This window comes from Sphaerochaeta sp. PS (assembly GCF_032144095.1).
Classification (GTDB): Bacteria; Spirochaetota; Spirochaetia; order Sphaerochaetales; family Sphaerochaetaceae; genus Sphaerochaeta.
The window spans coordinates 1-55535 of record NZ_JAVSNJ010000004.1; the positions used below are offsets into that span (position 1 = coordinate 1).

57 protein-coding genes and 1 tRNA gene (1 of these 58 running past the window's edge) are annotated in these 55535 nt (G+C 52.3%); 24 read left to right on the forward strand and 34 right to left on the reverse strand.

What is annotated here, in order from left to right:
• The first annotated feature begins 339 nt into the window (after positions 1-339).
• On the forward strand, positions 340-747 hold the full coding sequence (locus tag ROJ03_RS05620; protein ID WP_313726026.1) for a hypothetical protein: 408 nt from the start codon (positions 340-342) through the stop codon (positions 745-747).
• Positions 748-781: 34 nt separating this feature from the next.
• Entirely contained in the window at positions 782-940 is a 159-nt protein-coding gene (locus tag ROJ03_RS05625) for a hypothetical protein (RefSeq protein ID WP_313726027.1), read from the forward strand.
• On the opposite strand, the gene ROJ03_RS05630 is transcribed toward ROJ03_RS05625, so the two are convergent.
• The 4 genes from ROJ03_RS05630 to ROJ03_RS05645 all read right to left on the reverse strand — a co-directional run bounded on the left by ROJ03_RS05630 (position 937) and on the right by ROJ03_RS05645 (position 5737).
• Positions 937-2616: an MBL fold metallo-hydrolase gene (locus ROJ03_RS05630; protein ID WP_313726028.1), complete on the reverse strand. Its 1680-nt coding sequence runs from the start codon at positions 2614-2616 to the stop codon at positions 937-939. The genes ROJ03_RS05625 and ROJ03_RS05630 overlap by 4 nt on opposite strands.
• A 188-nt stretch (positions 2617-2804) precedes the next feature.
• Positions 2805-4067, reverse strand: a complete 1263-nt coding sequence (locus ROJ03_RS05635) for an ArsB/NhaD family transporter (RefSeq protein ID WP_313726029.1) — start codon at positions 4065-4067, stop codon at positions 2805-2807.
• 11 nt (positions 4068-4078) lie between these two features.
• Complete coding sequence (locus tag ROJ03_RS05640) at positions 4079-4975, reverse strand: PTS sugar transporter subunit IIA (protein WP_313726030.1); 897 nt, start codon at positions 4973-4975, stop codon at positions 4079-4081.
• A gap of 573 nt (positions 4976-5548) precedes the next feature.
• The gene (locus ROJ03_RS05645; RefSeq protein ID WP_313726031.1) at positions 5549-5737 is read right to left on the reverse strand and encodes a hypothetical protein; all 189 of its coding nucleotides are present in this window, start codon (positions 5735-5737) and stop codon (positions 5549-5551) included.
• 33 nt (positions 5738-5770) lie between these two features.
• On the opposite strand from ROJ03_RS05645, the gene ROJ03_RS05650 reads away from it, so the two are divergent.
• The gene (locus ROJ03_RS05650) at positions 5771-6451 is read left to right on the forward strand and encodes a lactate utilization protein (RefSeq protein ID WP_313726032.1); all 681 of its coding nucleotides are present in this window, start codon (positions 5771-5773) and stop codon (positions 6449-6451) included.
• A 13-nt stretch (positions 6452-6464) separates the two neighbouring features.
• Entirely contained in the window at positions 6465-7649 is a 1185-nt protein-coding gene (locus tag ROJ03_RS05655; RefSeq protein WP_313726033.1) for an iron-containing alcohol dehydrogenase, read from the forward strand.
• 23 nt (positions 7650-7672) lie between these two features.
• Here ROJ03_RS05655 and ROJ03_RS05660 read toward each other — a convergent pair whose 3' ends face one another.
• The 17 genes from ROJ03_RS05660 to ROJ03_RS05740 all read right to left on the reverse strand — a co-directional run bounded on the left by ROJ03_RS05660 (position 7673) and on the right by ROJ03_RS05740 (position 25636).
• Positions 7673-8677 carry a hypothetical protein gene (locus ROJ03_RS05660; protein ID WP_313726034.1) on the reverse strand — a complete coding sequence of 335 codons (1005 nt, stop codon included), beginning with the start codon at positions 8675-8677 and terminating at the stop codon, positions 7673-7675.
• 118 nt (positions 8678-8795) lie between these two features.
• The gene (locus ROJ03_RS05665; RefSeq protein WP_313726035.1) at positions 8796-9248 is read right to left on the reverse strand and encodes a PTS sugar transporter subunit IIA; all 453 of its coding nucleotides are present in this window, start codon (positions 9246-9248) and stop codon (positions 8796-8798) included.
• Between the two features lie 10 nt (positions 9249-9258).
• A complete protein-coding gene (locus tag ROJ03_RS05670) occupies positions 9259-9741 on the reverse strand; it encodes a universal stress protein (RefSeq protein WP_313726036.1) in 483 nt (160 codons plus the stop codon).
• Entirely contained in the window at positions 9725-10435 is a 711-nt protein-coding gene (locus ROJ03_RS05675) for a V-type ATP synthase subunit D (RefSeq protein ID WP_313726037.1), read from the reverse strand. The genes ROJ03_RS05670 and ROJ03_RS05675 overlap by 17 nt, the downstream gene beginning before the upstream one ends.
• 8 nt (positions 10436-10443) lie before the next feature.
• Positions 10444-11865 (reverse strand): V-type ATP synthase subunit B, encoded by a 1422-nt coding sequence (locus ROJ03_RS05680; RefSeq protein ID WP_313726038.1) that lies wholly within the window; start codon positions 11863-11865, stop codon positions 10444-10446.
• A complete protein-coding gene (locus tag ROJ03_RS05685) occupies positions 11855-13633 on the reverse strand; it encodes a V-type ATP synthase subunit A (RefSeq protein WP_313726039.1) in 1779 nt (592 codons plus the stop codon). The genes ROJ03_RS05680 and ROJ03_RS05685 overlap by 11 nt, the downstream gene beginning before the upstream one ends.
• Positions 13630-14226, reverse strand: coding sequence for a V-type ATP synthase subunit E family protein (locus tag ROJ03_RS05690; protein ID WP_313726040.1), 597 nt, complete (start codon positions 14224-14226; stop codon positions 13630-13632). The genes ROJ03_RS05685 and ROJ03_RS05690 overlap by 4 nt, the downstream gene beginning before the upstream one ends.
• 10 nt (positions 14227-14236) lie before the next feature.
• Positions 14237-14539, reverse strand: coding sequence for a V-type ATP synthase subunit F (locus ROJ03_RS05695; RefSeq protein WP_313726041.1), 303 nt, complete (start codon positions 14537-14539; stop codon positions 14237-14239).
• 3 nt (positions 14540-14542) lie between these two features.
• A complete protein-coding gene (locus tag ROJ03_RS05700) occupies positions 14543-14890 on the reverse strand; it encodes an ATP synthase subunit C (RefSeq protein ID WP_313726042.1) in 348 nt (115 codons plus the stop codon).
• Positions 14891-14913: 23 nt separating this feature from the next.
• Entirely contained in the window at positions 14914-16905 is a 1992-nt protein-coding gene (locus ROJ03_RS05705) for a V-type ATPase 116kDa subunit family protein (RefSeq protein ID WP_313726043.1), read from the reverse strand.
• Positions 16902-18005: a V-type ATPase subunit gene (locus ROJ03_RS05710; protein ID WP_313726044.1), complete on the reverse strand. Its 1104-nt coding sequence runs from the start codon at positions 18003-18005 to the stop codon at positions 16902-16904. Before ROJ03_RS05710 ends, ROJ03_RS05705 begins: the two co-directional genes overlap by 4 nt.
• 7 nt (positions 18006-18012) lie before the next feature.
• On the reverse strand, positions 18013-18330 hold the full coding sequence (locus tag ROJ03_RS05715; protein WP_313726045.1) for a hypothetical protein: 318 nt from the start codon (positions 18328-18330) through the stop codon (positions 18013-18015).
• Between the two features lie 89 nt (positions 18331-18419).
• The gene (locus ROJ03_RS05720; protein WP_313726046.1) at positions 18420-21860 is read right to left on the reverse strand and encodes a hypothetical protein; all 3441 of its coding nucleotides are present in this window, start codon (positions 21858-21860) and stop codon (positions 18420-18422) included.
• Positions 21861-21971: 111 nt separating this feature from the next.
• Positions 21972-22688: a fimbria/pilus periplasmic chaperone gene (locus ROJ03_RS05725; RefSeq protein WP_313726047.1), complete on the reverse strand. Its 717-nt coding sequence runs from the start codon at positions 22686-22688 to the stop codon at positions 21972-21974.
• Between the two features lie 145 nt (positions 22689-22833).
• On the reverse strand, positions 22834-23394 hold the full coding sequence (locus ROJ03_RS05730; RefSeq protein WP_313726048.1) for a TetR/AcrR family transcriptional regulator C-terminal domain-containing protein: 561 nt from the start codon (positions 23392-23394) through the stop codon (positions 22834-22836).
• 236 nt (positions 23395-23630) lie between these two features.
• A complete protein-coding gene (locus tag ROJ03_RS05735) occupies positions 23631-24908 on the reverse strand; it encodes a GHKL domain-containing protein (RefSeq protein ID WP_313726049.1) in 1278 nt (425 codons plus the stop codon).
• A 2-nt stretch (positions 24909-24910) separates the two neighbouring features.
• Entirely contained in the window at positions 24911-25636 is a 726-nt protein-coding gene (locus ROJ03_RS05740) for a LytTR family DNA-binding domain-containing protein (RefSeq protein WP_313726050.1), read from the reverse strand.
• Between the two features lie 347 nt (positions 25637-25983).
• Here ROJ03_RS05740 and ROJ03_RS05745 point away from each other — a divergent pair.
• Positions 25984-26057: transfer RNA gene (locus ROJ03_RS05745), tRNA-Pro, on the forward strand.
• Between the two features lie 156 nt (positions 26058-26213).
• Here ROJ03_RS05745 and ROJ03_RS05750 read toward each other — a convergent pair.
• The 3 genes from ROJ03_RS05750 to ROJ03_RS05760 are packed head-to-tail and all read right to left on the reverse strand — an operon-like array spanning position 26214 to position 29397.
• Positions 26214-28010: a DegV family protein gene (locus ROJ03_RS05750; RefSeq protein WP_313726051.1), complete on the reverse strand. Its 1797-nt coding sequence runs from the start codon at positions 28008-28010 to the stop codon at positions 26214-26216.
• Entirely contained in the window at positions 28007-28633 is a 627-nt protein-coding gene (gene plsY, locus ROJ03_RS05755) for a glycerol-3-phosphate 1-O-acyltransferase PlsY (protein WP_313726052.1), read from the reverse strand. Before plsY ends, ROJ03_RS05750 begins: the two co-directional genes overlap by 4 nt.
• Positions 28633-29397 (reverse strand): DUF1295 domain-containing protein, encoded by a 765-nt coding sequence (locus tag ROJ03_RS05760; protein WP_313726053.1) that lies wholly within the window; start codon positions 29395-29397, stop codon positions 28633-28635. The genes plsY and ROJ03_RS05760 overlap by 1 nt, the downstream gene beginning before the upstream one ends.
• A 174-nt stretch (positions 29398-29571) precedes the next feature.
• Here ROJ03_RS05760 and ROJ03_RS05765 point away from each other — a divergent pair, with 174 nt between their 5' ends.
• The 3 genes from ROJ03_RS05765 to ROJ03_RS05775 all read left to right on the forward strand — a co-directional run bounded on the left by ROJ03_RS05765 (position 29572) and on the right by ROJ03_RS05775 (position 32073).
• Positions 29572-29964, forward strand: a complete 393-nt coding sequence (locus ROJ03_RS05765; RefSeq protein ID WP_313726054.1) for an FMN-binding protein — start codon at positions 29572-29574, stop codon at positions 29962-29964.
• Between the two features lie 153 nt (positions 29965-30117).
• Entirely contained in the window at positions 30118-31017 is a 900-nt protein-coding gene (locus ROJ03_RS05770) for a DUF1295 domain-containing protein (RefSeq protein ID WP_313726055.1), read from the forward strand.
• Positions 31018-31176: 159 nt separating this feature from the next.
• Positions 31177-32073: a bifunctional methionine sulfoxide reductase B/A protein gene (locus ROJ03_RS05775; RefSeq protein WP_313726056.1), complete on the forward strand. Its 897-nt coding sequence runs from the start codon at positions 31177-31179 to the stop codon at positions 32071-32073.
• 48 nt (positions 32074-32121) lie between these two features.
• On the opposite strand, the gene ROJ03_RS05780 is transcribed toward ROJ03_RS05775, so the two are convergent.
• The gene (locus tag ROJ03_RS05780) at positions 32122-32886 is read right to left on the reverse strand and encodes a hypothetical protein (protein WP_313726057.1); all 765 of its coding nucleotides are present in this window, start codon (positions 32884-32886) and stop codon (positions 32122-32124) included.
• A gap of 75 nt (positions 32887-32961) precedes the next feature.
• On the opposite strand from ROJ03_RS05780, the gene ROJ03_RS05785 reads away from it, so the two are divergent.
• The 5 genes from ROJ03_RS05785 (at position 32962) to ROJ03_RS05805 (ending at position 37107) form a co-directional block, all read left to right on the forward strand.
• Entirely contained in the window at positions 32962-33684 is a 723-nt protein-coding gene (locus ROJ03_RS05785) for an AzlC family ABC transporter permease (protein WP_313726058.1), read from the forward strand.
• On the forward strand, positions 33681-33992 hold the full coding sequence (locus ROJ03_RS05790; protein WP_313726059.1) for an AzlD domain-containing protein: 312 nt from the start codon (positions 33681-33683) through the stop codon (positions 33990-33992). Before ROJ03_RS05785 ends, ROJ03_RS05790 begins: the two co-directional genes overlap by 4 nt.
• Before the next feature lie 36 nt (positions 33993-34028).
• On the forward strand, positions 34029-34706 hold the full coding sequence (locus tag ROJ03_RS05795) for a TatD family hydrolase (RefSeq protein WP_313726060.1): 678 nt from the start codon (positions 34029-34031) through the stop codon (positions 34704-34706).
• Complete coding sequence (locus ROJ03_RS05800) at positions 34663-35487, forward strand: tRNA threonylcarbamoyladenosine dehydratase (protein WP_313726061.1); 825 nt, start codon at positions 34663-34665, stop codon at positions 35485-35487. Before ROJ03_RS05795 ends, ROJ03_RS05800 begins: the two co-directional genes overlap by 44 nt.
• Positions 35488-35673: 186 nt before the next feature.
• Positions 35674-37107: an alpha/beta fold hydrolase gene (locus tag ROJ03_RS05805; protein WP_313726062.1), complete on the forward strand. Its 1434-nt coding sequence runs from the start codon at positions 35674-35676 to the stop codon at positions 37105-37107.
• 86 nt (positions 37108-37193) lie between these two features.
• On the opposite strand, the gene ROJ03_RS05810 is transcribed toward ROJ03_RS05805, so the two are convergent.
• Positions 37194-37796 (reverse strand): carbohydrate-binding family 9-like protein, encoded by a 603-nt coding sequence (locus tag ROJ03_RS05810; RefSeq protein ID WP_313726063.1) that lies wholly within the window; start codon positions 37794-37796, stop codon positions 37194-37196.
• Positions 37797-37912: 116 nt separating this feature from the next.
• Here ROJ03_RS05810 and ROJ03_RS05815 point away from each other — a divergent pair, with 116 nt between their 5' ends.
• The 3 genes from ROJ03_RS05815 to ROJ03_RS05825 are packed head-to-tail and all read left to right on the forward strand — an operon-like array spanning position 37913 to position 40575.
• The gene (locus ROJ03_RS05815) at positions 37913-38902 is read left to right on the forward strand and encodes a hypothetical protein (protein ID WP_313726064.1); all 990 of its coding nucleotides are present in this window, start codon (positions 37913-37915) and stop codon (positions 38900-38902) included.
• Positions 38903-38944: 42 nt separating this feature from the next.
• The gene (locus ROJ03_RS05820; RefSeq protein ID WP_313726065.1) at positions 38945-39340 is read left to right on the forward strand and encodes a translesion error-prone DNA polymerase V autoproteolytic subunit; all 396 of its coding nucleotides are present in this window, start codon (positions 38945-38947) and stop codon (positions 39338-39340) included.
• Entirely contained in the window at positions 39337-40575 is a 1239-nt protein-coding gene (locus ROJ03_RS05825) for a Y-family DNA polymerase (RefSeq protein ID WP_313726066.1), read from the forward strand. Before ROJ03_RS05820 ends, ROJ03_RS05825 begins: the two co-directional genes overlap by 4 nt.
• Here the strand turns inward: ROJ03_RS05825 and ROJ03_RS05830 are convergent.
• The 6 genes from ROJ03_RS05830 to ROJ03_RS05855 all read right to left on the reverse strand — a co-directional run bounded on the left by ROJ03_RS05830 (position 40562) and on the right by ROJ03_RS05855 (position 47600).
• On the reverse strand, positions 40562-40975 hold the full coding sequence (locus ROJ03_RS05830; protein WP_313726067.1) for a YbgC/FadM family acyl-CoA thioesterase: 414 nt from the start codon (positions 40973-40975) through the stop codon (positions 40562-40564). The genes ROJ03_RS05825 and ROJ03_RS05830 overlap by 14 nt on opposite strands.
• Positions 40975-42240 carry a diaminopimelate decarboxylase gene (locus ROJ03_RS05835; RefSeq protein WP_313726068.1) on the reverse strand — a complete coding sequence of 422 codons (1266 nt, stop codon included), beginning with the start codon at positions 42238-42240 and terminating at the stop codon, positions 40975-40977. Before ROJ03_RS05835 ends, ROJ03_RS05830 begins: the two co-directional genes overlap by 1 nt.
• Positions 42233-43465: an LL-diaminopimelate aminotransferase gene (locus ROJ03_RS05840; RefSeq protein WP_313726070.1), complete on the reverse strand. Its 1233-nt coding sequence runs from the start codon at positions 43463-43465 to the stop codon at positions 42233-42235. The genes ROJ03_RS05835 and ROJ03_RS05840 overlap by 8 nt, the downstream gene beginning before the upstream one ends.
• A gap of 1 nt (position 43466) precedes the next feature.
• Positions 43467-44384: a 4-hydroxy-tetrahydrodipicolinate synthase gene (dapA, locus tag ROJ03_RS05845; protein ID WP_313726071.1), complete on the reverse strand. Its 918-nt coding sequence runs from the start codon at positions 44382-44384 to the stop codon at positions 43467-43469.
• Positions 44381-45154, reverse strand: coding sequence for a 4-hydroxy-tetrahydrodipicolinate reductase (gene dapB / locus ROJ03_RS05850; protein WP_313726072.1), 774 nt, complete (start codon positions 45152-45154; stop codon positions 44381-44383). Before dapB ends, dapA begins: the two co-directional genes overlap by 4 nt.
• Before the next feature lie 94 nt (positions 45155-45248).
• On the reverse strand, positions 45249-47600 hold the full coding sequence (locus ROJ03_RS05855) for a DNA topoisomerase 3 (RefSeq protein WP_313726073.1): 2352 nt from the start codon (positions 47598-47600) through the stop codon (positions 45249-45251).
• Between the two features lie 218 nt (positions 47601-47818).
• Between ROJ03_RS05855 and ROJ03_RS05860 the strand changes: the two genes are divergently transcribed.
• The 6 genes from ROJ03_RS05860 to purU all read left to right on the forward strand — a co-directional run bounded on the left by ROJ03_RS05860 (position 47819) and on the right by purU (position 51758).
• Positions 47819-48052 (forward strand): 4Fe-4S binding protein, encoded by a 234-nt coding sequence (locus ROJ03_RS05860; RefSeq protein ID WP_313726179.1) that lies wholly within the window; start codon positions 47819-47821, stop codon positions 48050-48052.
• A 517-nt stretch (positions 48053-48569) separates the two neighbouring features.
• Entirely contained in the window at positions 48570-48737 is a 168-nt protein-coding gene (locus ROJ03_RS05865; protein WP_313726074.1) for a 4Fe-4S binding protein, read from the forward strand.
• Positions 48738-48807: 70 nt separating this feature from the next.
• A complete protein-coding gene (locus ROJ03_RS05870) occupies positions 48808-49473 on the forward strand; it encodes a hypothetical protein (protein WP_313726075.1) in 666 nt (221 codons plus the stop codon).
• Complete coding sequence (xseA, locus tag ROJ03_RS05875) at positions 49466-50665, forward strand: exodeoxyribonuclease VII large subunit (protein ID WP_313726076.1); 1200 nt, start codon at positions 49466-49468, stop codon at positions 50663-50665. The genes ROJ03_RS05870 and xseA overlap by 8 nt, the downstream gene beginning before the upstream one ends.
• A gap of 3 nt (positions 50666-50668) precedes the next feature.
• Positions 50669-50878: an exodeoxyribonuclease VII small subunit gene (gene xseB, locus ROJ03_RS05880; RefSeq protein ID WP_313726077.1), complete on the forward strand. Its 210-nt coding sequence runs from the start codon at positions 50669-50671 to the stop codon at positions 50876-50878.
• 10 nt (positions 50879-50888) lie between these two features.
• Positions 50889-51758: a formyltetrahydrofolate deformylase gene (gene purU, locus ROJ03_RS05885; protein ID WP_313726078.1), complete on the forward strand. Its 870-nt coding sequence runs from the start codon at positions 50889-50891 to the stop codon at positions 51756-51758.
• A gap of 154 nt (positions 51759-51912) precedes the next feature.
• Here the strand turns inward: purU and ROJ03_RS05890 are convergent, their stop codons facing one another.
• Positions 51913-53022: an aminopeptidase gene (locus ROJ03_RS05890; RefSeq protein ID WP_313726079.1), complete on the reverse strand. Its 1110-nt coding sequence runs from the start codon at positions 53020-53022 to the stop codon at positions 51913-51915.
• Between the two features lie 16 nt (positions 53023-53038).
• Entirely contained in the window at positions 53039-53779 is a 741-nt protein-coding gene (locus ROJ03_RS05895) for a pseudouridine synthase (RefSeq protein ID WP_313726080.1), read from the reverse strand.
• 428 nt (positions 53780-54207) lie between these two features.
• Between ROJ03_RS05895 and ROJ03_RS05900 the strand changes: the two genes are divergently transcribed.
• Positions 54208-55134, forward strand: coding sequence for an ABC transporter substrate-binding protein (locus tag ROJ03_RS05900; RefSeq protein ID WP_313726081.1), 927 nt, complete (start codon positions 54208-54210; stop codon positions 55132-55134).
• A protein-coding gene (locus ROJ03_RS05905; protein WP_313726082.1) for an ABC transporter ATP-binding protein crosses the window boundary here: on the forward strand, positions 55134-55535 show its 5' portion. 285 nt of this gene lie beyond the right edge of the window; the window shows 402 of its 687 coding nt (coding positions 1-402); the start codon lies at positions 55134-55136; its stop codon lies beyond the right edge, outside the window. Before ROJ03_RS05900 ends, ROJ03_RS05905 begins: the two co-directional genes overlap by 1 nt.

Consider the following 55535-nt stretch of genomic DNA (forward strand, 5'->3'; position numbering starts at 1 on the left):
GGAAGCTCAGCCTTCTGTGCTCCCACTCCCTCTTCTCAGAGGGCGTTCATCCAGATTACTTGATTTTCCCTTTTCTGGTCAAGTGCTTGTGAGCAAATCCCAGAAGAAAGAGTTTCAAAGTTCTCATGGCCGAACGAGATGGGATATTACACCTCTTATTGGATTTTGTCCAGCACTTTCTCTATTTTTTTTCCTCCAAACCATCTTCTACCCCTAAATTTTGCGGTTTTTCTTTGCATTGTAGGGAATAAAAAAATCTGCAAACCTTACAATTTCTTCTTGATGAACTCATTGCAAACAGAGTATTGTTCACCTAGGCAAGAGAGGAGAATACCCAACATGGAACACATCAGACCAGCAAAAGAACAAGACCTTCCCTATCTGTATGAGATTTGCCTACGTACAGCCCTCTCCGGCCTTGATGGAACTGACTACTTCCATGATCCATTCTGCGTAGGACACTACTACGCTGCACCGTATCTGTTCTTTGACCCATCCCTCTGTTTCATAGCAGTAGACGAACATAACAAACCTTCAGGCTACATCGTTGGTACCTCTGATACTGCCTCATTCAACAAATGGATGAACAGCTCTTGGCTTCCCCCTCTCCAAACACAATATGAACAGGTCGACACCTTCAAGAGCGAATATGAGGAAGAGATCATACGGCTCATCAGCAAAGGCCCAGGAGAAGGCGTCTGGGAACATGTAGGGTATCCAGGCCACCTGCATATCAAATCTCCTTGAGAGCCTGCAGGGAAAGGGGCTGGGAAAGGCCCTGATGCTTACCTTCCTTGAGGCCGCGAAAAAAACGGGTGTTCCAGGCATCCACCTTGGGGTAGATGGCCGAAACACCCACGCTTTTGGGTTCTATGAGAAGATGGGCTTCGCCGAACTCGAACAACCTGATTGGGGTGCCGTGTTCGGTCTCACGTTCTAGTCTGCATCCCCTCCCCATTTGATCTCTAGGTATTCCAGGTCGCTGGCAAGGCGGCTGATCGAGTTGGTCAGTCGTACAGCATGCTTCTCTTGCAGATCCTTCACCTTTCCGGCAGCCTCCATGCGGGTGACAACGGAAAGCAAGGTCGCTTCCTTCTCCTTGAGGAGGGCGAGGGCCTCAGCCAACTCACGAAGATAGGGCAGGATTGAATCGTCAACCTTTTCAGCCTTAGGCCAGGAAGCCTCATCCAGAAGGTCGAAATGCTGGAATAGCTGTGGTGCATAGGCACGGATACCTAAAGTCCTGGAAACAAAAGAGGCAAACCATGGGGCCACTTCCTTGTCCCCATGCACGATGAAGGCCATCCGAGGCTCCTTCTTGAAGGCTGTAAGCCATTTCACCAGACCTGCCTGGTCAGCGTGGCCACTGATGCCATGCAGCTCGCATACCTCACACCTGACATCGATCTGCTCACCAAAGATGGTCACATGCCTGCTTCCGTCCAGGATCGAACGACCTAGGGTTCCCCCTGCCTGATAGCCGGAAAAGAGAACCGTGCACTCAGGCCTCCACAGGTTGTGCTTCAGATGGTGCTTGATCCTACCTGCCTCGCACATTCCGCTGCTACTGATGATGACACAGCTCTCCTTACGGAAGTTCAGGGCCTTTGATGCTTCGACATCCGTAATGGTGGTCAGAGAGGGGAACAGGATGGGATTGATCCCTTTCTTGACCAGCTTCATGGTCTCGTCATCCATATAGCCGAATATGTTTCCAGCAAACACATTGGTCGCCTTCACCGAGAGAGGACTATCAACAAAAACCGGGATTTCAGGAATCGAGGGGCAGAGCTTGTTTTCAATGATCACCCGCAGCAGGTAGAGGATCTCCTGCGTCCTGCCGACAGCAAAGGATGGGATGATCACATTCCCTCCCCGCTTGAAGGTCCTCTCCACAATAGCTGCCAGTTCCTGTGCCCGTACACTGGTAGGGACCGAAGAGCCTACGGCATTCTCAGGCAGCTTGTGCAGCCGGTTTCCATAGGTAGACTCCATGATGACAAAGTCAGCACTGTCGATATAGATGGGGTCCTTGATCAAAGGCTGGTCAAAATTGCCAATATCACCTGAGAAGACCAGCTTTCTGGCCTCCTTGCCCTCCTTCAGCCAGAGCTCAATGGAAGCAGAGCCCAAAAGGTGGCCGGCATCGATAAACCGGACTTTCATGCCGGAACCCAGATCGGCGATGGTCCCATACTCGCACGGTTCAAAGAACTGCATCGCACGCTGTGCATCCTCAACCGTATACAGGGGTTCCACACCACCCTTGCCCGCCCGCCTTTGCTTTCGGCTCTTCCATTCGGCCTCCATCTCCTGGATATGGGCACTATCGGCAAGCATGATCTCACAAAGGTCAATGGTAGCAGGGGTAGTGAGTATCTTTCCCTTGAAGCCATCCTTGATCAACAGGGGAATTCTGCCACTATGATCGATATGGGCGTGGGTCAGCAGAAGATAGTCTATGGCAGAAGCATCAAAGGGAAGCTCCATACCGGCCTCTTGTTCGTCATTGCCTTGGGGAAGCCCACAATCAACCAATACGTATTTGCCTGCACTCTCTACAAGAGTACAGCTTCCGGTAACATGCTGTGCAGCACCAAAAAAGGTAATGTTCATAGTTACTCCTTACCAATAAGATACGGATGAATGACCAAGGATGCAATGATATAAGAAATCCATTTTCATATTCAGAGTGGAGAGCTTTGAGTTGCCCCCTATGGGCGATCTAGGTAGTGCCATGCTGGAAAAGACAAAGAGGGAGAGCTTTCGCTCTCCCCCGATTCACTTTCCGTACTCTCAGCCTATCAATAGTACCTGAAAGAGATGTACACATACGAAAGCACTAGGGTAAGCAGGGTCATAGGAATCCCATATGCCAGATATCCTTTGAAACTGAGGGGAATGTTGTTTTTCCTTGCAAAGCCAAACATGATTACATTCGCCGATGCACCTACCAGGGTACCATTGCCGCCAAGACACGAGCCAAGGGCGAGGCTCCACCAGATTGGCTGTATTGCATGGGCAGAGGTAGTGGTCCCTATGATTTTCACCACTGGGATGAAGGTTGCAACCAGGGGGATGTTGTCCAGAATCCCCGACAGGATCCCGGACCCAAACAACAGGACTGTACTTGTCTTCCTAAGGTCTCCCTTGGTCATGTCAGTCATCAACTTGGCCAGCTTGTCGATCACGCCGGTGTACTGGAGCACGCCGACCATGATGAACAGGCCGATGAAGAAGAGGATGGTATCCCATTCGATTTTTTTGAGAATCTCCTCAAGGTCTTCCTTTGTCCAGAGAACCAGGAAGAAGGCCCCGGCAAGGGCTATCACACTCGGCTCGGTCCCTAGCAGTCCGTTAAGAAGGAATCCCGCTATCACAGCTGCTATGACGATGAGCGACTTCCTCATGAGGACAGGGTTGCTGATCATCCGCTTTTCATCCATGGCCATGATCCGCCTCTTGTTCAGTTCGGTCACTACGAGTCCTTTCCTGAAGATGAGAATGAGAATGCCCATGTTGACAGCTGAGATTATAAGTATGGCTGGGGCAAGATTCAGTAGGAAGTCCATGAAATTCAGGCCTGCAGCAGAGCCGATCATGATATTCGGTGGATCGCCGATGAGGGTAGCTGTCCCTCCAATATTCGATGCGAGGATAACGGTTATCACAAAAGGAAGGGCCCCTATCTCCATCTGTGTGGCAAGCAGGAGGACAATCGGCGAAATAAGGAGGACCGTGGTCACGTTGTCCAACATCCCGGAGAAAAAGGCTGTGATCACAAACAAGACTGCCAAGAACGCAACAGGGTTTGCATTCACCAGCTTTGCGCTCTTTATCGCAATGTATTCGAAGACACCGCTGCCTTCGGTGATCTTCACGATCATCATCATCCCTATCAGAAGAAAAATGACATTCATGTCGATATGCTCGACAGCCTTCTCAAAGGGAATGAAGTGAAACAAGAGATAGATCATTGCCCCCAGGATGGCAGCAACTGCCTTGTTCATCTTCTCCATGATCAGAAGGGCGTAGACAACGATAAAAATAAGTATTGATACAAACATATATATGTTCATTATGGCCTCAGCATCTTGTTGATAATTTCATTGGGATTGATAACTCCGATCATCTCATCGTTTCCATCCACCACCAGCAGGTGCCTCCTGTTTCCCTTGATCATCATGAAGAATATCTCAGGATAGGTGATGGAGCCCCTGATCAGGTATGGGCGATAGTCCCTGAGGTAGTCGCCAATTTTCAGGTTGGCTTCGTTCTTCCAGAAATAGTCGATCGGCTGGAACTCCTTGAGCACAGAAAGGCTGCTGAGCTTGAACACATAGTCGGGAAACCCTGCCTTCAGAAGGTCGAGCAGATCCAAAACGCCGCAGATCTTCCCCGTCTTGCCGCTGTATACCGGCAGGAAGTAGATATTGTGGCGTTTCATCTGGTCCACGGCCACAGAGAGGCTGTCAGTATCCTTAGCCCTCGGCCAGTAACGGGCGAGATCGGCTGCAGTGAGAGGCTCTCCCATGGAGTTGCTTGACTTGCTGAGAATCTCAATAAGTTCAGAGGGTTTCTGACATGCATCCAGTTCCGTCGACTGCTCCCTGATCAACTTCCCTATTCCCTGGAGAATCCCGAGATAGAGATCCTGCTTCTCCCCCGACGTCAGGATGGAGAAGATATACTTCACCTGATTGCCGTCATCAAGAACCAGAGGTTTGCTGCAACGGATGAAAATGATGGATATCCCCTTGATCTCGGTGCTGTGGTTGTGCGGAAGCAGCGTCCCGTTGCCAATCCAGGTCGAGCTCAACCTCTCCCTATCCTCAAGAAGATCGAGGACCTTCTCCTTTTTCAGTCCCAGGTCCTTGGAAAATTCTTCAGAGAGGAACTCGAGAACCTCCTGGATAGTTTTGAATTCACGATCCAAAAAGATTCTGTCCTCTGATACATACTTATGAAACTGCATAGTGTCTCTCCATTTTTTCTCAAGATATTCTCTTCGTTTTCAGCCTGCACACACCATCCCCGATATCGATGGAAGAGCTTGGTACAGATCAGCGGAGAGGAGCGTTCCCCTTGCTATCCAGCAACGTTGGTTGCACAGATATTTCCGGTTAGCTTTTTTTGGTTTGTCAGATTCAAGCGTTCAGCAGCACATCAACTGTCGGCACATCCAAGGAGGAAGGCACACAAGCCCCATCACCACCCACAGCATTGCCCAATCATTTTTTTATATCATGTATCATGCTTCTCAAGCATTAATTGCATGGTTTTTGGAAAAACGAACCAAATGCCCTTCAGACAGGCCCGTATTCTTCTGATAGAGAACAGATGCCAGGACTTTCCTACGAGCCATGCGACTGAGAGATTGCAAGCGAAGATACCCTCTGAATCAGATCCAGCAGTTGATGTTTCACCCGCAGATTTTACGGTGATAGGTGCAAAAATACAAGATGCCCATGCACAATCGAAAAACCTTTCACGATGGGGCAAGAATCTTCACTGCCTGTGCATCCCAAAAGGCCGAAGCTTTCGTTGCTCAGTGCACTCTTGCCGCCAGCAGGACAAAACCCGATCGGGCATCGGTGCGCACCAATTCATTCCTGGGAGAGGGTGACGATCCTTCCGCTTCTCCAACCCGTATTTTTTCCCTACCACCTACCCAGGAAGGGAGGGAGATCCCAGCAAAGAGAATAGGCCCAAACCATTCTTGCCGAAACCTCTCCATATGGGGTATCCTATACCCCTATGGAGGGAGTGTATGGACGACTATAAACGGAAAGTTCGGGAACTGCAGGTGGAAAGAACCATCAAGGCGCTGAAGAAGAACAATATGGAAGCTGAATTTCTCCCTACGATGGAGGATGTCCTTCCAAAAGTCACATCTCTGCTCAAACCAGGTGAGAAGGTAGCTGTAGGGGGCTCTGCAAGCCTGGAAGAGACTGGGGTGCTCCAAGCCCTGCGTAGCGGCACCTACGAGTTCCTTGACCGGTACAAGAAAGGACTTACAGCCGAGGAGGTCCAGCAGGTATTCAGGGATAGCTTCTCTGCCGACTCCTTCCTGGCCAGTGCCAATGCGGTAACGGAACACGGGGAGCTCTATTGCACAGATGGCAACTCCAACCGTGTTGCTGCAATGCTCTTCGGGCCAAAACAGGTCATCCTCGTCGTCTCCTGGGACAAGCTAGTGCCCGACCTCGGGGCTGCAGTGGAGAGGGTAAAGCAGGTCGCAGCACCAGCCAATGCAATACGGCTCAACGCTGACACCTACTGTACCAAAAACGGCCGCTGCCTTAACCCATCCTGCAGCGTGGACAACCTCATGGCCCTTGGCGCAGGTGCCTGCGAACACACCATCTGTGCAAACTACGTTGTTTTTTCACACCAGAGAGTAGCGAAGAGGATCAAGGTCCTCATCGTTGGCGAAAGTTTCGGATATTAATCGGAGGATATACATGACAGCAGACTTCACCTACTACACCCCAACCAAAGTCGTATTCGGCAAAGATGCAGAATCACAGGTTGGCTCACTCATCAAGGAACAGCAGTGCAAGAAAGTACTTGTCCACTATGGGACTGAGAGTGCAAAGCGTTCAGGCTTGCTCGATAGGATAACCGCTTCCCTGCAGACAGCAGGCATTGAGCACGTACTCCTTGGGGGGGTGGTACCCAACCCAAGGCTCTCAAAGGTCCATGAAGGAATAGAGCTTGGCAAACGGGAAGGGGTTGACTTCATCCTCGCTGTAGGAGGGGGCTCGGTCATAGACTCGGCAAAGGCCATTGGATACGGGCTCTACCATGGCGGAGAGGTCTGGGACTTCTACAGCCAGAAGAGGCCCATCGAAGGATGCCTACCCATAGCAGCGGTTCTGACCATTGCAGCGGCAGGCAGCGAAATGAGCGACTCCTCGGTGATAACCAACGAGGATGGGGACCTCAAGCGTGGTGCCAACTCTGTCTACTCACGTTGCAGGTTTGCAATCCTCAACCCTACCCTCACCTATACCCTGCCAACCTACCAGACCATGAGCGGGGCTGTGGACATCATGATGCATACCATTGAACGGTATTTCTTCGATGGAGAGAGCATGTACCTCACCGACGAGATCGCTGAAGGGCTGCTCAGGACAGTCGTACACTACTCTCTCATCCTGAAGGAGAACCCCAATGACTACGACGGGAGGGCCAACCTCATGTGGGCAAGCAGCCTGTCACACAATGGCCTTACCGGGGCGGGAAACAGCGCAAGAGGCGACTGGGCTCCCCACCAGCTTGAGCATGAGATGGGCGGGATGTTCGACGTTGCCCATGGGGCAGGCCTATCGGCCGTCTGGGGTGCCTGGGCAAGATACGTATGTGCCAACAGGGCAGAACGGTTTGCCCGACTGGGAGAGAAGGTTTTCAATGTAGAGAGGACAGGGGACGTTCTCAAGGATGCACTGACAGCAATCCATGCCTTTGAGGAGTTCTTCAGAAGCATTGGCATGCCGACAAACTTCAGGGAGCTTGGCATAGAACCCACCGATGAGCAGATCGAGGAGATGACCGTAAAATGCACCTTCTTCGGAAAGCGCACCCTGGGCAGTGTGATGGTCCTTGGGGCAAAAGAGATCCACGACATCTATACAAACGCCAGATAAGGGAACTCATGGGCAAGGAGTGGCTACTCCTTGCCTACCTTTCCCTCTTCCTCTTTTTCTTCCACTTCCCAAAGATAGATAAGGAAATACTCCTCAAGGCTCCTATGGGGGCCTTTGCTTTGGGTGAGCCTTCTTCCTTTTGCCAGCGTCTGACGTTGCAGGAAGGAGTGATAGAGCTGGATGGCCGAAGACCCTTCACCCTTTTCGAATGCGGTTTCCCCGCACTGGAGCAACAATTCCATTGCCTGGGCTCTGCTGATGGCGGCAATGCCCTTCTCCTGCATGTATACACGCAACAGGCTTATCTGTTCATAGCTAAGGGAGAAGAGATACTCCTCCAAAGCATGGGTCATGCCCTCTTTCTTTGCCTGGGACAGGATGAAGGAGTGCCACATCGGAGATAGCCCAAAGGATAGGCGCATCAGCTCCACCGTCCCCCGCAAGGTTCCAAGGACAGGCACAATGGTATGGCGTACACTCCAGAGCTTCCTGAGGTTCGGGGCAAACTCCTTCTTGTTGGCGCTGGTGCGATAGTCCCACATCCTGATGAGCTCTTCCGTTGCACGGTGCAGCCAGGGCTCCCCTCCCTTGCTTTCAGAAATAACCGAAATATAGAGATCCTCAGCCATCAGGTCAAAGAGGATGTCATGGTAACAGTCCTCCATTCCTGACTGGAGCTGGAGAAGCCTACCATCGGTATGGGAGACCTTCTCCAAAAATCCAAACAGATGGAGCTTGCTTACCAGAAAGGAACGGCCAACCACAGCTTTCACAGGAAGGTTCACCACGGCATCAATGCCCTGGTTCTTGAGCTTTTCAGCTAAGGTCCTCCAGGACCTACCATCCCGTTGCCCATTGAAGTCACTATTGGGTGATGGAGATCTGTTTGCAATTTCGGAAAGGAGCCTCACATCGCTTCTCAGGCCTTGAAGATGTGAGGCGAGTGTGGGGGAGGATTCGGTCAGGATTGCTTCGCAACGGTCAAGCAGATCCGTCTCTTTCAGGTTGAATGTAGCGATTTGCTGCATACTGCACATACCTCAGACATTGATTATCCAACCATAGAAGGGAAAAAAGAAAATGTCCATATAGGAAGTCAGGAGGGCCCTGAAAAGAGGTCGAGGCACCTGCTAGGGTGCCTCACTCTTATTCCATGAAGAGCCGAACGACCTCATCCTTGTCCTTCGACTGTTCGAGCATCCTTCGGAAAACACTCGAGGTACAGGTTCTGGCTATGGAAGCCAACAGTTCCACATGTGCTGAGGCCTCCGAGGAGGGAGCAAGCACCAAAAAGAATATCCGGCTTTTCTGGTCGTCAGGAGAGACAAAGTCTACGGGGAATCGACTGACCCCTACTACCATGGTCACATGTTTGACCACATTTGTCTTGGCATGGGGAATGGCAATGCCATTGCCGATCCCAGTGGAGCCGAGACTCTCACGGTCAAGGACTGCATCAAGTATCGCCTCTGACTGTTGGGTAGTATATCCTTTGGCTTTTGCAACCACCTCGACAAGTTCGGCTATGATGCCGTTCTTGTCACTTGCGGTAAGGGGAACTTTGACCAAATCCTTGTCTAACACATCAAGTAAAATCATGTACTGCTCCTTACGCTTCGAATTCAAGCCAGATATCGTCATCGTCCCTAACCACCAATACAGGGCAAGGGGCTGTTCGCATCATCCTGTCTGTCTCACTGGAGAGCTCCTCACGCCTCGAACGGATATCGGTGATACCCCCGAGTACCAATAGGTCGGCATGCCGGTCCTTGAGCAATTGCCGAACCACAACGTGGACCGCCCCTTCCAGCTTTACCGTATCAAGCTCCAGTTGTTTCTGTGCTGCCAGCTTGGAGGCATGGCGAAGGTACCTGTCTGCATCTGCCTGCAGGTCACGCTGGTACTCATCACGTTCAATGGCAACAAAGATACCGGCTTTCACCAGTTCACCAAGAGCCTTTGTGTTCACCACATAGACGGCCGTCAATTTGGCTTCATGTTCCACAGCCAGCTTGATGGCATACATCACAGCGGTCATGGAGCTCTCAGATCCGTCCAAATAGACGACGATATCCTTAAACGGGACTCCCATGCGATCCTCCTTTGTCCATCGTATCACCAACTACGACTGCAGTCATCCTATTCTGCTTAGGATCGATAGCCATTTGGGCCTGTTCCATCCTATCCTTGACCACCTTGAGCAGGATGAAGTTCTCCCTCTCCTGTTCCTCGATGCGTCCACGCATCCAGGTAATGGTCTCCTGGTTGTCAGGTATCACTATCTTTTCCAACGCATTGACCTTCCGAATGGTCTTCTTGACTTCCCGGGCAAGCCGCATGATGGATACCTTCAGCTCCGCAAGCCGCCCCATCAGGCTCAACGTCGTGCGATACCGCTCGATGGAAAGTTCGGCGAGGATACTTGTACCCTCAATGCTGAAATAGGGGCTGTTGTCAGTAAAGGAGGTCTCCACTTTGGGAAGTGTGACACCCATTACCCTACGCTTGCCCAGATCGATGGAATAGTCGATGTTGACAGCCCCACTGAGGTTACCCACCCTCAACCTTCCCATTTTCATGATGGCATCACTGAGGGATGCCTGGGCCTCGGTAAGGGACTGGAAGACCCTACTCTCATAGTCGACGGCCTGGTCAACCAGGGTAAGCAATTCAGCAACAAGAATCGAACGCTTCTGGTCAAGCAGCTCATAGCCCAGCTGGGCAAACTTCAAATCGTCTGCCAACCTGAGCAAGTTGCTCCTTGTAGGGGCAAGTGTTGTGTTCACGCTTCCTCCTATTTGCCGTAGTGCTCGGCTATCTCCTCGTCTGTGAGACGCTGCAACTCTTCTGAAGGAAGTTTGCTCAGCGCCTCCCATCCGATATCGAGAGTCTGTTCAATGCTGCGGTCCTCGGTAAAGCTCTGATTCACAAACTTGTGCTCAAAGAAATTTCCGAATTCCAGATACTGCTGGTCAAGGGCTGTCAGTTCCTCCTCACCAATGACTGAGGCCAGGTTCTGCACCTCCTTGACATGGCTGTATGAGGCAAACAGCTGGTTGGCAAGGTGGGGATGGTCCGCCCGGGTCATGCCTTCCCCGATACCATCTTTCATCAGACGGGAGAGGGAGGGAAGACAGTTGATGGGTGGATAGATCCCCCGTGCCTGCATCGTCCGGTCGAAGACTATCTGCCCTTCGGTAATGTACCCTGTAAGGTCAGGGACCGGATGGCTTATATCATCGTTAGGCATGGTCAGGATCGGGAGCTGGGTAATGGAGCCACTTCTGCCGGTAATCTTGCCAGAGCGTTCGTAGAGTTCGGCAAGGTTTGAGTAGAGATAGCCAGGATACCCCTTCCTGGAGGGGATTTCACCACGCATCGTCCCGATCTCACGCAAGGACTCGCAGTAGTTGGTCATGTCGGTCATGATGACAAGGACCTGCTTGCCCTTGTCAAAGGCAAGATGTTCGGCAAGGGTGAGGGCTGTCTTGGGCGTGATGGTCCTCTCGATGGAAGGGTCATCGGCAAGGGAGAGGAAAAGTGCAACATTATCCAGTACCCCTGTCTCCTCGAAGCTGTCGATGAAATAGCGGGCAACGTCATACTTGATTCCCATTGCGGCGAATACAATACAGAAGTCAGCCCCACTGCCCCGTACCTTTGCCTGTCGGGCGATCTGTGCAGCCAGCTTGTTGTGGTCAAGGCCGTTCCCACTGAAGATGGGAACCTTTTGGCCCTGGATCAGGGTGGTCATCCCATCGATGACGGAGATCCCTGTCTGGATGAAATCCTTTGGATACTCCCGGGCGGTCGGGTTGATAGGCTCGCCGTTTACATCCCTTTCGGTGGCACCCTGGGGTATGGTGGAGCCATCACGGCTTTTTCCCAACCCGTTCATGACACGGCCGAGCATCTGCTCCGAGACTGGCAGGGTAAGGGGTTCTCCCATGAAACGCATGCCGGTATCAGGGAGGTTCAGCCCATCAGTCCCTTCAAAGACCTGTACGACAACAGCCTCATCACTGGTATCCAAAACCTGGCCTGAGCGGTGTGAACCATCAGGGGCGGTAATCTCGACAAGCTCCCCGTATCCAACAGGATGGGTGTTTCTCATATATACCAAAGGACCGTCGATACGGGAGGTACCGCGATACTCTCTTCCCGAGAGAAGATGGCGGTCGGTGTGCACAAGCAGTGTCTCTTCTTTAGTTCTCATAGACTCCCCCAAGCTGGTCGACGGAGCGCTCAAGGCGCAGTTGCAGTTTATCAAAGGCTTGCAGGTCGTCATTCTCAATGGTCAGGCGCATTTTGGCCATCTCCTGCACGACCTTCAGTCGGCGGATCTTGACCATCGGGACGCCCTTGGCAATTGCCTCCGAACCTCTCTGGTAGTATTCAAGAATGATATCAAGCATCCTGACCTGCTTCTTTACGGAACAGAAACGGTCAATCAGGTCAAAGGCATTCTGCTGCAGAAAAGCTGTCTTGAACAGGGAACACACCTCGAGGATGAAGTTCTGGCTGTCGGGAAGCGCATCAGGACCGACCAGCTTGACGATCTGCTGAAGGCGCACCTCTTTCTGCAAAAGTTCCATGATCCGTTGCCGGTTGGTCTGCCAGGTGGTGTCGCTATGCTCGTTCCACCAGGGCTGTACCTCGGTCAGGTACTCGCTGTAGGAGTCAGTCCAGCTGATGGCCGGATAGTGACGACTACTTGCCAAGGCCCGGTCAAGGCCCCAGAAACACCGGACAAACCGTTTTGTATGCTGGGTAACAGGCTCGGAGAAGTCCCCTCCTGGAGGGCTGACGGCACCGATGACAGAGACCGATCCAGTTTCACCCGAAAGGCATTTCATAAAGCCTGCACGTTCATAGAACTGGGCAATCCTGGTGGGAAGATAGGCCGGAAAACCCTCTTCAGCGGGCATCTCTTCCATGCGTCCACTCAGTTCCCTGAGGGCCTCTGCCCAACGGCTGGTTGAGTCGGCCATGATTGCAACATGATAGCCCTGGTCCCGATAGTATTCGGCCATGGAGATTCCTGTATAGATGCTCGCCTCTCGTGCCGAAACAGGCATGTTTGAGGTGTTTGCTATCAGAAGGGTGCGTTCCATCAGTGACTGACCGGTCCTTGGGTCGATGAGCAGGGGAAATTCCCTCAATACGTCAGTCATCTCATTTCCACGCTCACCACAACCGATATAGACGATGATATCAGCATCGCACCACTGTGCTATCGAGTGCTGGATCATGGTCTTGCCTGTGCCGAAACCACCAGGGATAGCTACCGTACCACCTTTGGCAAGCGGAAACAGGGTATCAATGACCCGAAGGCCAGTGATCAGGGGTTGTTTGAACGGGAGGTGCTCGATGACAGGACGGGGAATTCTGATCGGCCAGCGCTGGATCATGGTAAGCTTCTCTTCCTTGCCATTGGGAAGCACAACCGTCACGACTTCTTCCTCAACGGTGTAGTCCCCCTCAGCTGCAATCGAAGAGACCACACACTCTGCAATGGAAGGAGGTATCATAAGCTTGTGCAGGACCCGTTCCGTCTCGGGAACTTGTCCGAACGCCATCCCATGGGTAAGGGAGGAGCCGACCTCTACAATCGGGGTAAAGTGCCATTTCTTCTCACGGTCAAGTGCTGGAAAGTTGACACCTCGGGAGAGGAATGCACCGGAGACACCCATCAGTTTTTCCAATGGGCGTTGGATACCATCGTAAATCGTTCCTATAAGGCCAGGGCCCAGTTCTACACTGAGGCTCAAGCCACTTCCATAGACATTGTCACCAGGGCAAATTCCAGTGGCATCCTCGTAGACCTGTACGGTGGCTAGCCCATCATAGAGCTTGACCACTTCCCCTACCAGTTGCTGTTCACCGATCCTGACCAACTCCATCATGGACGCATCCGAAACGTCCTTGAGAATGATGACCGGGCCATTTACCCGCTTGACCTGTCCGACTATTCTGTCTTTCATGTATGTTCCTGAATCATTGTCCTAATGACGCGGTCAAACCGTCTGAGACGGATCTCGACCTGATTGTTGAACGAAACCTTGTCGTCCAACGAAGAGAGCACAACCCCAAGGGACCGTATGGGTTTTGGGTCCAAGCTCAAGAGAACCTCAGAACCAGTATTTTTCTTTACCAGTGCAGCGGCTTCCTTAAGATGCTTTTCAGTTACAGGGCACTGGGTGCTTGACGAAACCTTCGCCTCTTTCAGGTCAAGACCGAGGGCAGCCTCAGCAATCCAGGAGGAGAGGAAAGGTTCAATCGTCTTGCAGTTCATCCTCTCACGGATGCGACGCATGACAGCCAAATAGCTTTCATCAATCTGTCTGAGGGCAGCCTTGCGCTTCACGCTGGACATATTGGCCTGAAGGCGCAACTCAACCTGCTTCAGCTTTTGCTGATGAGTCTTCTGTTCCAGCTCAATCTCCCGAGCAGAACGTTCATGAGCTTCGTCAAGGATTTTCTTGGCCTGGAGCCGAGCATCCTCTTCTGCTTTTGCTGCAGCTACCTCTGCTTGCCGGATAATCCCATCCAGCAGGCGATTGTCTGTTGTATCCATGAGAACCCCTTTAGAGCGAAACACCTATGGCTTTGTTTACCAAGGACCGCAGATCAGTATGCTCTGAACCACCTCGTGGAGAGGGAACCTCCACCACAAGGGGAAACGATTCGGAAAACAGGTATTGGTCGACCGTCTGACGAATCATGTTGGCAACCACATCGGTTATGATGATGATACCATTTTCTGTATCTTCAAGAGCCTTGGCCCAAGCCTGTCGTGCCTGGTCGGCATTTGTCGCCTGCATGCCGAACACACCGACCAGGGAGAACCCCAGCACGGTATCCTCGTCACCGATGACAAAATACTTCATCTGTTACGCCTTGCCGAGAATCATCAAAGCTGTGATGAAACCAAAGACAACAAGACCTTCAGCAAGGGCGATGAAGATCAAAGCCTGGCTTGCGATCTCAGGTCTTTCACTGATGGCACCCATGGCAGCACTTCCTACCTTGCCAATTGCCATGCCGGCTGCCAAGGCTCCAATGCCAAAGGCAAAGGCGGCACTCAAGCAAACGATTGCGAGGGTGTAGCTTCCTGGGGCAGTTGCCTCAGCAGTTGCTGCAAAGGCACTTGGTGCAAAGACAAAGCCGGAGGCCAGCAACAACAGTGCAGTGGCTGCAAAGGTCATCGAAACTTTCTTTTTGAATGCGATACTGGTCATATTGACCCTCCTAAAAAAACTGACTATTTTTGAGCAGAGAAAGATGTCTTTAACCCAACAGGTTCATATGCAACACCCTTACCTGTGAAATACCTTGAGAAGAATTCATAGTAGTTGAGCCTCAGCGACTGTATTCCAGAGCTCAAGCCCTCAAGCACTATCACCAACACGTTGCCAAGCACAAAGATGGCTATGGCACCAACACCGCTGGAAAGAGAGGAGAGTTCCTTGAACGACTCCATGAGGGTGGCGTGGGCTATTCCCAGACCGGCTACTCGCATGAAGGAGAGGGTGTTGGAAAGATACCCACCAAAGATCTCCAGAAGGTCGACAAGCCACTCCATGACCGAGTCCATGACCACTGTCCCCATGCCATGCTTGGGCCCACCCTTCTTGACCGAAAGGTAGTAGGCAAGAAACCCACGCAGGAACAACAGCACCAGCGAGACGGTAATGACAATGGAGACCCAGGGTGCAGAAGGAAACTCCCTGTACCCGGTCTTGACAAAGCCAAATCCCATGTAGAGACCGGTACCGAAAAGGACCCCACCTACGATGCCGTTCTTGTCCAGGGTGAGCTTGAGCCAATCCTTTTTCCTAAACAGGTTAATCCAGTTAAGGAACAATCCTGTATAGATGACAATGATACCGAACTTGATGGTCAACCCCATGATCCCATAGACATCCCTGATGCTGCCTGTACTGGCGTGGCCAGAGACCACCGCGTCAAAGTTGAACCAGAGCGCAGGAAAGAGGGATAGCCCGAAATAGGAGCCGAACAACATGCCAAACAGCATGGAGGAGGCTCCAAGGTAGGGCAACAGCTTGCTGAGATTTCGGCTGAGCATCCCATCCTTCTTGAGAGGGTCCTTGCTGTATCCTAGCTGGGTCAACAGGCCAACGACCAGGAGCACAAACCCCTGTCCGACATCTGCAAACATCAGGCCAAACATGATCAGGTAGGCTACCATGACAAAGATCGTCGGGTTGACCGTGCCATATTCAGGGGTACTGTAGTTGTTTACTATCTTCTGGAATGGTTCCAAGAGCTTGGGTGAGGTTACCGCAACAGGAACCTCTCCGCGGGGGACCTGCGTCGCATCTGTCCATTCAGTGACACATTGTCCTTCACTGGAACGGAAGATTGCCTTGGTAACTTCGTCTGCCTGGTCTGTAGGGACCCAGCCCGAAAAGAGGGTGGTATTCCTAGTATAGGCAAAGTAGGAACGTATCTGGTCACTCAGTTCGTTGAGCCTGAGGTTGCTCCAGATGGAGATGAGCTTTGCACTCTCAGCCTTGATGAGGTCGTTGACCTCTGCCTCAATTTCACTGCGTTGCATACCCGCTTTTCGGTGTTCCTCCTCCAGGCGGTGGGTAATGAGAGAAATGGCCATCTTCTGTGCTTCGACATCACTGCTTTCGGTCCAGTCAAACTTATCCAACAGAGGCGAGACCTGTGAGACATCCCTACGAAGGGTAAGGGAGATATACTTCTTTCCCTCACCATACGGTTCCAGCAGTCCGCCAAAGGAAGCGAGCCGCTGGCCAAGGTCATCTGCATTGCCATGGCCGATCTCACCAACACGGAGGTCCAGGTACTCACCCTTGTCCTCGTTTATATAGCGATGCATCTCATCAAAGCCAAGGACGAGCTGGTTGCTCTCCTTTTGTTTTTCCTTAAGAACCAGCAGCTTCTTGCCCAGGGTATCCAATACCACATTGTAGGAGTCAAGGTCGGGTTTCTCCAGGTTCTTGACATCCAGGATATCGGTGGAAGGAAGGGCAACCTGTCCTTGCCTGAGCAAGGCCTCAACCCTATGGCGGGTATCCTCAAGAACGACTCGGCTGATGGAACTTGGGCGGGAACTGAGCTTTTCCATCTGTTCAGGGGCAAGCTTGTTGATATGGACAAAATCCATGACTCCCAACTCCAGCAGGCTCTTTACCACAGCATCACTCTTCTCTTCCAGAACTACAGCCGTGAGCAATTCCATTGGCCTTGTAAACAAGTTCATGCTAATACCCCCCTGATATAATCCTCTTCATATCCATAATACTTGCCGTTGAGTATGGCCTTGATCATAACATCCTCCTCATTGTAGAGGAAGAAATAGGCCAGACTCACTCCAATGGTAAAAGGATCGGAAGCCAACATTCTTTTGTATAAGGCCTTACGGCGTTCGTGCAGGTATGCCTCGATACGAAGGTTTTGCAGCGTTATGGTCTCATCCTGGTGGACACTACCCTTCTTCTCTTCCGGAATCTGCTGTATCGACTGGGTCAGGCCAGGATAGAGCTGTTCAATCACGGCAAAGGGGTCGCGTTCCTGGGGTGATTTCTGTATGAACTCACGAATGCTCTTGTCCTTGTATACCTTGCCCCAAGGAAGGAGCAGGGAGGAAAGAACATCCTTGTCCATCTTGTAATACCACCCATAGCGAACCATCATCAGCAGGTTCTTCAGGTCAATATCCACAACAAACACAGACTGTGCGACCAGCCTGTCCTGGTTGGACAGTTTGGCGGTGCTGGCCATCATCTGCTCATACCACTGCCTATCGAGTTTGTTTTCCAGGATAAAAAGTCCGGAATCATCAAGTTGCTGTTCGGTAAATTCCTTTACCACATCACTATACGGAGTATTGGAAAGGGCCTTGCATACCCCGTCCCAGTTGGTGGCGTTGATCAGGGCTGTCCAGTCTATGTCATTGAGCAATTTTTGCTTGAAGAGATACTCGCTACGAAAACGCATCGGCCTCCGTCGGACAATGCTGCTATACCAGAGGCGGATGGAGTTCTTGAGGTTCTCCACCTCTATTTTCCCCAGAAGCCTCAACACAAATTCGGCAGGTTTGCCTTCCAGAAATTTGGAGACCTCCTGGTACATCTCAACCTCATTGTAGAGAAGGGCAAGCTCCATCTGCTGAATGTCACCTGTCCTGTCGTAGGCTGTTGCTACCGTTGCATAGGCACTATCGCGCAGGACAGCAACGGCTTCTACAACCGTCTTGGCCTTGAGCAGGTCCTCGACGATATGCGACTCGCGCATCAAGCCGATTCGAGCCCGTAGCTTGGCATTGATGAACCCATACAGGGAGGTTGGATCTTGTCTCATGGTACGCTTAGATGCCCTCCAACTCAGTCCTACATATTTTCTCTACGATGCTGGTGGCTATCTCGTCCAAGGTAGCATCCCTAAGCATAGAGGAAATATCAAGACTTGCCTCAAACTCGGAGAGTCTGAGGTTAGCATCTTCTTCAGCTTGAAGAAGTTGGGCACGATTTTGTTCTCGTTCTTCTTTAAGGGCAAGCCGGACAAACTCACTAGCCCCAGTCTGGGCTTCGCTAAGTATGTTGCGTGCGTTTGTATTGGCATCCCGTATGATCTGTTGCGCTTTATCCTCAACTGTCAGAACCTCGTTGATTATATCGCTTTTCACTGTGGAACTTCCTTTGTGTACAGTACAATGATGACTCTCATAGTCGTACTTTTGCATACAAGTGTCAAGTGAAGTTAGGATATGGAGGCTTACGGGGCAGCAACAGACAAGGAAGGGGCTGGTGGTTCGTTTTCCCCTATTTCAGGAAAAACTTGACCATCGGAGGCTTCAAGGCCAGACAGGCTTTCATCGCCTGGCACTTGGGCGGTTACATGCACAGAGATATAGGGAGGAATGGGAGGAACAAGGGAACCTCTGGCTCCATCATCCCCTGCCTGGATGGGCATCTTTGGCGGTAGGGCCGGGCTCACCTGGGTCTTCTGGCCAGCATCGCCCATCTCCACAAAAACAAATTCATCCTGGTTTACTTCGTCTGCTTGTGGGATGGCATCAAAAGCAAAGGGCTCCTGGTCGAAGGTCGGGAAGATGACCTTCCAGAAAGACTCCTCATCGAGCCTCTTTTGGACATCAAGGGTCACACTAGCATCATAGCCGGTTACCAATGAGGTCCCGAACACGTCGCTCTCATCCTCAACCTGCTCGCCAGAGAAGGCATCCTGAACAACGACACGCTGTTGGAATTGGGGATCGGAGACCCAGAAATCTTCCAGGAGCAAGACCCTGTTTACACTGCTCTTGCCAGCTTCGACTTCGGGGACCGTAAACCTGACAGCATACCAGAGGTCCTCGACCTTGAGGTCGAAAAGATAGTTTCCTGGAAGCACATCGCTAAGTATGAAACGTCCCTCCTGGTCGGTGAAGAGATAGAGCGCGTCATCACGGGTCATGACCTCCTCACCTGCCTCATTGAAACTCAGGGAATAGACAGGAGAAGAGTACTGTTGGTACGGACTCTTGTCCTTCATGAAAAGCAACCCGCTGATCGTAAAGGAGGGTTGGATGTCTATCTTGGCCATGAAGGCCTGTCGGCTTCTTGGATTGATCTCATACACAAAGGAAGCTCCGGTACTGTAGTCGGTAGCTCCGGTGGAGAACACTACCACGGTGTTCTTGGTATTGGTAGAGATGCTGTTGTACAACGAGCTGCCAAGGGGCTTGGGAAGTGCTGTCGGAGAGGAGTCAAGCGTCCTTGCTATGGAGATCTTCGCATGCTTCAGTTCCCCTACAGGCTTGACCAGGAAGAATGCCTCATTGACAGACTTAGCCAGGGCAAAAGCGCCATCAGCAAAGGCAAGGGTGGTATTGGCCGTGAAGGTTGTCGTCATCCTCTGATAGGAGCCGGAAACCTGCTGACGCAAGGAGTAGGATGCAAGCTCGCCACTATGTGACCATCCCGCAACAAGCGAGTGGTTCAGCGGTGCTTCAGGATTAAACCCACTGAGGTTCACATTGAAACTATCCTTGGATGTCGGCCTGTAGCTGAGGCCAATTGAGCTGTTGCTGGAAAGGTCTGAGAGAGTCTTGTCAGTCTGCAGGCTCGTAGAGGCACTTGCATTGAGTTTTGGGCTAAAGGAGTAACTGCCGGTTATCTGGCCTGTGATGGTAGGGTTGAGCGGGTCAGTATTTGGACCGGTGAGCGACAGCGTCCCATTGATGGACATCCCCTTGAACGGGGAGAAGCCTGAGGAGAAGGAAGCATTCCAGGCAAGCGTACCGGTTCCAAAGGTGTGGGTGGCTGAGCCGCTAAGGGTGAAACGTATCTCCTTAGTCAGGTTACCGCTATAGGAGAGCGTACCACCCATGGAAGCCTTAGACGTGGTTCCCCCTGCAGGAAGGAAGAAGTTCACACCCGTATTGAGGGTTCCCAACTGGATCTCGCTCTTTCCGCTGAACCGGTGATTCAGAGCACCTGCCAAGGAGGGGGACGTGTAGGAATCATCAAATTCAAAGGTAAGCTGCAACTGGCTTGTACCGATCATGGAGGCAAGCACTCCGTTGACCGTTCCCCTGAAGGTTCCAGGCGAATAGGCAAGGTCACTGGAGAAGGTAAAGGTATTGGTGAGGCCGGTCTGTTGCCAATAGGTGGCTGTGTACTTGTCAAGGTAATAGGAGAGGTATTGGTTATCAAGCCAAGGGATGGATATGTTTCCACTAGCTGTTGTTGTCTTCAGCTTGGGGACAGTAAAGCCGAAACCATAGAGCGTATCCCCCTTCCCCAGGAGGCGGTAGTCATACCCCATGTCTGCGTACTGGATGATGACATCATCTGGCCTGGCATCGGGGATGATGGCAATCTTGACGACATTGGCGCCCTGGGTAAAGACAAAGTCCTTCAGGCGGTAGGTACCGGCGGAGAGGGATTTCCGGAAACTCTCATTGCCATTGATGGTAACGACAATCTCAGAGGGCTCGACCAGTATGATCTTATACTCAAACTGGTTACCCTTTGCCCTATCGGTACCGTAGGAGTAGTTCTTCTCAAGCTCAAAGCCAAAGCTTGAAGCACCGGAAATGCTAGAGTTCAAGCTTGAGCCTACATTTCCGAAGGTTAGCCGTTGGCTCGATTCCACAAAGTCATAGAACCCATTCCAGCTACCCATGGTAAAGGATGTGGTGTCGGTGGTGTTGGTGTTTGACAGGGAGAAGGAAAAATTGATCCCTATTCCCAGGAATGCAAGGCGGTTGGAAACGTTGAGGCTGGTCAACCTACTGTTGAGGGAGGTGAATTGTGAATCATAGTCGTACATGGTATAGAGGCTCAACGAACTTACAGAGGCAAATTTTGCCGGCTTCAGGACGATTGCCCCGCTCATGCCATACTGCTCCCTTCTGTTGATGGAAGCGGCTGTGATGCTCAATATTCGCTCTGGCATGTCCTCCAGGCCGAAGTTGAGCGAAACGGTGAAGGCGGCGCTATCGTAGCTCGCCTCTACCCCACGGCCATTGATCTCCTCGATGGAGAGATAGGGTAGCTTGTCCCCAAACAATCTCTCAGATGCGGCCCGGGTAATATAGCTGTTGATGAACAGAGACAACTCTGCTGTATTGATGGATTGGGTATCGCTAAGGAACTTCACCTCAATGTCACCGACATAGTCGCCATTGATGTACATGCCCAGGTAGTAGAGGCCATCCTCATAGGCTATGGTGGAACTGGCTCCTACAACGAAGAAATCTGCAAAGAAATCTGCATCAGACGGGCTTGAGCTGCTAGGCTCAGGGTAGAACATATCAAACTCTTCCTCACTGAGGACCATCGGGTCAAAGAGGAGAGGGATATCGGGGACAAACAGTTTTGAGGAAACGGTGAGGCTACTAGGAACAGGTGGAACCCTAGGAGCAGGAGGTTTCACAGGGATTGCCAGGGGTGCAGGTACCGCCCCTATCTGTGGAAGCCTGATCAGGTGGTTAGGGGGAGGCAAGGGAAGGAAAGAAGATATTTCCTGTATAGGCTCAGTCCTGGCAGGAGAAAGGGGTTTTTCATCCATAAGACGTACCAAAGGTACGCCTACAAATGTGGGAGCTTTAGGAAGGGAGACAGGCTTTGCTTCAGGAGTCGAGACGGAGATGACTTTCTCGGTTTGTTGGGGTTTCACCGGCACCTGATAGCAGGTCCAGAGAAAGCCCATCAAAAAAAGGGTTACCAAAGCTAGTAACCCGCCTAAGATTACCGCATGTGCTAACCCTTTACGTTTCATATGGTAACAAACCTGCTACATAGTTGTGGGAATGTTGCCCCACTATTTGCTGTATTTAATGGTGGCTTGATAGGTCACCCCTGCCGCTCTGGAAAGCCCTTCTGGCCATGGTATCTGCTTTGTCACAGTCTTCTTTGCCAGGAGGTTCATGCCATCGAGTGAAGGCAATGCGTCGGCACCCTGCAACACGACGGAATTCCCCTTGCTGTCCTTGATCTCAAGAATGCTGGAAACCAGAAGTTGGTGGACCGTACCCATGTTCACAACCGTCACAGCCATGGTAGCCGAGCCATCATCAGCGGTTGAAGGTGCTATGGACCTGACTGCAACATTTTCAACAACCTTGGAAGGCTGGACATAGAGACTTGTGGTATAGATGTAGAGGAAGTTGAACATACCCTTGTCGGTGCTGCTCTTCCCCTGGGAGTACGGAATCTGCTCTGCCTTCAGTCGGAATGAAAGTTCGTTGGTTACCGTCTTAGGTCCACGATATTGGACACGAACCACCCAGCTGCTCTGGGGAGGGACTACCAGCTTGTTTGGAACAATGGAGAAATACGCATCTGCCGGGGTATTTACCTCAACACCAAGGCTGTCCTGGTCTCGGACAAGGGCAGATATGCTGATGGCAATTGAGTCATTGCTATCGTTAACAATGGTATAGGTCTTGGTGCTCTCAGCCCCAGTAGGTTGAAAAACCTGTTCCAAAGGAGAGAACTGATAGGCATAGACTCCTGACAACGATACAAAGAGTAACATCAGTCCGAGTATTGCAGTTCGCTTAGCATTTTTTTTCATTTGGTTCATGGAACACTCACTTTTTACCAATCTGTTTTGCGATAGTGTACGCTATCAAGGTCAATTCTTCAAGTATTGAATAATTATACCAGAACAAAAAACCAAATTAATGACTAATAGCAAGTCTTTTTAGTGCCAAATCAAACGTTCCTTTGAGAATTGGTGCATATCTGGCCGTAATTTCCTCGGTTTTTCCTGGCATCCCTTGCTGGAACCAGTCAAGGGCCGACCCCACAAAGGCATGCTTATAGAAATCAATCAAAAACTCCAGGTCTGCATCAGGGACCCCGAACCGTTGGGCACGAACCTTCAAGGTTCTGCCAAGCAAGGAGGCAATCTCCCTGCAGAGGTATTTGTCGAGCAGCTCCCGACCAAGGCTATTGTAGATGTTCAACATGACCTCACGATTATCCTGAAGGTAGATGCAAAGCGACCTGATCGCAGTCTGCCCATCATCGGAGGTGTGGATATCGGGATATTTCTGTAAAAACTCCTGTCCCTCATTTACGAACATCCAGTCCAACAAATGATAAATGTCCCTAAAGTGGTAGTAGAATGTCTGTCGGTTTACCCCACATCTGGCAACCACCTCTTTTACCGTTATCTTGTCCAATGTGCGTTCAGCCATGAGCTGCTTCAAGGACTCTGCAAGTGCTAGTTTTGTCATCTGCGCCATACGAACTCCTACATGCTTTGTCCTAAGGTACAATATTTTTGCACAACCGACCAGAGCTATTAAGTAATAAATTATCGCAATACTACCATGACACTGACAATTTGCATATCAGCCTGCCGTGCGTTGGGTGACGATTTTTTGGGGTATTGATGCAGGAGGCTGTTGCATGGACCTCTCTACGATTGCCAGTCTGGCAACCCTTGTCCCAAGCATTTCGGTTCCATACGCTAGACATTCAACACAAACCGGGAACTGAATATTCCGGAATCTGCAGTAAAGGTATAGGCACCATGAAAACGCTTTACCGTATAGACCATGCTCCGCGTCCCGATCCCCCCACCCTCCTTGGCAGAAACGGGCATGTCCCCTTCAAAGGAAACCCTATCGCTGCAGGAATTGGTTATTCCTATTGCCAGGCGCTTGCCGTTATAGAGTGCTTCTACCTTGATGAATTTTTGTACTGAGTCCGGGAGAGCCAAGCAAGAGCAGTAGGCATTTTCAATGGCATTGGCAAATAGGGCGGACAACTCCACAGGCTCTATGTCCAATTCCTTTGGGATGTTTGCCAGCACCTGCATGGAGATGTTCTCATTTCTCGACCGTTCGGCCCACAGGCTGAGGATGCTGTTGACAGCAGGATGTTGGCAGTAGTGTTCCATTACGACGGTGGATGTTTTCATCTGCTCTTTCAGGTACTCAATGGCCATACCCGTGTTACCTTCCTCAAGAAGTTCTGTCAGATACTGCATGCTGTGACGAAGGTCATGCCAACGTCGGTTTGTTTTTTCGGAATCATCCTTGAATTGCAGGTGTTGGTCCATTTGTGCCTTGTTCTGCATGGTTAGAATACGTTTTTCTTCAAGGACCAGATACTTGTCATTCAGCTGAAGGACCATATAGAAATTTACGGTATAGACGCTGGCCATGACGATGACAATAGCGGTGGTAACATAGAGGACCTCAGTAAAGCTGCCACCTTCGCCATACCGCAAAAACTCATAGTATAAGAGGCAAGAACCGAGGAAAGGAAGGATGCTGAAGATTCCCCATCCCTTATCGATTTCTTCTTGTGCAATGAGATATGGCTTACGAAAAAAGAAATGGATCAAAGCGAAAATGACACCAAATAGGGCAATCCGTACAAGGTTGTAGGAAAGGTAGCTGTTACCATGGTAGCGGTAAAACCACATAGCCGGAATGGAGAGGATAAAGCTAATGAGTATGGTCGTTACAATGGTGAAGATGTCACGGCCATCCCGGTTTTTTGATATATAGAAAAATGTGGCATAGGCTGGCAATACGGTGATCAGGACATACCACTTCGCATACATCTCCAGTCCTGCAAGGAGAAGCACAGCTGTGCTAAGGGCCAGCTGGATCACCGACTCCACAATCACAATGGCATAGAGCTTTTTCTTGGAAAAACGAAACTGTGCGAGATCAAAAACAATCGCTTGTGCGGTGATGAGGGTTATCAGAGGTATGAAGAAAGCAGCAAAATTCATGCTCATTCGCCTTTCAGAGAGTATTGGGTATATCGTTCAATGAGCGTCTTGTACTGCCTGCGTTGCAGATGGAGATGCTCTTTCGTATCCAAGACAACCGTTCGAACTGTTACTTCCCTGATTTTCTCAAGGTTGATGATATAGGTGCTTCCACATTTATAGAATCTTCTGTCATGGGAGAGCATTTCATGTAAGGCATTCGATGTCATGCGTATGCTCAGGACAGTTCCATCTACCAGGTGTATGTTCTGCATATGCATGTCTGTTTCGGCATAGAGGAAATCGGCAAACAAGATCTTGTGTATTCCCAGAGAGGATTTCAGCGTAAACAGTGCAGACTTCCGTCTTTCAAGCTGTGCCAAAGCCTTTTCCATGGCACTTTCAAAGTGCTCCTGGGTATAGGGTTTCAATAGATAATGGGTTGCATTCAGGCTAAAGGCTTCGATGGCATGATTTTCGGAAGAAGTCAGAAAAATGATCTCGCACTCGTCATTCCGTTTTCGCAGAAAGGTTGCCAGGTCAATACCGGTGATGGTAGGCATATAGATATCCATCAACAAGATGTCAAAACCATCTTGTTCATCAATATGGGAGAGCAGTGATTTGGCATCCTGAAATGTACTGATGCGAAGTTCATGCCCTACGTGGTTGGCAGCAAAGGCCAAGCAATGGGCAGCTGCCCTTTTCAGGTCTTGTTCGTCATCATCACAAATCGCAATCTTGACCATATCCCCTTGTACCTTTTGCCATGCATAGTGAAGCAGTTCCCCAGATGTGTTCCGACAAGAGATTGATCGTACATACGATTATCCCAAAAACCACCTTAGGATACCATGCATTGATTCGCGAGGAAAGCTGAAAAGCCATTCCGTGGGATGGTAAAACCTAGAAAATCAGAGACAAATAGCTCGTAGCAAAGAAATGTTAGCCTTTTGTAGCTTGTTGCCTTATCCAAAGGAAGGAGGGCGGCTGACTGGAAAAAAGGTTCTGGTACCAGGCAATACCAAGGAATGTTTCCGGACCGTATTGACTTAACTTACGTAATGCTTTATTTTACCCCCTGTATGACATGTTTCGGGCTATAGCGCAGGGGTTTAGCGTACTTGTCTGGGGGACAAGGGGTCGGCGGTTCAAATCCGCCTAGCCCGATATCCTGTAAGGAATTATTCCTTGCAGGATTTTTTTTGCCCCTAGAAAATTATTCAAGTTCATCCAACTCCACGGTCAAGCAGCACCGACAAACCATGGGAATAGCCGAGGGGAAGGGAAAGCCTAACTCCGTTCAGCTTCTGGAATCTCCAGATTTTACTGTTGGTCTGGCCTCTTTGCCCGTATGAACGAAAGGGAGATGGCCCCCTTGCCTGCATGCAGGGCAATTACAGGCGAGGCCTGCTCTATGAACAGGGCTTTGATGCCTGTCCTTTTTTCCAGGATCTCCGCAACAGTATAGGCTAAAGAGGAATTCCCTATATAGGAAAGCCCATAGGCTTGGATGCCCTCCCTCCTATAGACCTTCATGAACCTGGTCACCAAGGCAGATACGCTGCCGGACCGGGAGAACCTCACCCCCAGTATCTTTCCGCTGCCATCCTTGGCTAGCCCCACCAGTGGCTTGAAGTTCAATTTCAGTATCAAAGATCCGAGTCTCTTCGGGATCCTACCACCTCTGACCATCATCTCAAGCGACTGGACAGATACCATGATGGAGGTCCTCTCTGCACTCTCCCTGATGAAGGAAAGTAGGCTCTCCCCTTTCGCACCCTTTGCAACAAAACGGGCAGCCTCTTCCACCACAAGCCCTTGAGCAGAAGCGTTGAGCCTGGTGTCGATGATCTCTATGTCGGCACCCCCTTGCTGGAGGGCTTTTGCAGCCAACTGGTAGGTGCGGAAGGTGCCGCTGAGTTTGGAAGCTACAGAAAGTACCACAATATGCTCATAGTGCTGGGCAAGATACTCAAAATGGCGTTGTATCTCGCCGACGGAGGGCATCGAAGAGGATACCTTCTGAAGCGAAGCATCCAAGATGCCAAGCAGGAGCGGAGAGGATATCGTGATGCGGTCGAAGTAGGATGTATCCCCAACCTGCACGATCTGGGGAATCCTGTAGATACGAAAATCATCGACCACCTGTTGGGAGACATCCGCTGAGGAGTCCGTGACAATGACCGTATCGGAAAGGCGGGAATTGGCCACCAACTGCTGCATGAACATATCATCGACCTTCTGCTCCTCGATCTGTGCATGGAGGGCAAGACGCCCAAACATCAGGGCCGGATCATCGGTGTGCAGATGGATTCGCATCAGGTTGTCATGGCTGCCCATCACCAGGGAATCACCAAGGCCAGTTACAGCGGCCCGAATACTTGCCCTCTGCGGTTCGGAAAAACGAATGAGTGCCTCAGTACAATAGCGGTAGTGGCTCTCTTCATGGGTGTGAATATGCTCGACTCTTTCAGAACCAGCATGGGTCACCAGATCGGTCTCGGCAAAGACCCTGACAGGGTTGAGGATATAGAGGTCAACCCCTTCCAGGATTGACACAAAGGCCTTAGCCCCGGCATCGACCACACCTAAACGCTTCAACAGTTCCATCTGGTTGGTGGTTTCCCTCTCAGCCTGCCTTGCTGAACGCAGGGCACGTCGTAGCTGGATGGAGAGTGGCAACGTTGAAGCTTCCGATTTGGAAAGCTGGTTCGCCCAGCTTTTCATGACAGTCAAAATAGTGCCTTCCATAGGGGTCTCGACCGCACTATAGGCAGCGGCAACGGCTGCCTTGGCAGCGTCGGCCAGGGCCTTGACCGTGAGTTCCTCGAACTCCCTGGCGATAAGGGAGAAGCCTTGGAAGAACTGTGCGATGATCATGCCAGAGTTCCCTCTGGCCCCGATAAGGGCAGACTTTGCAATAGTATTGGAAATATCAGCAACCGTTCCCGAGCCGTCGGTATTTGAGAGGATTGACTTGAGGGTATGGGTAATGTTTGCCCCTGTATCCCCATCAGCAACGGGGAACACGTTGATGTTGTTGATCACCTGCATATTTTCCCGAAGTCGGTAGTACCCAAAAGTCAACGAACCGTAGAGGTCTTTCCCTGTTATGGTCATACATGCTCCTTGGCAGACGAAAAGCTAAAGGTAGGTTCTGTGTGATGGAAAAGGCGTTTGATATTTTCTCTATGGGTAAACACGATCAACAAACCCAGTATACCAAGAAAGGCCAACTTGGCAACCTCAATCGGCTGGGCTTGGACCAGATAGAATGGGATGAGGGCCAGATAGGTCGACAGGGAAGCAAGAGATATGTAACGGCTGAGGATTGCAACAGAGAAGAACACAGCAAGTCCAAACAGTATTGCAGAGGGAAAAAGCACAGCAATGACACCAGCACCGGTCGCAACCCCCTTGCCTCCCCTATGGGTAGAGAGGTAGGGCGTATAGATGTGGCCAAGGATGGTTGCCATGCCAATACAGAGGAGAGAGATGGAAGGCAACGAAAAGACACTGCTGGCCAAAAGTGGTGGCATGACCCCTTTGGCGATGTCCAGTACCCCTACAAGGGCACCAAACCCGAACCCGAGGGTCCTGCTTGCATTGGTAGCCCCAAGGTTCCTGCTTCCTCTCTGGCGCAGGTCAACATGCCTATGCAAAGCGATGAGATAGGAGGTAGGGATGCCACCAAGAGCATAGCCAAACAGGCAGAACAATGATGTAATTTGCAGGTTCCCCATTATTTCTTCTTTTTCCAGGGAATGAAGATCGAAGTCTGGCGAACATACTCCTGGTAGTAGGCCTCTTTGCCATACTTCTCCTTCCAGGATTTCTCCAGAAGGTTCACCCCGCTGACAAACAGCAACAGCAACGTGATGAACAGAGGGCCCAGGAGGACAAGGAAGGAGAGGCCACTCAGGTAAGGGACAACCATTATAAACGTCCCCCACCATACCAGGATCTCCCCAAAGTAGTTCGGATGGCGGCTGGTGGCCCAAAGACCTGTGGTAATGAGCTTTTTGGGATTTTTCTTCTTGAACGAGTTCTTCTGATGGTCAGCTATCGTCTCATAGACAAGGCCGAAAATGGAGAGGACAAACCCTACGATGAGGAAGGAATAGTTGATGACCAGGTCTTTCTGCCCCATCGCAAAGGTTACCGGCAACAGGATGACCCATACCGCAGTTGCCTGCAGCAGCCAGAAGATTCCAAAGCGTACAAACGAGTTGCGCTTGTCATCAAAGCGATGGTCGACCTTGGTGGCAAGAATACGACCCAGCAGATAGGTGCCCAAGCGCAGGGCCCAAAGGACCACAAGGACCAGCAACAAGGTTTGCAGAATGGCTTTCTGGGCATGTACGGCATAGAGATAGAGCCCAGCGATGAAAAAGCTCAGACTGTAGGAGAGGTCTGTCACCACATCGGTCTTGCGGATAAAGGCGTAGAAGAAAAACACCGTGTTGATACCAAAGGCAATGAGCAAAATCTCAAGATAAAGGTTCATAGAGTCTCCATGTTGTAGGCCTGTGCCTAGGTATGTGTGTTGTAATAACAATAATGAATCTCAATAGAAAAAACAACCTATTGGCCTTATCATCGCCTATCCACCTCAGTGCCAATAAAAGCCTATTTTGAGGCAAATGGGTGATATACTCTATTCCATAGAGAGGGAGAATCCATGAGAAGACGCACGTTCATCCTTGTGGCAATCATAGCCATCCTGCTCGTCCTGACCGTTTCAGGTAGGCTCTTTATGCAGGCAACAGAAACAAACCTGGAAAACCTGAGGACAACAAGGCTCCAGGATATCCAGCTAGCGACCCTCTCCGATGGATCCTACGGCGGAGCCTACTCATGCTTTCCCATCGCCGTAGAGCTCGAAGTGCAGGTCCAGGACCACAGGATAGCCGACATCAGACTACTGAAGCATCGCAACGGACAGGGAAAGGCTGCAGAGGCAATACTTCCCCTGGTAGTTGCAAAGCAAAGCCTGCAACTTGACGCGATCAGTGGGGCAACCTATAGCAGCATCGTCATCCTCAAGGCGATAGAAGCTGCTTTGCAACCCTAGAGTCCTTCGCACCGATCAGACTATTGATAGTTCTATAGCAAGGGGCCGTGATGGACGGGTAGATCCACACCCTTCTCTGGCTCTACTTTCCCCGATACATCTCCCTGAGTATGTTTATTGAAGAGATCTACACTCTTTGCTATAGTGTCATCCATGAAAGCAAAAAACCAACCGGTCCCACTCTTCTTTACCCTCATAGTACTGTTCATCGCCCTGGTGCTCTGGTTCAACCCAATACAGACGAGCGACCCATTTTGGAGCGTTCTCTCCATCATGGGCCTCTCAGCACTTCTGAGCTTTACCTTCGGCCTCACCACCGACGACTACTCCTGGACTGACCGCCTGTGGAGCACCTTGCCGATAGCCTTTGCCTGGATATATGCCATGCATGGAGCCGTTAGCCTCCCCCTACTCCTGTCTGCCATCCTCGTTACCCTCTGGGGTGCAAGGCTCACCTTCAACTTTGCACGAAGGGGGGGCTATACCAGTGGAGAGGATTACCGCTGGCCAATCCTCAAAAAACGCATTGGCAATCCTTTTCTGTGGCAACTGTTCAACCTGCTGTTCATCGCCCTCTACCAGCAGGTTCTCTTTGTTGCCTTTACCAGCCCGTTGTACCTACTGGCATTGCAGGGGAAGGATGCTGCTTTGACCATCTGGTCCTGGCTTGCCATCCTGCTATTTTTTCTCTTTCTCGGCATTGAGACTGCTGCTGACCAGCAACAGTATCTGTTTCAGCAGTCAAAGCATGGCCTGCTCCCCAAAAGATCCGAATGGGCAGAACAATATGCACAAGGATTCCGTAGCAGCGGTCTCTTTTCCAAAAGCCGCCACCCCAACTATTTCGGGGAACTGGGAGTCTGGTGGAGCATCTATCTGTTTGCCTCGACGGCAACTGGGTCATGGGTGAACTGGAGCCTGGTGGGGCCGATTTTACTCACCCTGCTTTTCATAGGCTCAACGATCTTTACGGAAAGCATCACAGCAAATAAATACAAACACTACCAAGAGTACAAGAAACAGGCATCTGCAATCCTATTCAGGTTCTGGTAGTAGTATTGGGTAGAGTATTCATGATAGGATTCATTAAAAGGAGATACAATGAACCTAACAAGAATAGTTCTTATCATAGTAGCTTTACTCGTCCTCCTAGCCTTTGCCCTGCCGGCAATGCGCTCCGCTTCGAAAAATCCACAAGAACCAGAGGTAACTATGGTAATTCCACAAGAAGAGAATGCACGGTTCCAGTTCAAACCTATAGACCAGTCCCTATTGAACCAACTTAATGCAAAAGAGAGGGATGTCATCATCAACAAAGGTACCGAGTGGGCCTTTACCGGGGAATACACCGACAACACCGAGGAAGGAACCTATTACTGCAGGCAGTGCGGTTCCCCCCTGTACACCTCAGAAGACAAGTTCGCTTCAGATTGTGGATGGCCATCATTCGATGACGAGATTCCCTTTGCTGTGGAAAGACACCCCGATGCAGATGGTTCCAGGACAGAGATCGTCTGTGCAACCTGCAAAGGCCATCTTGGACACGTATTCCTTGGGGAACAGCTGACCGAGAAGAATACCCGCCACTGCGTGAACTCCATCTCCATGGTATTCCGCAATGGAGCCCCCCAAGCACGTGCTGTGTTTGCCGGTGGTTGTTTCTGGGGAGTTGAACGGCTCTTTGAACAGGTCAACGGAGTATTCTCCGCAACATCCGGATATACCGGAGGAAAGCTGGAGAACCCAACCTATGAGGATGTGCTCAGCAAGAAGAGCGGCCACCTTGAAGCGGTTGAGATCCTCTATGACCCAAGGGTGGTCTCCTACGAGGACCTTGCAAAGTACTTCTTTGAGATACACGACCCCACCCAGACAAATGGACAGGGACCGGATATCGGCAACCAGTACCTTTCGGCCATCTTCTACCAGAATAGGCATGAATTTGACACGGCGGTCAAGCTCATATCGATCCTTGAGGGCAAAGGCCTGAAGATTGCAACAACCCTACGCCCAGCAACCCGCTTCTGGGAAGCTGAGGAGTACCATCAGGACTACTATGTCCGCAAAGGCAGCGAACCTTACTGCCACGCCTGGACAAAGCGCTTCTAGGAGAATCCAGACACCAAGGGCCTCTTCACCGGGGCCCTTTTTGTCTCTTTACTCAGAGAGGACATCACCGCTGATGATGCAGCTGCACACCACGTAGTGGCCTTTCTCCAACACACGGGAAAGCTGGCTTTCTGAAAACACCAGATCGAGGTGTCCCATCTCGGTGGCTACCGTTGCAACAGTACAGGATGTACCCTTGAAGCCGTGCTCGCGTTTCTCAACCTTCAGGACAGGGGCGGCGAGGACCATCACCTTCTCATGCTCGGCATACCTATCCCTGCTCGCCTGCTCGAGGCTCTCATCCCTGGCCATGATATAGTTGAATGGCAGCAGCTTGCGGTCATCAAGACGGGCAGGCCCCTCAACTGCACTCTCATAGGAGGCCCGGCTATCGTAGATGTCCATGGATTGGGGAAAGGCACAGACCTGCAGCGAGAGGGAGGAGTCCTCGTCGATCCTCTCCAGCGTAGCCGCATGGATGAGGTCGATGATGAAGGCAGAGCTCTCGTCGGCGTTGGTCATCAGAAGCGATACAAGCAGAGGCTCACCGATACCGACCTTTGCAAGGGGTTTTGCCTGCCAGAGGCAGCGTCCGCTCATGTGCATGTCAAGGCCTGCTATCTCCAGGTCAGAGTCCTGCTTCACGCTGCGGAAGACCAACTCCAGGCCACTGTCGAACAGCTTGCTGTAATAGGCACCCTGTTGGGCAGGGATCCTCTTTGCTTCCCTTAGCCATGTGAGAAGCTGTTCCTCGTCAAGAGAAGGCCCTTTGATGAGAACTTCCAGACCCGTGTTTGCAAGATAAATCGGCATATGCATCTCCTATGGAAAAAGTGTAGCATAATCGCCTCTTGCAGGAAAGGAGGCAAAGCAATACTATCTCAAAATATGATTTCCAACGCCCAGAGCAAAAGCCTTACCTTCTCCAAAGGTGTCCAGGAGGGATTTCCCATCTGTGTGGGCTACTTCCCCACTGCCATGGCCTTTGGCCTCGTCTGCAGGGACGTCGGGCTGAAACTTTGGGAAAGCGTGCTGTTTTCCGTGACAAACTTTGCCGGAAGCGGACAGTTCCTGGCCATCAACCTACTAGCCTCAGGCTCCCTCATCCTGGAGATATGCATCGGGGTGCTACTGATCAACCTGCGCTACCTCTTCATGGGAGCAGCACTGAACCAGAAGCTTGAGAAGGGCATCCATGGACCAAAACGCCTGATACTTGCCCACGGCACCACCGACGAGGTGTTCTCGGTCGCAGTGCTGCACAAGCAGGAACTCTCCTGGACCTACATGATGGGACTGGAAGGGATCTCCTATCTTGGGTGGGTCGGAGGGACAGCCGTGGGGTTCCTGATAGGGATGATCCTCTCCCCAGAACTTCAGATGGCAGTTGGGGTAACCCTCTATGCAATGTTCATCTCCCTGTTTGCCCAGGAACTGCGCCAGAAGGGAGTGATGGTACTGCTCATCGCAGGCTTCTCTGCGATCCTGAACACGGCTCTCATCCTTGTGCTCCATATGGGCAGTGGCTGGTCCTTTGTCATCGCCATGCTCAGTGCCTCCATATTCGGGGCACTCATCATCGACGAACCTGAGACAGAGGCCTTGCCATGAACGGCCAGATACCCATCTTTGTCTATATCCTCGCCACAGCTGGGGCAACCTTTGCAGTACGGCTCACCCCCTACTATGCAAAGTTCCTGAACAAGCTACCCCGTTTTGTAGGCAAATGCATGCGTCTGTTGCCCATAGCGGCCTTGGGACCTCTGGTATTCCCAGGGGTTATCCTGGACTTCTCCCCCCAATGGTATGCAGGCCTTGCAGGCATCGCAGCCTCCTTCCTCATCGCCTACAAGAAAGGCGGGATGATACTGCCCATCCTCAGTAGCGTATTGGTAACCTACCTCGTCTTGCTAGTGTAGCTTGACGCATCTGCTTCCAAGATTCTAGGATAGGGTATGTTTGATGCACACCGACACCTTCCTGGTGACCAAGACATACCAGATGCCCTCTACTGCACCTCCAGGCGGGATGAATGGGAAAGGCTGCTGAGCCTCCCCCATCCTGCCATTGGGGCCATCGGATGCCTTGCAACCAGTGAATTCCCCACTATCGGGGAGTTTGCCCAATTCCTGGAAAGCCACCCCCACCTGCAGGTAGGGGAGGTCGGGCTGGACAAACGCTTTGGTGCCATGGAAGAGCAGAAAAGGTTTCTCCTTGCCACCCTGGACCTGGCCTATTCCCTGGGTCGGAGCGTTACTGCCCATGTGGTCCGCTCCGACGGACTTTTTCTCTCCTGCCTGGGCCAGGCTGGCAAGAGGTTACCCACCATCCTGTGGCATGGGTTTACCTCAAGCCTCGAAACAGCGACAGAGGCAGCCAGGAAGGGGTGCATCCTCTCCCTGGGTCCAGGGGTAGCACACGCCAGGTTGGCAGGGAAGCTACAGCAGGTATCCCGCCTACCCTTTGCCATAGAGACCGACTATGATGGATCGAGAACGACGACACCCTACCCCCAGGTAGTTGAAGGCCAATACAGCCTGATAGGCCGCCTCATGGGCGTGGACAGGGAAACCCTGATAAGGAACAATGATGAAAAAAGAACAGTTCTTACGAATAACACGCCTGCTTGGTGAGGATGCCGTTGACCAGTTGCATGCCAAGAAGGTCGTGGTCGTGGGCTTGGGGGCAGTGGGGGGCATGTGCCTCGAATCGTTGGTCAGAAGCGGAGTCGGCTCGGTTCGCCTGATCGACTTCGATGTCGTAAGCATAACCAACCTCAACCGACAGATCCTGGCAACCTACGAGACCATAGGCATGCCCAAGATTGAGGTCGCCAAGGCCCGTGCCAAGTCCATCAACCCTGATTGCGCCGTTGAGGCCCTCTCCCTCTTTGTCAACAACGAGAGTGTCGAAGAGGTATTTGCAGGGGGTGTGGACCTCGTCGTCGATGCCATCGACTCGCTCAATCCCAAGTGTGCACTGCTGGAGGCCGCCTATCGGAGGCAGATCCCGATAGCCAGCAGCATGGGAGCAGCCCTGCGCAGGAACCCCTCGCTCATCAGGACCGCGGACCTGATGGATACCTATGGTTGCCCACTTGCCCGGCAGGTACGTGCCAACCTCCGTAAGCGGGGGATTGGAAGGGGCATCGACGTCGTATTCTCCCCAGAGCAGGTACGTTTTACCTACCTCAAGCCGGAGGACGAGGAAAAAACCGAGTTCAATGAACAGATATCCGACCAGGGAAGAAGGCGCAACGTGCTGGGAAGCCTGCCTACCGTCACGGCAATCTTTGGTCAGACGCTGGCCCATCTGGCCCTGGCCAAGCTCTTGGGAGAGGAGACCTTCTTCGGGGAAGAGGCCTGGAACCCAAACCTGAAACCACAAAAACAGGAACCAAAGCCAAAACAATAGAGAGCGCGTCCATTCATCCCAAGCCAGAAATTACCAGGTATATCACCACCAGACGGTCCAAGAATTGAACCCGACAGGGTTTCTCAGTATGCTTAAAGGGAAGGGAACAGGGGTGTTGGACCTATGCAAGGCCTGGATGCCAGAAACCGTCGTTGAACGACTCGTTCCTATCCAGGGAGAGATGAGATGAAAATTCGCATGATCGTAGTATTTGGCCTGTTGATGGCCCTGCTCTCTGGGTGTGCCGGTGTTCAGACAGAACAACCCATACCCCCTGCATCGGTTGCACAAGATGTTGCCGTTGACCTTAGTGGCTATTGGAAAGGGCTTCTGGAGATTGGCCCGGGCAAGAGCCTCCCTCTTGGGTTTACCATCAGAGGCTCTGCCGATGGGCTGTACGAGGCACTGATGCAGATTCCCAGCCAAGGGCTCAGGAATTTCAAGGTGTCGTCGGTCCAGCTCGAGGGTACCCTCCTTACCATCGGTATCGATGCCCTGCAGGCTTCCTTCAGCGGGAGCCATGACCCTGGAACAGACCAGATCGTGGGGACCTTTACCCAGATGGGCCAGAGCCTTCCCCTGGTCCTTGCCCTTGGGGAGATCGAAGAATATGCCCGCCCCCAGGACCCCCAGAAACCGTACCCGTACCTTTCGGAAGAGATCAGATTTACTCAGGCCCCCGAAGGCTTTCAGCTTGCCGGAACCCTTACAAGGCCCGAAGGGGATGGCCCATTCCCAGCCGTAGTTCTGGTCACTGGCTCTGGTTCCCAGAACCGTGATGAGGAACTGTTGGGCCATAAGCCGTTTCTTGTGCTCTCCGATGCACTGACCCGTGCAGGGATCGTGGTCCTTCGGTATGATGACCGTGGATTTGCCGAATCACAGGGCGATGCAAGTGCCGCAACCTCCCTGGATTTTGCAGACGATGCCAGTTCGGCGGTAGAGTACCTCAAAGCCCTGCCCTACGTGGATTCGGCCAGCATTGGCCTGATCGGGCACAGCGAAGGGGGCATCATCGGACCGATCGTGGCCCAAAAGAACAAGGACCTGGATTTTCTGGTGCTCATGGCTGGGCCCGGAGTCAATGGCTTGGCAGTACTCGAGGACCAGACTGCAGCAATCCTCAGGGCCCAACACTACCCAGAGCCTGTCATTGCCCAGATTGTCCAGGCAAACCTGGCCATCTACAATACTGTCCTGGATGAAAGGGAACCCCTGGAAGAACGAAAGGAATCGGTCATGCAGACCTTGCTGTCGGTTGGCATGTCAGCCGATGAGGCAAAACCCCAGATGGCTGCCCTCTTTTCCCCCTGGTACATGAAATTCCTTACCCTTAACCCTGCCGACTACCTGAAGGGGCTTACCATACCTGCCTTGATCCTCAACGGAACCAAGGATACCCAGGTGTCGGCAACGCTCCATGTCCCAGCCATCGAAGAGGCATTGCTCTCCGGGGGGAGCACCCGTTTTACGAGCAAGATCTACGAAGGGCTCAACCATCTGTTCCAACCGGCAACCACCGGCTCACCTGATGAGTATGAAAGCATTGAGACAACGATTGACCCCCAGGTGTTGCAGGACATCGCTACCTGGATCGTCAAGGAGAGAACATTGCTCTGAATCGCCTGGTAGAGTAGAGAGACGCCCACCTTCGGCAACGGGGGTGGGCGTTTTCCTATGGGAAGGGAACAAGGGCTCTCCTGTGTCTAGAGAAACCGGAAGGGTACGAAGTATTCGGGGGTATGGAAGTCGGGTTTCACCGTCCCAATGGGCCCATAGCAAAGATAGTGGGGCTTCTTCAGCCCGTCACCACATTTGTAGATGTTTCCCTTGAGCCTGAGGGAGGAGAGGCTCTCCCCTTCCTGCATCAGGCCAAACAGCACAAGGTCTATAGAAACATCGAGGCGGTAGCGGCTCTGGACATTGTTGTTCTCCAGCAACTCGAATGAGAGGGGAATCTCCTCGATGGTGAAGGTGGGATAGAGGGTCCGGTTTGCACGTCCCTCCCCCCGGCCTACAAGGGCCTTGGTAGTGGCACTGAACTCGAAATTGACATATTCGGCACTCCCTTCCCGCTGGAGGAAGATCTCCATACAGCTATCGGTATGGACCTTCTGGTTGTGTTCGGTACACATGCGCCTCAGCTGGGGCTCCTGGATGGAGAACCTCACAAAAAGATGCCTTCCATCATGGGAGAGCCTTACAGAGGCCTCGACACCCTCTGCATCATCCCAGCAAGCCTGTAGAGGCAAAGGGAGGGAACGTTCCATCTCGCCTTGTGTTACCCGTATCACCAGAGTCTCATCCATATCGCCCTCTCCATTTTTTCCCAGTATAGCCAAAGCAGCCCGATTCTCCAATACCCTTGAAGTGATAGCTGCCCTTCCCTTTCTTAGGATGCAAACACAATCCTAGGAGAAACCTCATGAAACGAAACTTCTCTATTCTTATGGTGTGCCTCATAGCGCTCGTCTTTGCTACAGGCTGTGAGGACCAGAAGACAACCCAAGGCGACCTTGTGGTCCGCTTTGCCTGTGACAAGTTCAGCATGCACGAGCGGAGCCTTCTTCCCGAAGCTGAGGCGATGGAGATCGAAAGCTACCATATCTATGGTGAGGGGCCAAATGACGAAACAGTCGACATGGCAGCCTATACCTCAGAGGTGACGTTGGGCCAACTATCGATGGGAACCTGGACCCTCAATGCCCAGGCCCTGAACAAGGATGGGGCCATCCTTGCCCAAGGGGCTACCACCACCATGCTCTCAAAGACGACCAGTACGGCAACCATCCACCTCACAGACCTGGTGGGAGAAGGTTCCCTCTCGGTTGGGTTTACCTGGAACACAGACCAGGTTTCAGACGATGTGCGCCTCGCCCTGCTGCTTACCGACCAGAATGGCGAGATACTCAGCATCGAAGACCCTGTTGTGGACAAACTGCATGGCAGTGCAACCTTCAGCACAACCCTCGATGCAGGTTCCTACCTGCTCTGCTCGAAACTCTACAGCCAGGAGGTACTGGTGAGCGGATCTGCTGAGGCCGTACGCATCATAGCAGACACCACCACCTCAGGTTCCATAGAGATGCTCATGGGTGACCGCTCCACCAGCTTTTCCGTAACGGTCATCAACGACACCATGATGCCGATAGCCGGGACGGTGAGCTGTACCCCCTCCGAGCCCGCTGCAGGGGAGAGCGTCACCCTTACCTTTACGGCAGAAAACCTGCAGGGCATGGACGAAAACGACCTCACCATCTGCTGGTACTGCGAAGGATTGCCGGTAGAAGCCGATGGCTTTTCCTATACCTCTGTACCAGCTGCAGGCTCCCATCGCTATGACGTCATAGTCAGCCACGATAAATTGGGAAGCCTGGGAAGCACTACTATCATCGTTGCCATGCCAATTATCTAGTATTACTTGACATTTGTTAAGTAGTTGGTACATGATGGGCCCATGGATGAGTTATTGGTACCATTTTTCCTGGAGACAGTACGCTGTGGCTTTCCCTCCCCTGCTGCAGACAGCAGGGAGGAGAGCCTGGATTTCAATACCTTGCTGTTCAAACACAAGGCGAATACCTACTGCCTCCGGTGCAGTGGGGACTCCATGAAGCTCAAGGGTATCTTCAGCGGGGATATCCTGGTGGTCGACAGGAGCATCAGGGCAAAGAGCGGCGATGTCATCGTAGCAGAAACAGGGGGGGCCTTCACCGTCAAGACTCTGCTCCTCAAGGAGGGGAAAGCGATCCTACACCCCGAAAACCCTGATTTTGCCGATATCGTCATCGCTGAGGAGGAAGAGCTGGTCCTCTTTGGGGTGGTCACTGCAGTGGTAAGGGTCATCCGATGATCGGGCTCTGCGACTGCAACAGCTTCTATGCCTCCTGCGAGCGCCTGTTCCGTCCCGACCTTCGCCGTCGTGCAGTAGTGGTGCTCTCCAATAACGATGGATGTATCGTCGCCCTCTCCTCCGAGGCAAAAAGCCTGGGCATCAGGCGAGGGGCTCCCCTGTTCGAGGAGAGGGAGCGTCTCGAACAGGTAGGGGCAGCGATCTTCTCCTCCAACTACACCCTCTACCAGGACCTCTCGGACAGGGTCATGGCGACCCTCCTCTCCCTGGTGGGGAACAGGGAGGTCTATTCGATCGATGAGGCCTTCTTTACCTTGGAGGGGCCCACCCAGAGCCAAGCCGAACAGATCCGCAACGAACTGATCCGCATGACAGGCATCCCCGTCTCCATCGGGCTGGCCCGCACCAAGACCCTGGCAAAGCTGGCCAACCATGAGGGAAAGCGCTTACCCTCGGGGGTGATGATCCTCACAGCCGAACAGGAGCAGGGTCTTTTGCAGAGGACGAGGATAGGGGATGTGTGGGGAATCGGAAGAAGAAGGGAGGAGATGCTGCAGAAAAGGGGAATCCGCACAGCCTACGACTTCATCTGCAAGGACGACCGGTGGATCGAGAAGCACTGCACGATCACCGGCCTGCAGACGGCATGGGAGCTGCGTGGCAAGAAAGCTGTCAGTATCGAGGTGGAGAAAAGCCTCTCCCTCTGTAGTGGCATCTCCTTTGAAAAGCCGAAGGAGAGCTTCGAGGAACTTGAACAGAGCCTGGCCTGCCACTGTGCCACCCTCAGTGCAAAACTCACCAAACGGGGCAAGCAGGCAAGGGAGGTCACCGTAGCCCTCTATACCAGCCGTTTCCAGGATGACTACCAGTGCCCATCGGCAACGGTAGTACTGTCGCAGGGCTCTGACTACACCCCTACCCTGCTTGCAGCAGCCAAAGCATGCCTGGTTGCCATCTACAAGAAAGCACCCTACAAGGCAAGCAGGGTGTGGGTCACAACCCTTGAGCAACAGGGGTTGCATCAGTACAGGCTCTTTGAGCCGGAACTGGAACAAAAGCGGATAGGCCAGGAAGAGAGGCTCTCTCCTGTGGTGCAGGAAATACAGAAGGCCTACGGCAGGAGGGCTCTGGTCTGTGGTACGGCAGGGCAGATGCTCAAGGCTGACCTGATGGGCCAGGCCTTTCTCTCACCGCGCTATACCACAGACTGGAAGGCACTGCCTACAGTTCGTTGACTGCAGGGGCAAACCAAGGGGGCATCGGGACCGGACGCATGGTAGCTGTACTGACTGCCGCCACCTTTATCAGGAGCACACACAAGGTCTCTCCATCACGCTTGACCGTCTGCCTGAACACGATGGAGAAGTGCTTGGCCTCCTCTATCTCGGTCTCGACAGCGAGCAGGTCATCAAGGTGTGCAGGCCTCTGGTAGTCCACATTGACGGACTTGACCACCAAGGCCAGCTGTTCTTCTTCCATAAGGGCCCGGTGGGACCCTTTCTGCTCGGCATTCGACCCGATATCCCTAAGCAGTTCGGTCCGGGCATGCTCTGCAAAGTCCAGATATCTGGCGTGGTAGACAATACCACCGCAATCGGTGTCGCTGTAGTAGACGCGTATGGGGAAACTATGCATCACAGTTCCACCGGAGCACCGTCGAAACGCAGGGTTGCAACGTAGTCGTCATAGGTCTGGGCCCTGCGGATCATGACCACAGAACCATCCTCCCGCAACAGGTACTCAGCGGCCCTGAGCTTGGCATTGTAGTTGAATCCCATGGCATGGCCGTGGGCTCCGCTGTCGTGTAGTACGAGCACATCCCCCTTCTCAATCCTGGGAAGGGGCCTGTCGATGGCAAACTTGTCGTTGTTCTCGCACAGCGACCCGGTCACGTCATAGATGTGGTCGCATGCCTCCGCTTCCTTGCCAACGACGGTGATGTGATGGTAGGCACCATACATGGCAGGGCGCATGAGGTCGTTCATCGAGGCATCGAGGCCCACATACTCCTTGTACTTGCTGGTAACATGCCTGACCTTGCTCACCAGATATCCATACGGACCGGTTATGACCCTACCACACTCAAAGACAATGTTGAGGGGGTCAAGGCCTGCAGGGACAATGATCTGGTTGTAGAGCTCGTGCATACCCTGGCTTACCGCTTCAAGGTCCATGGGCTCTTGGCCAGGCCTGTAGGGGATGCCAATGCCACCGCCCATGTCGATGAACTCAATGCGGACACCTGCCTCTTTCTGGATCCGTACACAGAGCTCGAACAGCATCCTTGCCGTCTCCACTATGTAGGTTCCATCCAGCTCGTTTGAGGCTACCATGGTGTGCAGGCCGAAGCGTTTGACCCCTTTCTCCTTCATGATCCTGTAGCAGTCCACCACCTGGTCGGTCGTTACCCCATACTTGGCTTCCACAGGGTTGCCGATGATGGCATTTCCGGTACGTTCTGGACCGGGGTTATAGCGGAAACAGATAAGGGAAGGGACCTCTTTCAAAGCCTCTTCCATTGCCTCTATGTGGGTGATGTCGTCGAGGTTGATGATGGCCCCTTGCCTGTAGGCTTCCACAAACTCATCAGAGGGGGTGTTGTTGCTGGTGAACATGATGTTCTCCCCGGTGATGCCGCTCGCTTCGCTGAGCAGTATCTCGGGAAGGGAAGAGCAGTCACTGCCAAACCCTTCCTTTTGCAGGATGGAGAGGATGGTCGGGTTGGGACAGGCCTTGACGGCAAAATAGTTCTTGAAGCCTGGGGCCCAGGAGAACAGGCGGTTGAACTGTCTTGCATTCTCGACTATGGCGCGCTCATCATAGAGGTAGAAGGGCGTCGGAAGCTTCTCGGTCAGAAGCAGCAGCTTCTCAGAACTCAGGGGAAGGGTTTTCTTACTCATAGCGTAGGTTCTCCTCTATCGATGCAATGGCCTTAACCACGTTCTCGCGATGTCCATAGGAAGAGACCCTGACAAAGTGCTCTCCTGCAGGCCCAAATCCAGCTCCGGGGGTGACCACCACATGGCAAGAGTCCAAAAGCAGGTCGAAGAACTCCCAGCTAGGCATCCCATTGGGGGTTTTTGCCCAGATATAGGGGCTGTTGACCCCACCGTAGACGGTAAGCCCGACCCGGGTCAGACCCTCCCTGATGATCCGTGCATTTTCCATGTAGTAGTCGACCAAGGCCCTACTCTGCTCATACCCTTCGCCGGAGAGGGCTGCAAAGCCACCGGCCTGGGCAATGTTGCTTGCACCATTGAAGAAGGTACACTGGCGCCTGTTCCACAGGGCATTGAGCACCCCGGCCTTGGCATCCTCGCACTCGAGGGCCTTCGGCACGATGGTCCAACCAAGCCGTACACCGGTAAAGCCGGAAAACTTGGAAAAGCTGTTTATCTCGATGGCACATCCCTTGGCGCCTTCGATCTCATAGATGGAGTGGGGATACCCCTCTTCGGTGATGTACTCACTGTAGGCACTGTCAAAGATGATGACACTCTTGTGCTCGAGGGCATAGTCCACAAAGGCCTTGAGCTGTCCATGGGTAAAGACGGCTCCTGTAGGGTTGTTGGGGCTGCAGAGGTAGATCAGGTCCACCTTGCCCTCAGGCGGAGAGGGGACAAACCCATTCTCCTCACAACTCTTCAGGTAGACAAACCCGTCATAGCAGAGCTTCTGCTTGTCAAAGAGACCGGTCCTTCCTCCGACAACGTTGCTGTCGACATAGACTGGGTAGGCAGGATCCTGTACAGCGATGACATTGTGCTTGCCGAAGATATCCTGAATATTTGCTGCATCACTTTTGGCACCATCGCTGACAAAGAACTCGGTTGCCTCAAGGGATACCCCATAGCGCCTGTAGTAGTGCATCAGAGCTTCCCTAAGGTAGGTATCGCCCTGCTCATCGCCGTACCCCGTATAGGTAGCACGGTCAGAGAGCGCATCGATCTTCGCCCTCATGGCGTTGCATACAGCCTCAGGCAGGGCCTCGGTGGTGTTGCCAATACCGAGGCGCAGGATCTTTGCTTCAGGGTTGTCCTTCTGCCACAGCTCTGTCCTTCTGGCAATCTCGGGAAACAGGTATCCCCCTGCCAGTTTCTCGAAATTCTTGTTTATCGTAGCCATCCTAGATTCTCCTCATCAGTGCACCAAGGCTGTCCAGCTTGTCCAGCTCTGCATAGAGCAGTGCACGGTTGTTCTCGTTCTCAAAGGTACACATCGGCAGGCGGAAGGACTCTTCACACCAACCATAGCGGGCCATGGCGGTCTTTATGGGTATGGGGTTGGTCTCATAGAAGCATGCCTTGAAGAACCCTGCAAGGTTTGCCTCCATCGCCCTCGCCCCTGGCATGTCGCCACCGAGGGCAAGCTTTACCATCCTGGAGATGTATGCGGGGCAGATGTTCGACCCTACGCTGATGACCCCATCACCACCCAACTCGATCAGGTCGAGACAGAGGTTGTCATCCCCACTGAGGACATGGAAGGCCCCATGGGTGGCATCAATGACAGATTTCATCTGCTCGAGGCTTCCGCTGGCTTCCTTTACCCCCACAATGTTGGGACATGCCTTGCTGAGGGCCTGGACAGTCGGGGTTTCGATGTTCACCCCGGTCCTCCCCTTGATGTTGTAGAGGATGCAGGGGACATCCACACTGTCGGCTATTGCCTTGAAGTGCAAGAACAGCCCCTTCTGGGTAGGCTTGTTGTAGTATGGGTTTACCAGCAGGACTGCATCGGAGCCAACTTCCTGGGCATGACGGGAGAGGCGAATTGCCTCGCTGGTGGCATTCGACCCAGTTCCAGCGATGACCGGTACCCTGCCGTTGGCAAACTTCACCGTCAGGGCGATGGCCCTGTCATGCTCATCATGGCTGAGGGTCGGGCTTTCGCCGGTGGTTCCGCAGGGGACCAGGCCTGAAATCCCGGATGCTATCTGTGTCTCGATGATCTGCTCGAGCATCTCCTCATCCAACAGGTCTTTCTTGGTAAAGGGTGTTACCAAAGCGGTAAATACTCCCTTGAAACTGATATCTTTTCTCACTGTACGCTCTCCCCTTGTAAAAATACGTCTTCGAGCATGTCATCCAGGGTAAAGAACCCCTTTCGGCCGTCGGCGATCCAGGATGCGGCCTTGACCGCCCCTGTGGCAAACCCCTCTCGCGATCGTGCCCTATGGGTAAGCTCTACTGTGTCGTCCTGGCTGTCAAATGTCACGGTATGGGTACCGGGAACCCAACCACCCCTTACGGAGGCGACATGGATCTCCCCTGGTTCCCGCCTTCGGTGGAGGGTATCGGAATAGATGGTGGTTTTGGTGGGACTATTGTCCAGCACGATATGGGCGAGCATCTCTGCTGTTCCCGATGGGCTGTCTGCCTTCTGTGCATGGTGGATCTCCTGGATGAAGGGGTCATAGAGACCAGTCATCCCAAAGAGTCGGGAGGCAAGTTTCGCCACCTGAAAGAACAGGGCCACCCCGAGGGAGAAGTTTCCACTATAGATTATGGCACACTCACTCTCGTCGATGGCTGCCCGCACCTGGGGCATCTGGTCGTACCAACCTGTGGTTCCTATCACGGCAGGGATGCCCAGGCGTGCATAGAGGACGATGTTGTCCACAACCTTGCTGGGATGAGTGAAGTCAATGGCTACAGAGCAGCCATTGAGGGTAGATGCATCCACATGGGTGTCGGTGACCTCCGGCAGGTCAACAAAAGGATCGATGACCGCAACCACCTCATGACCAGAGCCAAGGGCTTGGGAACGGATCAATTTTCCCATTTTTCCATATCCAACTACAGCTATCCTCATAGTGCCTCCAAACATGGAGGTAGACTATCAGAAAAGCTACAATGTTGTCTATAGTATAACAGAATGTTTTTATTGTAACACTTCTGTATGACTATTACCTCTTTTTCTTGGAATCTCGCTTCTTCCGATCCTCACTTGCCTTCATGAAGTCAGCAAACGTACCGCCACCGGTTGGGGCCTCCTCAACAATTGGGGTGGATACCCCTCGGTTCCCCCATGGGCGGTCCTCAGCCGTCCTGGGCGCCACAGGGCGGGTATCCCGCTGGTAGGAGAGCTTGCTGGGACGCACCACCTCGATGACGGTCTCCCAGGTGTAGGCGGGCTTGGCCTCTTTCCCTGGAATGTCATCAGGCAGCGAGAAAGCTTGCATCCCATCTGTCTTGGGCAGGGGCTTCTTCTTTAGGATAACTTTTTTCCGTACGGCAGGGGCCTCCCCTTCCTTGGCCTTTGCAACGACCTTTACCACAGGGGCAACAACAGCAGGCTCCGGAACAACGTTTACCCGCTTCTTGATCTCTCGCTCCTCGTAGGAGCAGGAGAGCCTCTGGCAGATATAGTGGTTCTGCCCGATCTCGTCGACCACCTTCATCATGGAAGCCTTGCAATGGGGACAGGTCTTGGCCTCCTTGAAATGAGGGGCGAAGGTCTCGCCGCTGGTTATGACCTGCTTTACCAGGTCACGGGTACTTTTCTTGATGTCCTCGATGAAGAGGGAGCTGTCCTCCTTGCCCTCGGCAATATGGGTGAGCCTCTCCTCCCACTTTCCTGTAAGGTGGGCAGAGCAGAGCAGGTCCGGTGCGAGGCGGACCAGTTCCCTGCCCTTGGCTGTTGGTACCAAGTCCTTGCCCTGGCGTTCAACATAGAAGTTCTGGATCAGCTTCTCTATGATGTCTGCCCGGGTAGCAGGGGTGCCTAGGCCATTTCCCAGGCTCTTCTTCAGGTTGGCATCATCAACAAGACGTCCGGCATGCTCCATTGCGGAGAGGAGCGTTGCCTCGGTATATCTGGCAGGGGCTGAGGTCGCCATACGGCGGACCTTCACACTGCCGACTGTCACCTCGGCGCCATCGTTGAGGGAGAGCAAGGCTGCATTGAAGGGCTCATCGTCGGCGACCAGGTTTGCAGCACTACGCCGCCCGATGAGGCGGGCGACGTCACGCCACCCCTGTTGGGTAGGGATGGTAAGGCGGGTCTGGAAGCGGGAGCCCTCCACCTCCGCGATGAGGGTGGTGGTCTTGTAGAGATAGTCTGGGCTGAGCACCTCAAGGAACCTCATGACGATGAGTTCCCAAAGGGAGCGCTCGTTCTTTGACAGCTTGGCAAGGTCGACCTTTTGGTCGGTGGGAATGATGGCGTGGTGGTCGGTGACCTGCAGGTCCTGCACAAAGCGTTGTTCATCTATCCTATAGCCATCCTGAAGAAAGGAGGCTGACAGCGGGGCAAAGGGTGTAAGGCTGAGGGAGCGTAGTCGCTGGGGAATGGTTGCGACGATGTCGCTGGTGATGTAGCGGCTGTCGGTGCGGGGATAGGTCACGATCTTGTACTGCTCGTAGAGCCTCTGCAGGGTATCGAGGGTCTCCTTGGCACTGAAATCGAGCTGGTTGTTTGCATCACGCTGCAGTTCAGTAAGGTCGTAGGCAAGGGGGGGTTGTTCTGCCTTGTCGACGGTTTCCAGGCTGATGATCCTACCTTTCTTGCCGACCAAGGTAGTCTCCAGACGCTTGGCACTCTCCTCTTCCTTGATGCGTATCGTATCCTCATCCGTATAGAGGGAGGCGGAGAACGAACCAAAGTCAGCCTTCAGCGTCCAATAGAACTGGCCGGCAAAGCTTTCGATCTCATCCTCACGGTTGGTCATCAGGGCAAGGGTCGGTGTCTGTACCCTTCCCGCTGAGAGCTTGGCGTCGTAGTGGCAGGTCAGGGCCCGTGTCACGTTCATCCCCACATACCAGTCAGCTGCGGCACGGCTTTCGGCAGCACGGTAGAGGTTGTCGTAGAGTTTTGCATCCTTGAGCTTGGCAAATCCATCCGTGATGGCACTGTCTGTCTGGCTGCTGATCCAAAGCCGCTTTGCCGTCCCCTCATACCCTGCTAATTTGAGGATCCAACGGGCAACCAGCTCGCCTTCGCGGCCAGCATCCGTGGCGATTACCACACTATCGATATCCTTGCGGCCAAGCAGGGCCTTCACCACATCAAACTGTTCGGCGCTCTGGGGGATGACCTCCTGCACCAATTTGTCTGGAAGCATGGGCAGGTCACGGAGCGACCATCGCTTGAAACGGTCACTGTAGGCAGCAGGCTGTGCAAGCTCCACCAAGTGTCCAAGGGCCCAGGTGACGACATAGTCGGGACCTTCGATATACCCTTTCTCACGTTTCCAACAGTTCAGCACCCGTGCAAGTTCCCTTCCAACACTTGGTTTTTCAGCAAGGACTAGTTTCATTTGTACATCTCCCCTAGGCAAAACTATACCCGTTTTGCACTATTTGGGGCAAGAGAAGCCACAATACCAAAACGAGATCCAAACTAATTGCTAATCTCAACAGTTGCTAATAACAAGCATTTGACATTAATCCAATTATCCTATATGCTCCGAAACCATGACTAATTAGTCTTGATCAAAACCACTGACTTGGAGATACACACATGGCTTTTGACTTTATGCAGTATTTTGCTACCACACCAAAAACAGAACAAACAGGAGAGAGACATCTCACCGTCAAAGCGCAGAGGTGCCCACAAAACCACCGTTGCCCGTCTGTTGCCATCTGCCCGTTTGGGGCACTAACACAAACAGGATATGCAGCACCTGTAATTGACTATACAAAGTGCACTGGTTGTGGAAAATGCACCCGCTACTGCATGCCAAGGGCCCTGGTAATGGAGAGGAGCTAAGCACGGGGAGTTTCAATCCACACACCCCTGACGGGTGCGATATTATGTAACTCAGAAAGTGTGCCTAATTTCGCTAGCTATCAGGAATCTGGAAAATTCTTTTTTTCCCTACAGATAAGGCCCTCCACCAGAGAGGGCCCCAGGCTACTTGATAGGAGTACGACCCTACCAGACTTCGCCAACAGGTACATGGTAAACCAGATACCCGTTAAAGTCAAATAAATACCTATAAAACAATGGTTTAACCAACCTTTGTACCAACGTATCACTTAGTGGGGTTCCATGGTATATTGACAAATACTATGGTGAAAATTGTACCGGGCAAGGTTTTTTACATGTGTATAAATCTCTGGTTTTCCCCCTCGTTTTTTTCCAATATTCTTTATTTTCCTTGGCTTTCATTATGCTTATAGTTTTTATATATATACTATTAGTACATTTTTTTCTTCTTTATTGACTTGAAAGACAAGGGGGTATATAGTCTGAAGCAACGAAAACGTACTAAGGAGTCAAGAGTATGGCTTACAAAATCACTGACGCTTGCGTGGCTTGCGGAACTTGCTTGCCCGAATGCCCTACGGATGCTATCTCGGAAGGCGACATCTATGTAATTGATGCAGATCTCTGCATCGATTGTGGCACCTGTGCCGATGTCTGTCCCACCGCAGCTATCTTCCAGGAGTAAGATAACCTCTTTTGGTTGAGAGACAGCATATATGGCTGTCTCTTTTTTTTCTACCATAAGGATTTATTTCATGTACACCAATCTTCCTACCTTGGGTGCACCCATCATGATAGTGGGGTTGCTTGCAGGGTTTTTCCTCTGTTTTTATGGCAATCATGCCAAGAAATACCTCATTCCCCTACGCAGCACCATCTCAGGGGCCATGGTCAGTCTGGCAGTGTCACTGCTGCTGTTGCAGAGGAACGAGATTGTTGGGATCCTCAATTCCTCTTGGTCGCTCCAGAGCCTTGTCGACCTGCTGATCAACAAGGAAACCTACCCCTATAGCATCATCTATCTGCTGGCCATTTCGGTCGGAGCCTTAGTCCTCTTCTACCTTTCACGCAAACCAGGGGTCTTCCTTGGCAAGATAGTCGCCCTTTTCACTGGCTTGAGCATGGCACTGTTCATCTTCCTGCTGCTATTGGGATTTCTCCCCTTCACCCTGAGCCTGCTCTTTTCAGCGATAGTGCTGGCAGTCATCCTCTTTTTCTGTTTTCGGGACTTCCCCTCCTACCTGGCTGTGGAAAACTCCATTGCAGGAGCCCTCCTCATAAGCTACCTCCTTTCTCGGTTCTGGTACCTGAAACTATGGATTTTCCTCTCCTGGGCGGCAATCCTCACCGTTGCAGGGATCCTCAGCCAACTGCGTAGCCTGAATAGACATAAACAAAAGCGAGAGAAACTCGATGCATGATGACAACCTCCTCATGAAGACTGAGCTCTCGGTAAGCGAGATCACGACCCTCATCAAGAAAACCCTGGAAGAGGGTTTCTATGGATTGCGGGTAAGCGGTGAGATCTCAAACTTCAAGCCTGCTTCCAGCGGGCACTGGTTCTTTACCCTCAAGGACAGCAACGCCTCCCTTTCGGCCATCATGTTCAAAAGCAGCACATGGAAGGTAAACTTCCAACCCCGGGAAGGGGACAAGGTAGTGGTAACCGGCTCGCTCGACGTCTACGCAGCGAGAGGTACCTACCAGATGAAGTGCGAGACCATGGAAAAGAGTGGCAGCGGTGAGATCCTGGCCTTGCTGGAGGAACGCAAACGCAAGTATGACGCAATGGGGTACTTTGCATCCGGGCGCAAGAAGCAGATCCCTACCAAACCCAACAGGGTCGGAGTGGTAACCAGCTCCACAGGGGCTGCCTTACAGGACATCCTGCAAATCCTTTCCCGTAGGGCCCCATCGCTAGACATCCTCATCCTCCCTGCAACAGTCCAGGGTAGCAGTGCCGCCCTTACCATAGCCAACAGGATCAGGCAGGCAAACCACCTGCTTCTCTGTGATGTGCTCATCGTTGGCCGCGGAGGAGGTTCCCTGGAGGACCTGCTGCCTTTCAGCGAGGATGCAGTCATCCAGGCAATCTATGAATCAGAGATTCCTGTCATCAGCGCAGTAGGCCATGAGATAGACTGGGCCCTTTCGGACTTTGTCGCAGACCTTCGAGCCCCTACCCCCTCGGCAGCAGCCGAGCTGGTAAGCCAGGGGATACTCGACATCCGCCAGAAGGTGGAAAACATCTCCCTTACCATACGCAAGAGCATGGTCCACACCCTGCAGCTTCTGGAACACCGCATCCCAAGCACGACGGCGATGCAGCAAAGCATTGCACATCTGGTGGAAAGACGTGAATATCTCTTGGCAAATGCAGGGCAGAACATGCTCCTGGCCTATCGGGAAAAGATTGAAAAGAGCTCACAGAGGGTTATTCTGGCAACCAGAGAGTTGCAAGCCCTTTCTCCCCTTGCTATACTGGCGCGAGGCTACACACTCGTCTTTGATTCACAGGGCAAACCCGTCCACAATCGAGAAGAAGCCAAGGTTGGAGAACATATCAAACTGACATTCATCGACGGAAGCCGCAAGGCCCTTGTAGAGGAGTAGACCATGAGTTTTGAAACAGATGTTTCCAGAGTCGAAGAGATTGCCCAGAAGCTCAATGCTTCTGATACATCCCTTGAGGAGAGCCTTGCCTTGTTCGAAGAGGGTATGCGTTTGTCCAAGAAGTTGGAGAAGACACTTTCTGAGGCGAAAAGCCGCGTAGAGATCGTGTTGGGTGACGAGAGTGACAACGCCGAAATAACACCATTCGAATAAAGGCTCAACCATGGCAGCAAAAAAGAAGATCATTTTCCTCATCCAATGCGAGGACCGCAAGGGAATCCTGGCAGCAACCTCCACCTGGTTCTATTCCAGGGGATACAACATCCTCCACTGTCAGCAGCATACGGACAACATCGAGGGCAGATACTTCATGCGTATCGAGCTGGATATGCAGGACCTCAAGACCACCAGGAAAGAACTGGAGGATGACTTCTCCCTGTTTGCCCAGGAGTACCACCTCTCCTGGGAGTGCCACTACAGCGACTATCTTGCAAGGATGGCCATCATGGTCAGCAAGACCAGCCACTGCCTCTATGACCTGATGACCCGAAAGAATGAAGGCGAGCTGCAGTGTGAGATATCGCTGATCATCAGCAACCACCCCGACCTCGAGGCAGTGGCAAACCAGTTCAGGATCCCCTTCTACTACCTGCCCGTAACCAGCGAAACAAAACAGAGCCAGGAGGAGAAGGTCCAGTCGCTACTCAAGCGCTTTGACATCGACCTGGTGGTCCTGGCCCGCTACATGCAGATACTCTCACCCGAGTTCACCCATGCCTGGCAGGGGAAGGTCATCAACATCCACCACGGCTTCCTTCCAGCCTTCCAAGGGGCAAACCCCTATAGGCGGGCCTATGAGCGTGGGGTGAAGATGATCGGAGCCACGGCCCACTATGCTAGCGAGGACCTGGACCAAGGCCCCATCATCGAGCAGGATGTGGTGAGGGTCAACCATGAGCTTTCACCCGATGGGCTGAGGGACGTAGGCAAGGATGTCGAACGCAGGGTACTGGCACGGGCTGTGCAGGCCCATCTCGAAAGCAGGATCATCATCTGGAACAACCGGACCATCGTATTCAACGTCGAACGGTAAGATAGGGCTTTTAATAATCCTCGTTGTGCAAAAACATAGGAAAGGCGATGGATCTCCAAGGGAGGTTCATCGCCTTTGACTTACGTACAGGTCATATCGATAGCCTGTCGTTCTTGTCAATCACTTTTCAGTTTTTTTTGGGGGCTAGCCGTTTTCAGTCGCTGAAATTCAGCCCCACTAGCTCCGGATGGAGGAAAACCCCATCCTTTCTGACCAGCACCCCGTCAAACCAGATCTCCCCGCCACCATATTCGGGGCGTTGGATCTGCACCAGGTCCCAGTGTACGGAAGAGCGGTTGCCATTGTCACAATCATCATAGGCATTACCCGGGGTAAAGTGGATGGACCCGGAGATCTTCTCGTCAAAGAGGGTATTGTCCATCGGATAGAGCACCCCAGGGTTGCACCCAAGGGCAAACTCCCCAATGAAGCGGGCCCCTTCATCCACATCCAGGATTTCATCGATCAGATGGTCGTCATCGCTATGCGCCTCGACAATCTTGCCATCCTTGAAAACAAAGCGGATATCCTTGAACTGGTGGCCATGGTAGGTGCTGTCACAGTTGTAGGCGATCGTTCCATTGACCGAATCCTTGACAGGGCATGAGTAGATCTCCCCGTCGGGGATGTTCATCTTGCCTGCACAGGGGATGAAACCCATCCCCTTGACGGAAAACTGCAGGTCAGTGCCAGGAGCAAGAATATGGACCTTGTCCACGGCATCAAGATACTTCTTGGCCCTATCCATGACCTGGGCCATCTTCTGGTAGTCGACCTCAGTGCAGACCTGGTAGAAGAAATCCTCAAACTCCACGGTTCCCTTGTTTGCCTGCATGGCCATGATCTCTGTAGGATAGCGCAAGACCACCCATCGGGTATGGGGAAGACGGGTCTTCATATGCACCGGGGTGTTGTAGAATTTTCCATACAGGTTCGATTTCTCGGGAATGGATGCCAGCTCCCTGACGTTTGCAATCCCACGGATGCCTATGAATGCATCGACCTGCTTCATGCGGTAGGTGTCCACATCGGCCCATTTCTCCAACGAGGCTTCAGATGCACTCTGCACCATTGCCCGCTCAAGCCTCTGGTTCCATACATTGACCAAGGGAAAACCCCCTACCTCATAGACTGCAGCGATGAGTGCCTCAGTCATGGAGGTCGGGATATCCACTGCATTTATCAGGCAGGACTCCCCTTTCTGCAACGCTACCGAATACTCCACAAGAAGCTTCGCAAGCTTCTGTTCTCTCTGATCTGCCATATACTTCTCCTTGCTCTTATTGATCGACCCGTATTTCCATCTGCTGCTGGGTAACCGGGTGCAAGAGTTGCACGGCTACCGAACGGAGGGAGAGGTTGGTCTTCTCCAGCCCATGATAGACCCTATCCCCATCAAGTGGCCAGCCACTCCAGGCAAGATGGGCCCGCACCTGATGGCGAAAACCGGAGGAGAGCCTGCAGGTAAACTGCTTGGCCCCATCAGCGCCCTCGCCACTGTAACAAACCTTGGTAAGGTACCAGGTACCGGTACTCTTGTCCAAAAGATGCTTCGGACTCTCTGCATTGACTGGGCGGACCTCCCTGCGATTGGTCCCATACCTACGGAAGAGGCTACCGATGGTAACCTCCTTGCCCTTTCCTGCAAAGGGATCCTCATAGGGGTACTCGGGAAATCCAACGATTGTACAGGGGGTGTAGAGCGTGCTTTGTGCACGGTACTCCTTCCAGAACAGGTCAGCCTTCTGGATGGTTTGCAGGAAGGCATATGCTTCCTTTGTCCTGGCAACCACCACCAGACCACTGGTTGCGGTGTCCAGGCGGTGCAGCACACCCCCTTCCCACACATTGGCACCCGACACCTCAAGGACTTCCGGGTAGCGATCACCAATAAGAGAGAGCAGGGTCTGTTTCTCAACAGGATCGTCCTTCAAAGGGACCGTAGGCAGGTTTGCCTGTTTGTCCACAACAAGAAATGAGGGTTCCTCATGGACCACCCGTAATGTCAAAGCATCTTCCATATAGGGTAAATATACTAAAAAAACCGTTGGGAATCACCATAAATCGGAACTTCTTTAGGAAGTTTCACCTAAGGGCTTTGCATCAAACCATATATTTGAGGCCTATGCCCCACACAGAATCATATTTCCCCTCTATACCTTCCAAGGGAAATACTACCAGCCGTTTCTGTTTTTTCCCTAGTCCAGAAGCATTTCCTCCCTGGTATTGCAGTAAGTCCAAAAGGTTACCCCCTGAGAAATACTTGGACAAGAGGTAAACGCATACCGTGCCATGCAATCCAACCCTCCCGGCCAGATGGTGTCTCTTGGAAAACCCAATCCCATACACATCTGGGGGTACAATTCTTCGCGACCACTCTTTTCCCAGTGCATCGAATGTGTATATACTGCCACCCTTACAGATCCCTAGGTTCACCATGAGGCAAAGAATGTACAAGAAGATTTTGATCACCCTCCTTTTCTCCCTGCTACTCTTGTTTTCCAGCTGTCAGAAGGCCAGCAAGGAAGCGGCAACCCAAAGTAAACTCCCCACCCTTACGGTGGGGATGATGAGCGCCGTCGATGCAGCTCCCTTCTACGTAGCCCTCAAAAAGGGTTATTTCAGGGAAGCTGGCGTTGATGTCCGCCTCATGCTTTTCACCAATGCCCAAAATCGCCAGACAGCCCTGCAGACAGGCCAGGTCGACGGGGCGATGACCGACCTCGTCGCCCTCATCACCCAGACGGCCAGTGACTTCAAGCTCATCGGTACCCTTTCCACCGATGGGGATTTCCCCCTCCTGGCAAAACCAGGATTGGAGGGCAAGAAGGCCATATCAGTTGGGACCATGGAGATCAGCGTCACCAACTACCTAGTAGACCACTATTTGGGCAACGATCATACACTCTCCAAAGTCTTCATCAATGAAATCCCAGCCCGGCTTGAGGCGGTAGTATCCGATCAGCTCGATGCCGGCATATTTCCTGAACCCTTTGCCTCCATCGGCTCCCTGCGCGGTTTGGACAAGCTCTTCTTTGAAGGCATCCCCTCCGAAAGCCTGAACCTCATAGCCTTCACAGAAAAGGCGGTTGCAGAGAAGTATGATGCCTTGAAGAAGTTCCATGCTGCCTATGCAAAGGCAGTGGTGGATATCCGACAAAACCAGGAACTCGCCCTCGATGCCCTGATGGAGAACATCCCAAACCTCCCAGAAGAGATCCGCTCCACCATACACCTGCCCCAGTATCATGAGCCCAGGCTTCCCAGCAGCCATTTCATGGAGGAAATCATGACGTGGACGGAATCGGTTACCGGTACAACGTATACGTTTTCTCCCACCAGCATGATCGATCCCCGCTTTCTCGAGGGTCTGTGATGCTGAGCATCAAAGATGCAGGGCTGCGCTATGGCAGCAAGGTAGCATTCTCCAACTTCTCCCTGGAGGTTGAGGAAGGCGGCATGGTGAGCATCATCGGTACAAGCGGATCTGGCAAGACAAGCCTTCTCTACGCCATTGCCTCCTTGCTTCCCCTCAGCGAAGGTAGCATCTCAGCCCCCGAGCAGTGCTCAATCATGTTCCAACAGGACCGTCTGTTGCCGTGGATGCGTGTCATCGACAATGTGATACTCGGCCTTCCCAAACAGATGAGAAAGGAAGGAGAACAGCTCCTGTCACTGATGGGGCTCCTTGAGAGGAGGGAGAGCTATCCCAAGCAACTCAGTGGAGGGGAACGGCAGAGGATCGCCCTTGCACGGAGCCTCATCCGCAATCCCCGC

Bases quoted from the DNA above. Each gene is read 5' to 3' on its own strand.
- ROJ03_RS05695 (WP_313726041.1), bottom strand. From the start codon at position 14,539: ATGAAGTATTTTGTCATCGGTGACGAGGATACCGTGCTGGGGTTCTCC.
- ROJ03_RS05735 (WP_313726049.1), bottom strand. From the start codon at position 24,908: ATGAATTTTGCTGCTTTCTTCATACCTCTGATAACCCTCATCACCGCA.
- ROJ03_RS05660 (WP_313726034.1), bottom strand. From the start codon at position 8,677: ATGCAGCAAATCGCTACATTCAACCTGAAAGAGACGGATCTGCTTGAC.
- ROJ03_RS05775 (WP_313726056.1), top strand. From the start codon at position 31,177: ATGGTAATTCCACAAGAAGAGAATGCACGGTTCCAGTTCAAACCTATA.
- ROJ03_RS05655 (WP_313726033.1), top strand. From the start codon at position 6,465: ATGACAGCAGACTTCACCTACTACACCCCAACCAAAGTCGTATTCGGC.
- ROJ03_RS05620 (WP_313726026.1), top strand. From the start codon at position 340: ATGGAACACATCAGACCAGCAAAAGAACAAGACCTTCCCTATCTGTAT.
- ROJ03_RS05730 (WP_313726048.1), bottom strand. From the start codon at position 23,394: ATGACAAAACTAGCACTTGCAGAGTCCTTGAAGCAGCTCATGGCTGAA.
- plsY (WP_313726052.1), bottom strand. From the start codon at position 28,633: ATGGGGAACCTGCAAATTACATCATTGTTCTGCCTGTTTGGCTATGCT.
- ROJ03_RS05780 (WP_313726057.1), bottom strand. From the start codon at position 32,886: ATGCCGATTTATCTTGCAAACACGGGTCTGGAAGTTCTCATCAAAGGG.
- ROJ03_RS05765 (WP_313726054.1), top strand. From the start codon at position 29,572: ATGAGAAGACGCACGTTCATCCTTGTGGCAATCATAGCCATCCTGCTC.
- xseA (WP_313726076.1), top strand. From the start codon at position 49,466: ATGCATGATGACAACCTCCTCATGAAGACTGAGCTCTCGGTAAGCGAG.
- ROJ03_RS05700 (WP_313726042.1), bottom strand. From the start codon at position 14,890: ATGACCAGTATCGCATTCAAAAAGAAAGTTTCGATGACCTTTGCAGCC.
- ROJ03_RS05795 (WP_313726060.1), top strand. From the start codon at position 34,029: ATGTTTGATGCACACCGACACCTTCCTGGTGACCAAGACATACCAGAT.
- ROJ03_RS05865 (WP_313726074.1), top strand. From the start codon at position 48,570: ATGGCTTACAAAATCACTGACGCTTGCGTGGCTTGCGGAACTTGCTTG.
- ROJ03_RS05705 (WP_313726043.1), bottom strand. From the start codon at position 16,905: ATGAACTTGTTTACAAGGCCAATGGAATTGCTCACGGCTGTAGTTCTG.
- ROJ03_RS05890 (WP_313726079.1), bottom strand. From the start codon at position 53,022: ATGGCAGATCAGAGAGAACAGAAGCTTGCGAAGCTTCTTGTGGAGTAT.
- ROJ03_RS05685 (WP_313726039.1), bottom strand. From the start codon at position 13,633: ATGAAAGACAGAATAGTCGGACAGGTCAAGCGGGTAAATGGCCCGGTC.
- dapB (WP_313726072.1), bottom strand. From the start codon at position 45,154: ATGAGGATAGCTGTAGTTGGATATGGAAAAATGGGAAAATTGATCCGT.
- ROJ03_RS05725 (WP_313726047.1), bottom strand. From the start codon at position 22,688: ATGTTACTCTTTGTATCGTTGTCAGGAGTCTATGCCTATCAGTTCTCT.
- ROJ03_RS05870 (WP_313726075.1), top strand. From the start codon at position 48,808: ATGTACACCAATCTTCCTACCTTGGGTGCACCCATCATGATAGTGGGG.
- ROJ03_RS05760 (WP_313726053.1), bottom strand. From the start codon at position 29,397: ATGAACCTTTATCTTGAGATTTTGCTCATTGCCTTTGGTATCAACACG.
- ROJ03_RS05650 (WP_313726032.1), top strand. From the start codon at position 5,771: ATGGACGACTATAAACGGAAAGTTCGGGAACTGCAGGTGGAAAGAACC.
- ROJ03_RS05710 (WP_313726044.1), bottom strand. From the start codon at position 18,005: ATGAGACAAGATCCAACCTCCCTGTATGGGTTCATCAATGCCAAGCTA.
- ROJ03_RS05665 (WP_313726035.1), bottom strand. From the start codon at position 9,248: ATGATTTTACTTGATGTGTTAGACAAGGATTTGGTCAAAGTTCCCCTT.
- ROJ03_RS05855 (WP_313726073.1), bottom strand. From the start codon at position 47,600: ATGAAACTAGTCCTTGCTGAAAAACCAAGTGTTGGAAGGGAACTTGCA.
- ROJ03_RS05835 (WP_313726068.1), bottom strand. From the start codon at position 42,240: ATGAGTAAGAAAACCCTTCCCCTGAGTTCTGAGAAGCTGCTGCTTCTG.
- ROJ03_RS05640 (WP_313726030.1), bottom strand. From the start codon at position 4,975: ATGCAGTTTCATAAGTATGTATCAGAGGACAGAATCTTTTTGGATCGT.
- ROJ03_RS05820 (WP_313726065.1), top strand. From the start codon at position 38,945: ATGGATGAGTTATTGGTACCATTTTTCCTGGAGACAGTACGCTGTGGC.
- ROJ03_RS05635 (WP_313726029.1), bottom strand. From the start codon at position 4,067: ATGTTTGTATCAATACTTATTTTTATCGTTGTCTACGCCCTTCTGATC.
- ROJ03_RS05810 (WP_313726063.1), bottom strand. From the start codon at position 37,796: ATGGATGAGACTCTGGTGATACGGGTAACACAAGGCGAGATGGAACGT.
- purU (WP_313726078.1), top strand. From the start codon at position 50,889: ATGGCAGCAAAAAAGAAGATCATTTTCCTCATCCAATGCGAGGACCGC.
- ROJ03_RS05900 (WP_313726081.1), top strand. From the start codon at position 54,208: ATGTACAAGAAGATTTTGATCACCCTCCTTTTCTCCCTGCTACTCTTG.
- ROJ03_RS05815 (WP_313726064.1), top strand. From the start codon at position 37,913: ATGAAACGAAACTTCTCTATTCTTATGGTGTGCCTCATAGCGCTCGTC.
- ROJ03_RS05840 (WP_313726070.1), bottom strand. From the start codon at position 43,465: ATGGCTACGATAAACAAGAATTTCGAGAAACTGGCAGGGGGATACCTG.
- ROJ03_RS05825 (WP_313726066.1), top strand. From the start codon at position 39,337: ATGATCGGGCTCTGCGACTGCAACAGCTTCTATGCCTCCTGCGAGCGC.
- ROJ03_RS05680 (WP_313726038.1), bottom strand. From the start codon at position 11,865: ATGAGAACTAAAGAAGAGACACTGCTTGTGCACACCGACCGCCATCTT.
- ROJ03_RS05625 (WP_313726027.1), top strand. From the start codon at position 782: ATGCTTACCTTCCTTGAGGCCGCGAAAAAAACGGGTGTTCCAGGCATC.
- ROJ03_RS05830 (WP_313726067.1), bottom strand. From the start codon at position 40,975: ATGCATAGTTTCCCCATACGCGTCTACTACAGCGACACCGATTGCGGT.
- ROJ03_RS05860 (WP_313726179.1), top strand. From the start codon at position 47,819: ATGCAGTATTTTGCTACCACACCAAAAACAGAACAAACAGGAGAGAGA.
- ROJ03_RS05670 (WP_313726036.1), bottom strand. From the start codon at position 9,741: ATGGGAGTCCCGTTTAAGGATATCGTCGTCTATTTGGACGGATCTGAG.
- ROJ03_RS05740 (WP_313726050.1), bottom strand. From the start codon at position 25,636: ATGGTCAAGATTGCGATTTGTGATGATGACGAACAAGACCTGAAAAGG.
- xseB (WP_313726077.1), top strand. From the start codon at position 50,669: ATGAGTTTTGAAACAGATGTTTCCAGAGTCGAAGAGATTGCCCAGAAG.
- ROJ03_RS05770 (WP_313726055.1), top strand. From the start codon at position 30,118: ATGAAAGCAAAAAACCAACCGGTCCCACTCTTCTTTACCCTCATAGTA.
- ROJ03_RS05720 (WP_313726046.1), bottom strand. From the start codon at position 21,860: ATGGGCTTTCTCTGGACCTGCTATCAGGTGCCGGTGAAACCCCAACAA.
- ROJ03_RS05750 (WP_313726051.1), bottom strand. From the start codon at position 28,010: ATGACCATAACAGGGAAAGACCTCTACGGTTCGTTGACTTTTGGGTAC.
- ROJ03_RS05630 (WP_313726028.1), bottom strand. From the start codon at position 2,616: ATGAACATTACCTTTTTTGGTGCTGCACAGCATGTTACCGGAAGCTGT.
- ROJ03_RS05800 (WP_313726061.1), top strand. From the start codon at position 34,663: ATGAAAAAAGAACAGTTCTTACGAATAACACGCCTGCTTGGTGAGGAT.
- ROJ03_RS05790 (WP_313726059.1), top strand. From the start codon at position 33,681: ATGAACGGCCAGATACCCATCTTTGTCTATATCCTCGCCACAGCTGGG.
- ROJ03_RS05805 (WP_313726062.1), top strand. From the start codon at position 35,674: ATGAAAATTCGCATGATCGTAGTATTTGGCCTGTTGATGGCCCTGCTC.
- ROJ03_RS05690 (WP_313726040.1), bottom strand. From the start codon at position 14,226: ATGGATACAACAGACAATCGCCTGCTGGATGGGATTATCCGGCAAGCA.
- ROJ03_RS05785 (WP_313726058.1), top strand. From the start codon at position 32,962: ATGATTTCCAACGCCCAGAGCAAAAGCCTTACCTTCTCCAAAGGTGTC.
- ROJ03_RS05645 (WP_313726031.1), bottom strand. From the start codon at position 5,737: ATGGAGAGGTTTCGGCAAGAATGGTTTGGGCCTATTCTCTTTGCTGGG.
- ROJ03_RS05895 (WP_313726080.1), bottom strand. From the start codon at position 53,779: ATGGAAGATGCTTTGACATTACGGGTGGTCCATGAGGAACCCTCATTT.